At 71.9% G+C, this 57671-nt stretch carries 44 protein-coding genes (1 of these 44 running past the window's edge); 12 read left to right on the forward strand and 32 right to left on the reverse strand.

The features are described from left to right. Nucleotides 1–845: 845 nt before the first annotated feature. The 6 genes from ACZ68P_RS15755 to ACZ68P_RS15780 all read right to left on the reverse strand — a co-directional run bounded on the left by ACZ68P_RS15755 (nucleotide 846) and on the right by ACZ68P_RS15780 (nucleotide 14252). Complete coding sequence (locus ACZ68P_RS15755; protein ID WP_471006402.1) at nucleotides 846–2660, reverse strand: GMC oxidoreductase; 1815 nt, start codon at nucleotides 2658–2660, stop codon at nucleotides 846–848. A 41-nt stretch (nucleotides 2661–2701) separates the two neighbouring features. Then, complete coding sequence (locus ACZ68P_RS15760) at nucleotides 2702–4363, reverse strand: succinic semialdehyde dehydrogenase (RefSeq protein WP_471006404.1); 1662 nt, start codon at nucleotides 4361–4363, stop codon at nucleotides 2702–2704. 153 nt (nucleotides 4364–4516) lie between these two features. Then, a complete protein-coding gene (locus tag ACZ68P_RS15765; protein ID WP_471006406.1) occupies nucleotides 4517–6220 on the reverse strand; it encodes a serine/threonine-protein kinase in 1704 nt (567 codons plus the stop codon). A gap of 234 nt (nucleotides 6221–6454) precedes the next feature. Further along, entirely contained in the window at nucleotides 6455–9475 is a 3021-nt protein-coding gene (locus tag ACZ68P_RS15770; protein WP_471006409.1) for a protein kinase, read from the reverse strand. 164 nt (nucleotides 9476–9639) lie between these two features. Next, entirely contained in the window at nucleotides 9640–12138 is a 2499-nt protein-coding gene (locus ACZ68P_RS15775) for a serine/threonine-protein kinase (RefSeq protein WP_471006411.1), read from the reverse strand. A 407-nt stretch (nucleotides 12139–12545) separates the two neighbouring features. Continuing rightward, entirely contained in the window at nucleotides 12546–14252 is a 1707-nt protein-coding gene (locus ACZ68P_RS15780; RefSeq protein ID WP_471006413.1) for a glycerol-3-phosphate dehydrogenase/oxidase, read from the reverse strand. A gap of 225 nt (nucleotides 14253–14477) precedes the next feature. Between ACZ68P_RS15780 and ACZ68P_RS15785 the strand changes: the two genes are divergently transcribed. Then, on the forward strand, nucleotides 14478–15719 hold the full coding sequence (locus tag ACZ68P_RS15785) for a nucleotide sugar dehydrogenase (protein ID WP_471006414.1): 1242 nt from the start codon (nucleotides 14478–14480) through the stop codon (nucleotides 15717–15719). A gap of 146 nt (nucleotides 15720–15865) precedes the next feature. Here the strand turns inward: ACZ68P_RS15785 and ACZ68P_RS15790 are convergent, their stop codons facing one another. From ACZ68P_RS15790 to ACZ68P_RS15805, 4 genes are all read right to left on the reverse strand, one after another. Then, on the reverse strand, nucleotides 15866–16990 hold the full coding sequence (locus ACZ68P_RS15790; RefSeq protein WP_030211425.1) for a GuaB3 family IMP dehydrogenase-related protein: 1125 nt from the start codon (nucleotides 16988–16990) through the stop codon (nucleotides 15866–15868). A gap of 105 nt (nucleotides 16991–17095) precedes the next feature. Next, a complete protein-coding gene (guaB, locus tag ACZ68P_RS15795) occupies nucleotides 17096–18598 on the reverse strand; it encodes an IMP dehydrogenase (RefSeq protein WP_471006416.1) in 1503 nt (500 codons plus the stop codon). 140 nt (nucleotides 18599–18738) lie between these two features. Then, on the reverse strand, nucleotides 18739–19341 hold the full coding sequence (locus tag ACZ68P_RS15800; protein WP_365718579.1) for a sigma-70 family RNA polymerase sigma factor: 603 nt from the start codon (nucleotides 19339–19341) through the stop codon (nucleotides 18739–18741). A gap of 290 nt (nucleotides 19342–19631) precedes the next feature. After that, nucleotides 19632–20243 (reverse strand): response regulator transcription factor, encoded by a 612-nt coding sequence (locus tag ACZ68P_RS15805; protein ID WP_003948568.1) that lies wholly within the window; start codon nucleotides 20241–20243, stop codon nucleotides 19632–19634. Nucleotides 20244–20691: 448 nt separating this feature from the next. Here ACZ68P_RS15805 and ACZ68P_RS15810 point away from each other — a divergent pair, with 448 nt between their 5' ends. Beyond that, nucleotides 20692–21030 (forward strand): WhiB family transcriptional regulator, encoded by a 339-nt coding sequence (locus ACZ68P_RS15810; protein WP_471006418.1) that lies wholly within the window; start codon nucleotides 20692–20694, stop codon nucleotides 21028–21030. Between the two features lie 60 nt (nucleotides 21031–21090). Here the strand turns inward: ACZ68P_RS15810 and ACZ68P_RS15815 are convergent, their stop codons facing one another. Continuing rightward, complete coding sequence (locus ACZ68P_RS15815; protein WP_471006420.1) at nucleotides 21091–21984, reverse strand: LysR family transcriptional regulator; 894 nt, start codon at nucleotides 21982–21984, stop codon at nucleotides 21091–21093. Between the two features lie 79 nt (nucleotides 21985–22063). On the opposite strand from ACZ68P_RS15815, the gene ACZ68P_RS15820 reads away from it, so the two are divergent. After that, complete coding sequence (locus tag ACZ68P_RS15820; protein ID WP_471006423.1) at nucleotides 22064–22783, forward strand: MOSC domain-containing protein; 720 nt, start codon at nucleotides 22064–22066, stop codon at nucleotides 22781–22783. A 23-nt stretch (nucleotides 22784–22806) separates the two neighbouring features. Further along, entirely contained in the window at nucleotides 22807–23580 is a 774-nt protein-coding gene (locus tag ACZ68P_RS15825) for an SDR family NAD(P)-dependent oxidoreductase (protein ID WP_365718571.1), read from the forward strand. 14 nt (nucleotides 23581–23594) lie between these two features. On the opposite strand, the gene ACZ68P_RS15830 is transcribed toward ACZ68P_RS15825, so the two are convergent. Beyond that, entirely contained in the window at nucleotides 23595–25457 is a 1863-nt protein-coding gene (locus tag ACZ68P_RS15830; RefSeq protein ID WP_471006424.1) for a DUF2264 domain-containing protein, read from the reverse strand. A gap of 302 nt (nucleotides 25458–25759) precedes the next feature. Between ACZ68P_RS15830 and ACZ68P_RS15835 the strand changes: the two genes are divergently transcribed. The 6 genes from ACZ68P_RS15835 to ACZ68P_RS15860 all read left to right on the forward strand — a co-directional run bounded on the left by ACZ68P_RS15835 (nucleotide 25760) and on the right by ACZ68P_RS15860 (nucleotide 31894). After that, on the forward strand, nucleotides 25760–26866 hold the full coding sequence (locus ACZ68P_RS15835) for a substrate-binding domain-containing protein (protein ID WP_471006426.1): 1107 nt from the start codon (nucleotides 25760–25762) through the stop codon (nucleotides 26864–26866). A 124-nt stretch (nucleotides 26867–26990) separates the two neighbouring features. Then, entirely contained in the window at nucleotides 26991–28319 is a 1329-nt protein-coding gene (locus ACZ68P_RS15840) for an ABC transporter substrate-binding protein (protein WP_471006428.1), read from the forward strand. Between the two features lie 4 nt (nucleotides 28320–28323). Then, nucleotides 28324–29214 carry a carbohydrate ABC transporter permease gene (locus ACZ68P_RS15845; RefSeq protein WP_471006429.1) on the forward strand — a complete coding sequence of 297 codons (891 nt, stop codon included), beginning with the start codon at nucleotides 28324–28326 and terminating at the stop codon, nucleotides 29212–29214. Then, the gene (locus tag ACZ68P_RS15850) at nucleotides 29211–30065 is read left to right on the forward strand and encodes a carbohydrate ABC transporter permease (RefSeq protein WP_471006430.1); all 855 of its coding nucleotides are present in this window, start codon (nucleotides 29211–29213) and stop codon (nucleotides 30063–30065) included. The genes ACZ68P_RS15845 and ACZ68P_RS15850 overlap by 4 nt, the downstream gene beginning before the upstream one ends. Before the next feature lie 17 nt (nucleotides 30066–30082). Further along, nucleotides 30083–31135 (forward strand): hydroxyacid dehydrogenase, encoded by a 1053-nt coding sequence (locus ACZ68P_RS15855; RefSeq protein WP_471006431.1) that lies wholly within the window; start codon nucleotides 30083–30085, stop codon nucleotides 31133–31135. Between the two features lie 60 nt (nucleotides 31136–31195). Further along, nucleotides 31196–31894, forward strand: a complete 699-nt coding sequence (locus tag ACZ68P_RS15860) for an ester cyclase (protein WP_471006432.1) — start codon at nucleotides 31196–31198, stop codon at nucleotides 31892–31894. Between the two features lie 130 nt (nucleotides 31895–32024). Here ACZ68P_RS15860 and groL read toward each other — a convergent pair whose 3' ends face one another. The 3 genes from groL to ACZ68P_RS15875 form a co-directional block, all read right to left on the reverse strand. Further along, entirely contained in the window at nucleotides 32025–33653 is a 1629-nt protein-coding gene (gene groL / locus ACZ68P_RS15865; protein WP_471006433.1) for a chaperonin GroEL, read from the reverse strand. A 146-nt stretch (nucleotides 33654–33799) separates the two neighbouring features. Then, on the reverse strand, nucleotides 33800–34108 hold the full coding sequence (gene groES, locus ACZ68P_RS15870) for a co-chaperone GroES (RefSeq protein ID WP_010471835.1): 309 nt from the start codon (nucleotides 34106–34108) through the stop codon (nucleotides 33800–33802). Nucleotides 34109–34509: 401 nt separating this feature from the next. Continuing rightward, the gene (locus tag ACZ68P_RS15875) at nucleotides 34510–35496 is read right to left on the reverse strand and encodes a polysaccharide deacetylase family protein (RefSeq protein ID WP_471006437.1); all 987 of its coding nucleotides are present in this window, start codon (nucleotides 35494–35496) and stop codon (nucleotides 34510–34512) included. 99 nt (nucleotides 35497–35595) lie between these two features. On the opposite strand from ACZ68P_RS15875, the gene ACZ68P_RS15880 reads away from it, so the two are divergent. Next, nucleotides 35596–36777: a THUMP-like domain-containing protein gene (locus tag ACZ68P_RS15880; RefSeq protein WP_471006439.1), complete on the forward strand. Its 1182-nt coding sequence runs from the start codon at nucleotides 35596–35598 to the stop codon at nucleotides 36775–36777. Between the two features lie 91 nt (nucleotides 36778–36868). Here the strand turns inward: ACZ68P_RS15880 and ACZ68P_RS15885 are convergent, their stop codons facing one another. From ACZ68P_RS15885 to tsaB, 7 genes are all read right to left on the reverse strand, one after another. Beyond that, nucleotides 36869–38077, reverse strand: a complete 1209-nt coding sequence (locus ACZ68P_RS15885; RefSeq protein ID WP_471007137.1) for an RNA polymerase sigma factor — start codon at nucleotides 38075–38077, stop codon at nucleotides 36869–36871. Nucleotides 38078–38155: 78 nt separating this feature from the next. Then, nucleotides 38156–38512 carry a YciI family protein gene (locus ACZ68P_RS15890; RefSeq protein WP_471006442.1) on the reverse strand — a complete coding sequence of 119 codons (357 nt, stop codon included), beginning with the start codon at nucleotides 38510–38512 and terminating at the stop codon, nucleotides 38156–38158. Between the two features lie 119 nt (nucleotides 38513–38631). Next, on the reverse strand, nucleotides 38632–39498 hold the full coding sequence (locus tag ACZ68P_RS15895) for a polysaccharide deacetylase family protein (RefSeq protein WP_471006444.1): 867 nt from the start codon (nucleotides 39496–39498) through the stop codon (nucleotides 38632–38634). 23 nt (nucleotides 39499–39521) lie between these two features. Next, entirely contained in the window at nucleotides 39522–39800 is a 279-nt protein-coding gene (locus tag ACZ68P_RS15900; protein WP_365718542.1) for a hypothetical protein, read from the reverse strand. After that, a complete protein-coding gene (tsaD, locus tag ACZ68P_RS15905; protein WP_471006447.1) occupies nucleotides 39797–40900 on the reverse strand; it encodes a tRNA (adenosine(37)-N6)-threonylcarbamoyltransferase complex transferase subunit TsaD in 1104 nt (367 codons plus the stop codon). Before tsaD ends, ACZ68P_RS15900 begins: the two co-directional genes overlap by 4 nt. Further along, a complete protein-coding gene (gene rimI, locus ACZ68P_RS15910) occupies nucleotides 40900–41364 on the reverse strand; it encodes a ribosomal protein S18-alanine N-acetyltransferase (protein ID WP_365718647.1) in 465 nt (154 codons plus the stop codon). The genes tsaD and rimI overlap by 1 nt, the downstream gene beginning before the upstream one ends. A gap of 29 nt (nucleotides 41365–41393) precedes the next feature. After that, complete coding sequence (tsaB, locus tag ACZ68P_RS15915) at nucleotides 41394–42047, reverse strand: tRNA (adenosine(37)-N6)-threonylcarbamoyltransferase complex dimerization subunit type 1 TsaB (protein WP_471006448.1); 654 nt, start codon at nucleotides 42045–42047, stop codon at nucleotides 41394–41396. Between the two features lie 101 nt (nucleotides 42048–42148). Here tsaB and ACZ68P_RS15920 point away from each other — a divergent pair, with 101 nt between their 5' ends. After that, nucleotides 42149–42712: a hypothetical protein gene (locus ACZ68P_RS15920; protein WP_471006450.1), complete on the forward strand. Its 564-nt coding sequence runs from the start codon at nucleotides 42149–42151 to the stop codon at nucleotides 42710–42712. A gap of 191 nt (nucleotides 42713–42903) precedes the next feature. Here ACZ68P_RS15920 and ACZ68P_RS15925 read toward each other — a convergent pair whose 3' ends face one another. The 10 genes from ACZ68P_RS15925 to ACZ68P_RS15970 form a co-directional block, all read right to left on the reverse strand. Next, entirely contained in the window at nucleotides 42904–43074 is a 171-nt protein-coding gene (locus ACZ68P_RS15925; RefSeq protein ID WP_365718533.1) for a hypothetical protein, read from the reverse strand. A 122-nt stretch (nucleotides 43075–43196) separates the two neighbouring features. Next, nucleotides 43197–43691 (reverse strand): tRNA (adenosine(37)-N6)-threonylcarbamoyltransferase complex ATPase subunit type 1 TsaE, encoded by a 495-nt coding sequence (gene tsaE, locus ACZ68P_RS15930; RefSeq protein ID WP_471006452.1) that lies wholly within the window; start codon nucleotides 43689–43691, stop codon nucleotides 43197–43199. 10 nt (nucleotides 43692–43701) lie between these two features. Then, entirely contained in the window at nucleotides 43702–44877 is a 1176-nt protein-coding gene (locus tag ACZ68P_RS15935; protein ID WP_471006453.1) for an alpha/beta fold hydrolase, read from the reverse strand. Between the two features lie 66 nt (nucleotides 44878–44943). Then, nucleotides 44944–46107, reverse strand: a complete 1164-nt coding sequence (gene alr, locus ACZ68P_RS15940; RefSeq protein ID WP_471006456.1) for an alanine racemase — start codon at nucleotides 46105–46107, stop codon at nucleotides 44944–44946. A 282-nt stretch (nucleotides 46108–46389) separates the two neighbouring features. Then, nucleotides 46390–47865: an NAD(P)H-hydrate dehydratase gene (locus tag ACZ68P_RS15945; protein WP_471006458.1), complete on the reverse strand. Its 1476-nt coding sequence runs from the start codon at nucleotides 47863–47865 to the stop codon at nucleotides 46390–46392. A 246-nt stretch (nucleotides 47866–48111) separates the two neighbouring features. Beyond that, a complete protein-coding gene (locus ACZ68P_RS15950) occupies nucleotides 48112–48480 on the reverse strand; it encodes a holo-ACP synthase (protein ID WP_471006460.1) in 369 nt (122 codons plus the stop codon). A gap of 4 nt (nucleotides 48481–48484) precedes the next feature. Continuing rightward, nucleotides 48485–50332: a glutamine--fructose-6-phosphate transaminase (isomerizing) gene (gene glmS / locus ACZ68P_RS15955; protein ID WP_365718522.1), complete on the reverse strand. Its 1848-nt coding sequence runs from the start codon at nucleotides 50330–50332 to the stop codon at nucleotides 48485–48487. A 39-nt stretch (nucleotides 50333–50371) separates the two neighbouring features. Then, entirely contained in the window at nucleotides 50372–51130 is a 759-nt protein-coding gene (locus ACZ68P_RS15960; protein ID WP_471006462.1) for a hypothetical protein, read from the reverse strand. A 511-nt stretch (nucleotides 51131–51641) separates the two neighbouring features. Continuing rightward, a complete protein-coding gene (locus ACZ68P_RS15965) occupies nucleotides 51642–52028 on the reverse strand; it encodes a hypothetical protein (RefSeq protein WP_471006464.1) in 387 nt (128 codons plus the stop codon). Further along, nucleotides 52025–57671, reverse strand: partial view of a polymorphic toxin-type HINT domain-containing protein gene (locus ACZ68P_RS15970; RefSeq protein WP_471006466.1) — the 3' portion only. It continues 950 nt past the right edge of the window; the window shows 5647 of its 6597 coding nt (coding positions 951–6597); its start codon lies beyond the right edge, outside the window — the gene reads right to left on this strand; the stop codon is at nucleotides 52025–52027. Before ACZ68P_RS15970 ends, ACZ68P_RS15965 begins: the two co-directional genes overlap by 4 nt.

The raw sequence follows: 57671 nt of genomic DNA on the forward strand, positions 1-57671 counted from the left end.
AAAGGGGGCGAGTGAGGCGAAGGGCGCGCGGGTGTCGAAAGGGAGAACGCGCACAGGCCGCGAGGAACGAGCGGCCGAGCACGATCGACCGTCGACACCCGCACAAAGCGCCCGGAGGCGAACCGAGCCCCCAAAGAAGGTGGCGGGCGGCCGACCCGCGGGGGCGGGGTGACGGACCTGAGTTCGGACCGCCTCTCACCCGTACGGCGCGTGACCGGCTCCCGCTCCCCTTCGTTGGTCCCGGTGTCCGTGTCATCCAGGGGCGGGCCCGAAGAAACCACGCGTGGCTCCGCTGGGGCGTGTGGCGTACCACTGGTACGTCGTGGGACCTCGCTCCAGCGCGCGTGACCGGACGGCAGGGGACAGCAGCCCGGTCACCCGAAAGGGCGGTCGGCCCCGGGGACGCCCGGGGCCGACCGCAACCGGTCCGGCGGACGCGGCCGCGTCCGCCCGCACGATGCGAGACGACCCCTCCTCCCCGTCCTTCCTCCGAGTCCCTCTCCCACCGCGGCGCACCCCCCGGCGCCGCTGCCCCCTCGGCACCGCCGCTGCCCTGACACCGGTGCCGACCCCAAGGGCCCCACCGCGCGATCGGCATCGCGTGGTGGGGCCCTTGCCGTGCGTACGGCCGTACCGTCACCGGCCCCGGGCCGGCCGCCGGAGGGACGAGGCAGCGGACGTGACGCGCGTCACACAGGAGATTTCGTGACCCGCTACAACCAAACCCGTCGGTCGCGGGTCATGCATGCAGCACCACCCAGAAGCTGGAGAGGCGCTGCACTCGGAGGGGGGTGCAGCGCCTCTTCCATGTCCGGGCCGGTGTCCGGTACCCGCGTCCGCTCCGGCTACACCTTCTTCGGCGGGACCGCGGGGATGCCAAGGAACGGCAGGTTCAGCGCGCCGAAGGCGTCCGCCGGGACCGTCGGGGCCTTCGGGGCGATCGGCGCGAGACGGACGTACGCCTCACCCTGGGGCGGGCGCGGGTCCTCCTCGCCCTTGTTCGGCCAGAAGGACATGGCGCGCTCCGCCTGGGCCGTGATCGTCAGCGAGGGATTGACGCCGAGATTGGCGGAGACCGCCGCTCCGTCGACGACCGAGATGCCCGGGTGGCCGTAGAGACGGTGGTACGGGTCGATGACACCGGACTCGGCGTCCGCGCCGATCGGGCAGCCGCCGAGGAAGTGGGCCGTCAAGGGGGTGCCCATCAGCTCGCCGATGTTGGAGCCGGCGAAGCCGTTGATCTCCTCCGCGAGCAGGGTCGCGGCCCGGGTCGCCTCGGGGATCTGGGTCGGGTTCGGCGCGCCGTGGCCCTGGCGTGCGGTGAGCAGGCCCTTTCCGATGCCGCCGGGCTTGCGGTACGTCGTCAGCGAGTTGTCCAGGGACTGCATGACGAGGCCGATGATCGTCCGCTCGGACCAGCGGCGGTTGGACAGCGCGCGGACGGCCAGGGTCGGGTGCTTGACCATCTGCAGGAGCCAGTTCCGTACCCGGTGGGCGCCGTAGGGCACCTGGAGGACGGTCATGCCGCCCATGGCGTTGGACCCCTTGCCGTAGCGGACCGGCTCGATGTGGGTGTTCTCGTCCGGGTGGATCGAGGAGGTGATCGCGACCCCGCGGGTGAAGTCGACCTTCTGCGCGCCGTGCTTCCTGCGGTAGCGCCGGTCGGTGGTCTGCGAGCCGACCAGCGCCTCGGAGTTGGTGCGGGTCAGCTCGCCGAGCCGGGTCGAGAGGCGGGGCAGCAGCCCGGTGTCCTTCATCCGGTGCAGCAGGGTCTGCGTGCCGTACGTGCCGGCCGCGACGACCACCCGCCGGGCCGTGAACGTCCGGCCCTTGCCCTTCCTCCTGTTGTCCGTCGGCAGCGTCCTGACGGCGAACCCACCCCGCGAGTCCTCGGTGACCGCGACCACCGACGTCATCGGGTGGACGACGGCGCCGGCCTTCTCGGCGAGGTGGAGGTAGTTCTCGTTGAGGGTGTTCTTGGCGCCGTGGCGACAGCCGGTCATGCACTCGCCGCATTCGGCGCACGCCCTGCGGGACGGGCCGGCGCCGCCGAAGTACGGGTCGGGCACCTCCTGGCCCGGCTTCGCCCGACGGGTGCCGTCGGCGTCGTCCCCGTCCCCGAAGAAGACGCCGACCGGCGCCATGTGGAAGGTGTCGCCGATGCCCATGGCCTCCGCGGTCGCCTTCAGGTGCACGTCCGACGGGGTCGTCGTCGGATTCAGGCGCACCCCGAGCATCCGCTTGGCCTGGTCGTAGTACGGCGCCAGCTCGTCGCGCCAGTCGGTGATGGCCTTCCACTGCGGGTCGTCGAAGAACGGCGGCGGCGGGACGTAGAGGGTGTTGGCGTAGTTGAGCGAACCGCCGCCGACCCCGGCGCCCGCGAGCACCATGACGTTGCCCAGCAGGTGGATGCGCTGGATGCCGTACAGGCCGAGGGCCGGGGCCCAGAGGAAGTTCTTCAGGTCCCAAGAGTTCTTCGGCAGGGTCTCGCGGGTGAAGCGGCGGCCGGCCTCCAGGACCCCCACGCGGTAGCCCTTCTCGGTCAGCCGCAGGGCCGTGACCGAGCCGCCGAAGCCGGAGCCGACGACGACGACGTCGTAGTCGTACGCCGAGTCCAGGTCGTCGTCGTCCTGATTCCGGGCAGGGGGTACCGCGGTCATGGCTCTCCTCGTACGGATAAGGGGCGGGAACGGGCAGGGCGTCAGCGCAGGCGCAGGGCCTTCATCGCCTTCAGGGACGCGCTCATGAACGCGGCGTACTTCTCGTCGTCCATCCCGAAGGACGGCGCGAGCGGGATCAGCCGCTGCTGGGCGACGGTCTGGGCCTCGGTGAACTTGAGGATGCCCTCCGAGCCGTGGCGCCGGCCGAGACCGGAGTCCTTCATGCCGCCCATCGGGGCCTGGACGCTGCCGTAGGCGGGGGCGTACCCCTCGTTGATGTTGACCGTGCCGGTGCGCAGCCGAGCCGCGATGGCGTGGCCGCGCCGGGCGTCCTTCGTCCACACCGAGGAGTTGAGGCCGTACGGCGTGCCGTTGGCCAGGTCGACGACCTCGTCCTCGTCCGAGAAGCGGTAGATCGAGACGACCGGGCCGAAGGTCTCCTCGGTGCAGACGGCCATCGGCGCCTCGACGCCGTCGAGGATGGTCGGCTCGTAGAACAGGGGGCCGATGTCGGGCCGGGCGACGCCGCCCGCGACGAGCTTCGCGCCCTTGGCGACGGCCTCCTCGACGTGCCGGGTGACGGTGTCCAGCTGCCGGTCGCTGACGAGGGAGCCCATGTCGGCGCCGTACGCCAGGGAGTTGCCGAGCCGCATCGCCTTCGTACGGGCGGCGAACCGGGCGACGAAGTCGTCGGCGACCGACTCGTGGACGTACAGCCGCTCGATGGAGATGCAGAGCTGTCCGGCCGAGGAGAAGCAGGCGCGGACGGCGCCGGCGGCCGCCTTCTCGACGTCGGCGTCTTTCAGGACGAGCATGGCGTTCTTGCCGCCCAGTTCGAGCGTGACGCCGACGAGGCGGGCGGCGGCACCCTGCGCGACCTCGCGCCCGGTGCGGGTGGAGCCGGTGAAGGAGACGTAGTCCGCGTGCCTGACGATCTCGGGGCCGACCACCGGGCCCTCGCCGAGCACGACCTGGAAGACCTCGGCCGGGAGCCCGGCCTCGATCAGCAGGTCGCGGGCCCACAGGGCGGTGAGGGCGGTCTCGGTGTCCGGCTTCATCACCACGGCGTTGCCGGCGACGAAGGCGGGCAGGGCGTCGCCGACGGAGAGTTCCAGCGGGTAGTTCCACGGGGCGATCTGGCCGATCACACCGCGGGGCTGGCGCAGCTCGGTGACCTTGGTGAGGGTGGGGACGACGCCGGTGTGGTGCTTGGGGCGCAGGTACGAGGGGGCCTTGCGGCCGTAGTGGCGGGCGGCGACGGCGACCGCCTGGACCTCCTCGTGCGCGTGCAGGCGTGCCTTGCCCGTCTCCAGCTGGATGAGGTCGAGCACCTCGGCCTGCCGCTGGAGGACCAGGTCGTGGAACCGGAGCAGGACGGCGGCGCGGGCCCTGACGGGGGTCCCGGCCCAGGCGCCCTGCGCGGCGCGGGCGCGCGCGAAGGCCTCCAGGACGTCCTCGGGGGTGGACTCGGGCAGCTCGGCCAGCTTCTCCCCGGTGAAGGGGGTGTGGTTCGCGGTGCGGCCGGAGCCGACGACTCCGCGGGTGAGCTGGGCGACCACCTCGGGCGTGACGACGTCGGCGGCGGTCCGGGCACCCGCGGGCGCGGGCGCGACCGGGTTGGTCCCGGTACCGGAGGCGGTCGGCGCGGGGGCGGCGGTCCGGAGGGAGGAAGCCGTGGCGGTGGAAGCCTTCGAGTCCGTCATGAGGGCGAGAGTAGGCCGCAATCCGGCCTTTGGGTACCCGTCGGTAATACGTTTTCACCGACCGCGCACAACAGCGCCAGTGATCACTGGCACATAAGCGCTGATCAGCGGCTTACCGCCGCTGAAGGGCGTTCCCGACTTTTTCCGCGCGGCTCAGGCGCCGGGCGCGCGCCAGTGCTTGAGAACGATGTCGAACTGCTGCCGCGTGGTCTCCCAGCTGTCCACCGGCGAGGACATGTAGATCGCGTACTCCGTGCCGTCGTCCGCGTAGTAGAACTGGTCGATGGCGCGGCGCGGGCCGGGGAAGTTCTTCCGCTCGGTCCAGGTGAACTCCCACAGACAGGACCGCACCTGATCGCGGTAGGTGTTCTGCTTGAGCAGGATCTTCCGGTAGTCCGGCAGCCGGTCCCGTACGTCGTTCTCCAGGCTCTGCACGTGCGCGTACGGGTTCTCGAAGTCGGGGCTGTCGTCCACGCTGATCCGGATGCGGTGGCGGCCGTTGTCGGGCGTGTAGTCGATCTGGTCGCCGTCCGTCTGCCGCTTCCAGCCCTTGGGGACGAGCAGGCTGAAGCCCTCGGGGTCCTCCACCCGGTGCCAGCCCGCCGGGATCCCGTTCTTCGCGGGTGCCACGGAGGTGGCGCTCTGCTCCGCGGCGCGGCGGTCGGCGTCGCCCCCGGCGGAGTAGTGCATGGCGGCGAACACGGCCCCGCCCGCGACAAGACCCGCGAGCACGGCGGCCAGGACCGCCGTACGCCACCGTCCGCGGCTCCGCGCGGGCGCGGGCAGCGGAACGTCGGGGAGGGTGGAGGTGGAACCGGCGACCGGGCCCGTGCGCGACGGATGCGCCGGTTGGGGCTGCCGGCCCGGGCGGGACCGGTGGGCCGACTCGGGTTCCGCCGGGGGCGGGGACACCGGCAACGCGGTGGTGGCGGCGGTCAGCTCCTCCCGCACCACCCGCTGCGTGGGGACGTACGCCTGCGCCGCCTGCGACGGGCGGCCCTCCATGGCGTCGAGCAGCATCCGCTCGGCCTCGTCCGCGCGCGGCCGGTGCGCCGGGTCCTTGCGGAGCAGGGCGACGATGACCGGGGCCAGCGCCCCCGCCTTCGCCGGAGGCGCGGGCTCCTCCGTCACCACCGCCTGCATGGTGCTGATCGGGGAGGTCCGCCGGAACGGCGAGGTGCCCTCCACCGCCGTGTACAGCGTCGCGCCCAGCGACCACAGGTCGGAGGCGGGTCCCGGATCGCCGCCCCGTACCCGCTCCGGCGCGAGGTAGTCGATGGAGCCGACCAGTTCACCGGTACGCGTGATCGTCGAGTCGCCTTCGATCGCCGCGATCCCGAAGTCGGTGAGCAGGACCCGGCCGTCGCGGGCCAGCAGGACGTTTCCGGGCTTCACGTCCCGGTGCAGCACCCCCGCCGCGTGCGCGGCGCGCAGGGCTCCGAGGACGTGCAGCCCGATCCTGGCCGCCTCGCGGGGGTCGATCGTGCCCGTCTCCTTCGCGGCATCGGCGAGGGACGGCCCGTCGACGTACTGCATGACGATCCAGGGCCTGGCGTCGTGCTCCAGCACGTCGTGGACGGTGACGACGCCCGGATGCGTGATCCGGGCCGCGGCGCGGGCCTCCTTCTGCGTACGGGCGTGCAGCACGAGGCGGTCGGCTTCGGCGACGAACCGACCCGCCGTCAACTCCTTGACGGCCACGATCCGGTGCAGCACCTCGTCATGGGCGCGCCAGACCTTGCCCATGCCGCCGCGGCCGATGGTCTCGCCCAGCCGGTAGCGTCCGGCCAGCAGGAGGCCCTCCCCCGTGTCCGCCCCGGTCCCGGACCCCGCGCCTGCGTTCTGAGAATGTTCCACTTGTCCCCGCCCCGTTCCTTCGTAGGCCAGATTACGGAGACCGCGCGGGCTGCGGAACCTCGGGGCGGGCAACGGAACATCCTTGTGACCGGGCCCCGCAGGCGGTGTCGCCGCCCTCGCCGCCCGTGGAACCCTCCGCCGCTCGGCGGACACCCGGCCGGACGCCTCGTGCGGGGGTCCCGGGCCGGCGCGGGGTTCAGCACGTCGCGCGAGGGTCCCGGGCCGGCGCGGGGTTCAGCGCGTCGCGCGATAGACCTTCACGGCCTGGTCGTAGATCTCGGACACCTTGTCCCTTTCGTTCTCCGGGCCGATGACCTGCACCACGTGGTACCGGCCGCGCTCGATCAGGGCGAGGTTGCGGACGAACACCATCCGGCCGGTGCTGTCCTGCCAGGTGAACTCGCCGACCGCCATGGCCTGTCGGCCGACGTCGATGCGGCGCAGCCCGGAGGCGCTGGACCAGGAGGAGTCTCGCCAGGGCTGGAGCTCCCGCTCCTTGGTGCGCTGGTACGCCATCGGGTCCGAGCCGTTGGCCTGCACCGTGTCCCGGCCGGGCACCACGATCAGGGTGAAGTCTCCCCCGGTGTAGCGGACTTGTCCCGCGTCGTTGATCGGGCTGCGCCGCCAGCCGTCGGCGACGCCGATCTGGAAGCCCTCGGGGTCGGTGCGCAGTCCGTACCCCGCCGCGAGGCCGGCGGCGGGCGGGGTGGTGGCGGCCGGCGGGGACGTACGGCCGGGCGTGGCACCGGGCTTCGGGGTGGGCTTCGTGCCGGGCGCACCGGTCGTCGGAGCGGGGTCCTTCGACGGAGTGGAGGGCTCGGCGGACCGTCCGCCGGTCTGTCCGGCCGACCGTTGACCGCCGGCGCCCTCCTTGGGCATGAACATCACGGCGTACGCGACGGTTCCGCCGAGCAGCAGCAGGATCAGCAGCAGGAGCGTCCGGCCGAGGGAGCGGGGGGACCGCGGGGCGCCCGACGCCTTCGGGGCACGGGCCGCCTTGGGGGCGCGCGGCGCCCGCTGCGGGAGCTCCTCGTGGAACCCCTCCTGCGGGAACTCGTGGCGCGGGCCCGGACGGGCGGTGCGGCCGGACCCCCGCAGCTCAGGGGCCGGGCCGGGCCGGGCGGGCTGCTTGCCCTTCCGGTGACGGTGACGGCCGCCGGCCGCGGCGGCGCGTCGCCTGCGCACCAGTTCGCCGCGGCGGCGCACGACGGGCAGCCGCGTGGCGTCGAAGGACGGCAGGGGCACGACGCCCACGCCGGCCTCCGGCTCCGGGGCCGACCGGACCAGGGAGCGCAGCCAGCCGCGCAGTTCCTCGAAGTCGGGGCGCTCGGTGGGGTCCTGCCGCAGCAGGGACTCCACGACGGGGCGCAGGGGTCCGCACTCCTCGGCGAAGGCCGGCGGCTCGGCGCAGACGAGCTGGACGAGTTCGGCGGCGCTGTCCTCCGGGTACGGGGCATGGCCCTGGACGGCCCGGTACAGCAGCGCGCCGAGCGCCCAGAGGTCGGTGACGGGGCCGATGGGCGGTGCCAGGCGCCAGTTCTCGTGGACCGGCGCCGCCTGCTCGGGGGCCCAGCGCTCGGTGACGGCGCCGACGACGGCGATCCGCGTCTGGCGGGCCCGCTCGGCGTCGAGACGGGTGGCGGGGCCGCGGTACCGGTGCGCGGCACCGCTCTCGTCCGCCCCGGCCTCGTCGTCCCAGCCACCGGAGCCCCGTGCGGGTACGGGGGCGGGGGCCTGCGCCGGGGCGTAGCCGGCCGGGAGAGCCGGGCGGCCGGAGCCCGGAAGCACCTGCCGCGCGCCGGGGCCCGAGCCGCCGGCGGGAATCGGTCCCGCACCGTCGCGCGAGGCGTGCGGACCGTCGCTCCAGGAGCCGGTGAGCAGCGCCCGCGGCGGCCGGCCGCCGTCGCCGTACCCGCCACGCCGGTCCTCGTCGTCGTCCTCGTCGTCCTCGTCGTCCACGGCCTGGGACCACCAGCGCGGCTCGGGACCGAGGCCCTGCGCGGGGACGGGCGTGGGGTAGGCGGGCAGGGCGGGGGCGCCGCCCCGGCCCGGTCCGAGGTCGCGATCAGGGTCGAGGGAGGGGTCGTGAGGCGCCTCGCCGAGGGAGCCGCGGGAGGGGCCGGGGCCATGGGGCCGGTTCCGGTCCTGGCCGACGGCGGGGTCGGTACCGGAAGCGGGATCGGCGGCGGGGTCGGCGGAGTCCGTGGCGGGGTCGGCGGGGTCGGGCGCGGGGCCCCGGCGCCCGGCCGGAAGGGCCCCGGCCTCGCCGATCCGGGCGGCGGCACGGGCTCCCGCCCGGTAGGCGGCGATCGCGCCCGCGCGGGCCGCCCGTACGTCGGCGGCCGGGCTCGCGGCCGGAGGGCCGGGCTCCTCGGGCGTATCGCTCCCTCGGGGCGGGTACGGCTCGATCTCCGTACGCGCGCGGGCTCCGGGAACGACCGCGCCCGGGCCCGGGTGCTCGGCGACCGCGGGCAGGTGCGGGCCTTCCGAAGGCCCCTGCTCCGCGGAAGGGCCCTGCTCCGGCCACTCGGTCCCGCCGGAGGGCTCGGGGTGGACGGAGTACCCGGGATCGGCCGGGAACCCGGGCTCGGCGGTGCGTCCGGGCTCGGCGTCGTAACCCCGGCCGTCCTCCTCGGGCGCCGGCACCGGGGCATAGCCGCACAGGGCTTCCTCCGCCGCGCCCGCCGCGAGCCCGGTCAGCACCACGCGCCCGTCGTCGCAGACGAGCACCGTTCGCGGGGTGATGTTCCGGTGGGTCCAGCCGTGGGCGTGCAGCGCCCGCAGGGCGGTGAGGACGTCGGCCCCGATCTCCGCCGCCCGGTAGGGGTTGAGGTGGCCCTCGGCGAGGAGCGCCGCCAGCGGCCTGGCCGCCACCAGTTCACTCACTATCCACAACGACCCCGCCTCGGCGAACACGTCGAAGACCTGGTCGAGCCGGGGGTGGTCGGGGATCTGGGCGGCGGCCTGCGCCGCCTCGACGGCCCGCCGCACGGCGGGGTCGGCCGGACGCCGGGTGGCCCGCCCCTCGCCCCGGTGCGGCGCGAACCCGCCGCCGTGGCCTCCGTACCCGTCACCCGCCGTGTCGCCGTCGAGGAACTCGGCGTCGACGACCTCCGGCAGCGGCACCTGACGGACCACCACCTCCTGGCCGCTGTAGGTGTCGAAGGCGCGCGTCTCCACCAGGTCGAGGGCGTCCGAGGGCGCGAGCGGCAGGCGGTAGCGGTCGGCGAGCACCCTGCCCGCGTAGTCCTCCACGACGCCTCCCCACCGAGCGCGCTGTCCCCCGGGTTCCGTCCGCCCTCGGAGACCTCACGGACTCCAAGGGCGTACGTAACCGTCAATTCCGGTCAAGTCCCGCACTGTTATCGGCTCTGTCCGAATGCGTACGGTCCACGGCCACTCACGATACGTGCCGCGGGTCAGTCCTTGGGGCTGAACGTGGCGAACGCCGTATCCCGCAGCGTCTTGCACTCCGCGGCGTTCCACGCGTCCGCCCTGCAGCTGATCATGATCGAGTAACCGCGCTTGGCGTCCACCTTGAAACCCCGGTTCAGTATCCGTACCCGGATCCCGCTCTGGTTGCGCTCGAACTCCCAGTCGGCGACCGTCGGATAGCCCTTGTACGAGACGGTCCTGATGCCGATGTGGCGGTAGCCGTTGCTCGTCGCGGACACTCCCGCCACCGCGCCGGCCCAGGCGCTGGCCGCGTCGTCCTTCGGGCTGCCGTTGAAGTCGACCTGGACGCGAGGGAAGCCGCCGTTCGCGTTGAATATCCCGCCGGAGTTCACACCGGCGATCGCGTTCAGCTTGAAGGACGACGGCATCGCCATGCTGAAGTGGAAGCGGTCGTTGGTCACCATGGTGTAGCCGGCGGGCAGTTGCGCGCCGCCCGTACCCGGGGTGCCCGTGCCGGGCTTCCCGGACGGCGTTCCGCTCTGCTCACCCGTGCCGCCCGGCTGGTCGCCGCCCTCCTGGCCGGGGTCGCTCGGCGTCTGGCCCTGGCCCTGGGTCTGGGCCTGCTCGTCGCCGCTGCCGGCCGTGGCGCCGGCGGAGGTCACCTTGTCGCCGGTGCCCTTGCCGCCGCTCTGGCCGCCCTTCGTGTCGTCGCCGCTCAGTGCGACGGTCAGGATGGTGGCGAGCAACGCCACGACCACGACCGCGGCGATGATCACGAGGGTGCGGCGGGGAACGACGTCCGTCAGCGACGCCCGGGCCGGGGAGGGCCTGCCGGGGCCCTGGACCGCGGCGGGCCGCGCGGTCGCGGCCGCCTTCTGGTCGGGCTTAGCCACGGCGGCGTTGCGCACGGACTTCAGCGCCCCGCGCAGACGCTCGGCGGCCGCGTCGCCCGTCGACCTGCCGGTGGCGGCCTTGCCGGTGGTGGCGGGGCCGAACGGCGGCTCCGGGGGAACCGGCGGCAGCGGGACGACCCGGGTCGCCTCCGGTGAGTGCTCGGGCTCCACCACGGGTGCGGGCGCGTCGAGCACGGCCCGCAGCAGCACCCGGGCTCCCGCGTCGTCGAGCCGCTGCGCGGGGTCCTTGGCGAGCAGGCCGTAGATGACCTTCTCCAGGAGCGGGCCCGCGTTCTTCGGCGGGTCGACGGGTTCGGTCATCACGGCGGTGAGCGTCGCGATCGCGGAACCCTTGTCGTACGGCGGGCTGCCCTCGACGCTGGCGTACAGCAGTCCGCCCAGCGACCACATGTCGGCGGCCGGTCCGGGCTTGTGGCCGCGGGCCCGCTCGGGCGAGATGTACGAGGGGGCGCCCACGAGCATGCCGGTGGAGGTGATCGACGGATCGCCCTCGACCTGGGCGATGCCGAAGTCGGTGAGGACGACCCGGCCGTCGTCGGCGATCAGCACGTTCGACGGCTTCACGTCACGGTGCAGGATGCCCTCGCGGTGCGCGGAGCGCAGCACGTCGAGGATCGCGAGACCGACCTCGGCGGCGCGGTGGGGAGTGAGCGTGCCGTCCTCGCGGACGGCGTCGGCGAGGGACTTGCCCTCGATCAGCTCCATGACGATCCACGGCCGGTCGTCCTCGTCGACGACGTCGTAGACGGTCACGGCGCCGTTGTTACGGATCCGGGCGATGGCCTTGGCCTCGCGCAGGGTCCGGGTGATGAGGCGCCGCTTCTCTTCCTCGTCGATGCTGTTCGGGAAGCGCAGCTCCTTGACGGCGACGGTCCGTCCGAGCGTCTCGTCGACCGCCCGCCACACCGTGCCCATGCCGCCGCGTCCGAGCACTCCGCCGAGGCGGTAGCGCCCGGCCAGCAGGCTGCCCTCGACCGTCGCGCCGACACTCTGCGGCTTCGCGGACCGCCCGGCTCCGCCGGTCTTCCTGAACCCCTGTCCTCCGCCGGAGGTCTTCGGCGTCGCCGGAGAAGCGGGCGCGGCGGCGGCCGGCGCGCTCCGGACCGGCGTGGCAACGCCCGGCTCGGCATCGCTCGGCTCGGCCTCGACCGGCTCGGCCTCGACCGGCTTGCCATCCGTCGGCGCGGGGCCGGCCGGCTCGGCACGACCCGGCGCGGGGTCCGCGGCGTCGCCGCGCCCGGCGGCGGCCACGGGGGCCGCGTCCGCCGGCTCGGCGTCGGCCGTGGTCGTCCGCGGGGCGACCCCCGCCTCGCCCTTCGGCTTCGGGTCCACCCCGTCCTCACGCACCGCCGGTGCCGGCACCATGCCCGCCGTACCCGCGCCCGCGCCCGCGCCCGAACCCGTGGTCCCGTGCGTACCCGCGCCCGCGCCCGAACCCGTGGCCTCGTCCGTACCCGCGCCCGTGTCCGTACGCGTGCCGGGTTCGGTGTCCGGCTTCGCCTCACGCGCCGCTGGAACCACACCCCGGTCGCCGTCGGTTCCGGCACCCGCGCCGGCGTCCCGCCGAGGGTCCCGCGCCGTGCCCCGCGACTGCTCCGCCTCCGACATGCGTCCCCTCTGCGATCCCTGATCTTCGCCCGCGCCTGCCGCTTCCCGCGCGATGCGGTAACCCGCCCTGGAAGAGAGCCCATTGTCTCTCACGCCGGGACCCATGCTGCTCCGGGGTCCGCAGTCCGAGAGGGCCGCCCCGGGGGGCGGCACTCCCACCATGCCACCCGACGCCCCGCCGCCCCTCCGAGGTTCCCCGGACCTGTGGACAGGATCGCGCGTGGACGCCCCAACAGACCAGAGCGCGCGCCGTGTTCACTCCCCCTTCGGACGTTCCGTCAGATCGCACCCCGGTCCGGACCCCGGACGCGCTCCCGACCGGGACTCGACCAGGACTCGACCGGACGCCGGACCGGGACTCACATGCGGGACTCGGACCGGGCCCCGGTCAGGCTCCGGACGGCGACTCAGATCGGGACGATGTCCGGCGCGCCGAGCCGCGCCGCGTCCGCCGTCAGGTCGTCCGGCTGCCGCTGCGACTCGCGCTCCGCCTCCACCCGCTTCTCGTAGTGCGCCACCTCCTTCTCGATCTGGCGGGCGTCCCAGCCGAGGACCGGCGCCATCAGCTCCGCGCACTCACGGGCACTGAGGGTCCCCCGGTCGAAGGTCTCGATCGAGATGCGGGTGCGCCGGGTGAGGACGTCGTCCAGATGCCGGGCCCCCTCGTGCGAGGCGGCGTACACGATCTCGGCCCGCAGATAGTCGTCGGCGGCCGCCAGCGGCTCTCCGAGGCTGGGGTCGGCGGCGATCAGCTCCAGGACCTCTTCCGTCAGGGAGCCGTAGCGGTTGAGCAGATGCTCGACCCGCACCACGTGGAGCCCGGTCCGCGCCGCGATCCTGGCCCGTGCGTTCCACAGCGCCTTGTAGCCCTCGGCGCCGAGGAGGGGGATGTCCTCGGTGACGCACGCGGCGACCCGCTGGTCGAGCGCGTGCACGGCTTCGTCCACGGCGTCCTTGGCCATCACCCGGTAGGTGGTGTACTTGCCGCCGGCCACGACGACCAGGCCCGGCACCGGATGGGCGACGGTGTGCTCCCGGGAGAGCTTGCTCGTGGCGTCCGACTCCCCCGCGAGCAGCGGGCGCAGCCCGGCGTACACGCCCTGGACGTCGTCCCGGCCGAGCGGGACCGCGAGGACGCTGTTGACGTGTTCGAGGAGGTAGTCGATATCGGCGCTGGAGGCTGCCGGGTGGGCCTTGTCGAGGTCCCAGTCGGTGTCCGTGGTGCCCACGATCCAGTGCCGTCCCCAGGGGATGACGAACAGGACCGACTTCTCGGTCCGCAGGATCAGTCCGCTGGTCGAGTGGATCCGGTCCTTGGGCACCACCAGATGGATGCCCTTCGACGCCCGCACATGGAACTGGCCCCGCTCCCCGATGAGCGCCTGGGTGTCGTCCGTCCACACCCCGGTGGCGTTCACGATCTGCTTGGCGCGGATCTCGTACTCACCGCCGCCTTCGACGTCCTTGACCCGGGCGCCGACCACGCGCTCGCCCTCGCGCAGGAAGCCGATCACCCGCGCCCGGCTGGCGGCCTGCGCGCCGTAGCTCGCGGCGGTCCGCACCAGGGCGGCCACGAAGCGGGCGTCGTCCATCTGGGCGTCGTAGTACTGCAACGCGCCGACCAGGGCGTCCTTCTTCAGACAAGGCGCCACACGCAGGGCGTGGCGGCGGGAGAGGTGCCGGTGGACGGGAAGGCCGCGGCCGTGACCCGAGGAGACCGACATGGCGTCGTACAGCGCGACGCCCGAGCCGGCGTAGAACCGCTCCCAGCCCTTGTGCCGCAAGGGATAGAGGAAGGGAACGGGCTTGACCAGGTGCGGGGCGATCCGCTCCAGGAGCAGCCCGCGCTCCTTGAGCGCCTCCCGGACCAGCGCGAAGTCGAGCATCTCCAGATACCGCAGGCCGCCGTGGATCAGCTTGCTCGACCGGCTGGAGGTGCCGGACGCCCAGTCGCGCGCCTCCACGATGCCGGTCGAGAGTCCTCTCGTGACCGCGTCGAGGGCGGTGCCGGCGCCGACGACACCGGCGCCCACGACCAGTACGTCCAGTTCACGCTCGGCCATCGCCGCGAGCGCTTCCGCGCGCTCGGCGGGCCCCAGTGCCGCTGTCCTCACCGCTGCCTCCCGTCGTCCCCCCGAGTGGTCGGGCTCACAGACTCGATTCTGTCCCCGCCCTCCGACTTCAGCCACCGCCTGTGGATAACACTCGGCGACCTTCGGCCACCCAATGCCACATATCGGTCATATTTACGCCTAGTCTGACATTGCACTCGCCCCGTTCTGTCCACAGGGCTTGCGCATCTCGTCCCCTCCGGCTACTGGGAAGGACGGCCCACCTTCATGCCCGCTGATCTCGCCGTCATCGGCCTCGGCCACCACGGACTCCCCCTCGCCCAGGCCGCCGTCGCCGCCGGCGTCGACACCATCGGCTACGACACCGATCCCCGCCCGGTCGCCGAACTCGCCGCGGGCCGTCCGCCCGTCGACGGCTCGCTCTCCGCGTCGGAGATCCGCCGGATGCTCTCGGGGGGCTTCCGGCCCACCACCAACCCCGCCGAACTCGGCCGGGTCCGTACGGCCGTCATCTGCGCCCCGACCCCCCTCGGCCCCGACCGGGCCCTCGACCTGGCCACGGTCGCCGACGCGGCACGGGCCCTGTCCGGGAGGCTGCGCCCGCACACCACCGTCCTGCTCGAGTCGCCGGTCCCCCCGGGCACCACCGAGGGCCTGCTGCGCGAGCTCCTCGAAGAGGGCTCGGGTCTGCGCGCGGGCCGCGACTTCCACCTCGCCTACTCCCCCGGCCGCCTCGACCCCGGCAGCCGCACCCACGGCTTCACCGCGACCCCCAAGGTCATCGGCGGCCTCACCCCCGCCTGCACGGAGTCCGCCGCCGCCTTCTACGGCCGGCTCACGGACAAGGTCGTACGCGCGCGGGGACCGCGCGAGGCCGAGACGGTCAAGCTCCTGGAGACCAACTTCCGACACGTCAACATCGCCCTCGTCAACGAGATGGCGGTCCTCTGCCACGAGCTCGGGGTCGACCTCTGGGACGTCATCCGCTGCGCCGAGACCAAGCCCTTCGGCTTCCAGGCTTTCCGCCCGGGCCCCGGCGTGGGCGGCCACGGCGTCCCCGTCGACACGGTGGGGACCCACCGCCCGCTGCGTCTGGTGGAACTGGCGGGCCAGGTCAACGAACGCATGCCGCAGTACGTCATCCAGCGCTGCGCCACCCTGCTGAACGAGCACGGCAAGTCGGCGCGCGGAGCCCGGGTGCTTCTGCTGGGCATCACGTACAAACCCGATCTCGCCGACCGCGAGGGCTCCCCCGCCGACGAGATCGCGCGCCGGCTGATGGATCTGGGAGCCGTGGTGAGCTACCACGACCCCCACGTGCCGGACTGGCGCGTTCGTGAAGTGCCCGTCCCGCGCGCCGACTCCCTCTACGAGGCGGCCGCCCACGCCGATCTGACGGTCCTCCTCCAGCACCACCGCACCTACGACCTCCAGGGCCTGGCGGTGAAGGCCCAGCTCCTCCTGGACACCCGCGGCGCCACACCGGCGGGCGCCGCCCACCGTCTCTGACGGCCCTCCACACAGGCCACCCCGCAGACGGGCAGGGGCCCCGCACCATCCGGTGCGGGGCCCCTGCCCGTCATTTGCCGAACGCCGTCGTCGGCGCCCGTCCGCGTGCCGCGCGAAAATAGGCGCGTGTACGGCTTACACGCCGGTCAGCGCTTGTGCTGCGCGTCCGCGACCGTGACCTCGACGCGCTGGAACTCCTTGAGCTCGCTGTAGCCGGTGGTGGCCATGGCACGGCGCAGGGCGCCGAAGAAGTTCATCGAGCCGTCCGGGATGTGCGACGGACCCGCGAGGATCTCCTCGGTGGTGCCGACGATGCCCAGGTCGACCAGCTTGCCGCGCGGCACGTCCTCGTGGACGGCCTCCATGCCCCAGTGGTGACCCTTGCCGGGCGCGTCCGTGGCGCGGGCCAGCGGGGACCCGATCATCACCGAGTCGGCGCCGCAGGCGATCGCCTTCGGCAGGTCGCCCGACCAGCCCACGCCGCCGTCGGCGATGACGTGGACGTAACGGCCGCCGGACTCGTCCATGTAGTCACGGCGCGCCGCGGCCACGTCGGCGACCGCGGTCGCCATCGGGACCTGGATGCCGAGGACGTTGCGCGTGGTGTGCGCCGCGCCGCCGCCGAAGCCGACGAGGACACCCGCCGCGCCGGTGCGCATCAGGTGCAGGGCCGCGGTGTACGTGGCGCAGCCGCCGACGATGACCGGGACGTCGAGCTCGTAGATGAACTGCTTGAGGTTCAGCGGCTCGGCCGCGCCCGAGACGTGCTCGGCGGAGACCGTCGTGCCGCGGATGACGAAGATGTCCACCCCGGCGTCGACGACGGCCTTGGAGAACTGCGCGGTGCGCTGCGGGGAGAGCGCGGCGGCGGTGACCACACCCGAGTCGCGCACCTCCTTGATCCGCTGCCCGATCAGCTCCTCCTTGATCGGGGCGGCGTAGATCTCCTGCAGACGGCGGGTCGCGGTCGCCTCGTCCAGCTCGGCGATCTCGTCGAGCAGCGGCTGCGGGTCCTCGTACCGGGTCCACAGACCCTCGAGGTTCAGCACGCCCAGGCCGCCCAGCTCGCCGATGCGGATGGCGGTCTGCGGCGAGACGACCGAGTCCATGGGGGCGGCCAGGAAGGGGAGCTCGAAGCGGTAGGCGTCGATCTGCCAGGCGATCGAGACCTCCTTCGGGTCCCGGGTGCGCCGGCTCGGGACGACGGCGATGTCGTCGAACGCGTACGCCCTGCGGCCGCGCTTGCCGCGCCCGATCTCGATCTCAGTCACGATGTGTGGCCTTTCCCTCTACGTCTGCGCCTACCAGTATCCCCGACACAGGCAGGAGGGGCGGTTCCGGCCACATACCGGAACCGCCCCTCACCCGCCGTGCGGTTACTTCCTGCTGTAGTTCGGCGCCTCGACCGTCATCTGGATGTCGTGCGGGTGGCTCTCCTTGAGACCCGCCGAGGTGATCCGCACGAACCGGCCGTTCGCCTGGAGCTCGGGCACCGTGCGGCCGCCGACGTAGAACATCGACTGGCGCAGGCCGCCGACCAGCTGGTGGACGACCGCGGAGAGCGGGCCGCGGTAGGGCACCTGGCCCTCGATGCCCTCGGGCACGAGCTTCTCGTCGGAGGCCACGCCCTCCTGGAAGTAGCGGTCCTTGGAGAAGGAACGCTGCTCGCCGCGGGTCTGCATCGCGCCGAGCGACCCCATGCCGCGGTACGACTTGAACTGCTTGCCGTTGATGAACAGCAGCTCGCCGGGGGACTCCTCGCAGCCCGCGAGCAGCGAGCCGAGCATCACCGTGTCGGCGCCGGCGACCAGGGCCTTGGCGATGTCGCCGGAGTACTGCAGGCCGCCGTCGCCGATGACCGGGACGCCGGCCGCCTTGGCGGCGAGCGAGGCTTCGTAGATGGCGGTGACCTGCGGGACGCCGATACCGGCCACGACGCGCGTGGTGCAGATGGAGCCCGGGCCGACACCGACCTTGATGCCGTCGACACCGGCGTCGATCAGCGCCTGGGCGCCGTCGCGGGTGGCGACGTTGCCGCCGATGACGTCGACGGAGGCGTTCGACTTGATCTTGGCGACCATCTCGCCGACGAGGCGGGAGTGGCCGTGCGCGGTGTCGACGACGATGAAGTCGACGCCGGCCTCGATCAGGGCCTGGGCGCGCTCGAACGCGTCCCCGGCGACGCCGACGGCCGCGCCGACGAGCAGGCGGCCTTCCTTGTCCTTGGCCGCGTGCGGGTACTTCTCGGCCTTCACGAAGTCCTTGACCGTGATGAGGCCCTTGAGGACGCCCGCGTCGTCGACCAGCGGCAGCTTCTCGATCTTGTGGCGGCGCAGCAGCTCCATGGCGTCCACGCCGGAGATGCCGACCTTGCCGGTGACCAGCGGCATCGGGGTCATGACCTCGCGCACCTGACGGCTGCGGTCCGACTCGAAGGCCATGTCGCGGTTGGTGACGATGCCGAGGAGCTTGCCCGCCCGGTCCGTCACCGGGACGCCGCTGATGCGGAACTTGGCGCAGATCGCGTCGGCCTCGCCGAGCGTCGCGTCCGGGTGGACCGTGATCGGGTCGGTGACCATGCCGGACTCGGAGCGCTTCACGAGGTCGACCTGGTTGGCCTGGTCGGCGATGGAGAGGTTGCGGTGCAGGACGCCCACACCGCCCTGCCGCGCCATGGCGATGGCCATGCGGGACTCGGTGACCTTGTCCATCGCGGCGGAGAGCAGCGGGATGTTCACCCGCACGTTCTTCGAGATGTACGAGGAGGTGTCGATCTGGTCGGGCGCCATGTCGGACGCGCCCGGCAGCAGCAGCACGTCGTCGTAGGTCAGCCCGAGCGTCGCGAATTTCTCGGGCACTCCGTCGACGTAGACAGTCATGACACCTTCCCCAAATGGTCTTGATCGGTGCGGATGTCCATGCTAACGGCCTACAAGGGTGTCTCATTCCACGATCAAGATCACCGGGAAGCTTTGTACGTTCATACGTGTACGTGAGGGCCACCGGCCCTCGGCGACCCTTACTGCTCGGCCAGGGCCCGCAGCCGGCTGAGGGCGCGGTGCTGGGCGACCCGTACGGCGCCCGGCGACATCCCCAGCATCTGGCCCGTCTCCTCGGCCGTCAGGCCGACCGCCACCCGGAGGACGAGCAGCTCGCGCTGGTTCTCCGGCAGATTGGCGAGGAGCTTCTTGGCCCATTCGGCGTCGTCGCTGAGCAGCGCGCGCTCCTCTGGACCGAGCGAGTCGTCGGGCCGCTCCGGCATCTCGTCGGACGGCACGGCCGTCGAGCCCGGGTGCCGCATCGCGGCCCGCTGCAGGTCGGCGACCTTGTGACCGGCGATGGCGAAGACGAAGGCCTCGAACGGCCTGCCCGTGTCCTTGTAGCGCGGCAGCGCCATCAGGACGGCGACGCAGACCTCCTGCGCGAGGTCCTCGACGAAGTGGCGAGCATCACCCGGCAGCCGGTTCAGCCGGGTGCGGCAATAGCGGAGGGCCAGAGGGTGCACACGCGCCAGCAGGTCGTGCGTCGCGCGCTGGTCACCCTCGACGGCGCGGTGGACGAGAGCACCGATCTCCCCCTGCCCCACGGGCATGGGTGACCCCACGGTCTCGTCGTCGCGCATCGCTCCATGGTGCCTTGACGCCTGAGGATCCGTGGCACCGCGTCCGTAGTTGTGCACCGAAGCGTTATGAGCAGGTGCGCCGGAACTCATCTCCTGCGCCCTCCCCTCCCGCTCGATCGACTCGTCCCCGAGGAACTCCACATCTCAAGGATGCGGCATCCCGCGCGTTACTGACACAAGCCGCCCCGTCCGCCGGTGGCGGACGGGGATGCGACCGGCCGCTCAGGGCCCTGGAGCGCGATCCGAAAGCAGCGCCGGCGGGCGGCCGGGCAGGGCTTTCGACACACGTCCTAGCGGACCAGGCCCCACCGGAAGCCGAGGGCCACCGCGTGCGCCCGGTCCGAGGCGCCCAGCTTCTTGAACAGACGCCGGGCGTGCGTCTTGACGGTGTCCTCCGAGAGGAAGAGCTCGCGCCCGATCTCCGCGTTGGACCGGCCGTGGCTCATGCCCTCGAGCACCTGGATCTCGCGCGCGGTGAGGGTGGGCGCCGCGCCCATCTCGGCCGAGCGCAGCCGGCGCGGGGCGAGCCGCCACGTCGGGTCGGCGAGGGCCTGGGTGACCGTGGCCCGCAGCTCGGCGCGCGAGGCGTCCTTGTGCAGATAGCCACGGGCGCCGGCGGCGACGGCGAGCGCCACGCCGTCCAGGTCCTCGGCGACGGTGAGCATGATGATGCGGGCGCCGGGGTCCGCGGACAGCAGCCGGCGGACGGTCTCCACGCCGCCCAGACCGGGCATGCGTACGTCCATCAGAATCAGGTCCGAGCGGTCCGCGCCCCAGCGGCGGAGTACTTCCTCGCCGTTGGCCGCGGTGGTCACGCGCTCGACGCCGGGCACGGTCGCGACCGCGCGGCGAAGAGCCTCTCGGGCAAGCGGGGAGTCGTCGCAGACGAGGACGGATGTCATGGCCGCCCTCCGCAGCTGATGCGCGTCACCTTGAGCCTCCAGGGCTGGTACGTATCGTCACCTGTGCGGTTGACGCCCTCGGACATCTGCCCGAGCGCTTGTTCCTTCAACCGCCTCCGCACTCTCAACGACGGTCACTCGAAAGAGTTACGGGTCGGACGGCCGCCTTCAGCACTCTATGTAAGGGCGCGTGCGCGGAGCAGAGTCCCGCAGGTCATCCGTCCTCCGCTGGAAGCTATGCCCCATTTAGCGGGTTTTCTTCCCTTTTTGTGGTGTCTGTGGCTAGATTCGCAATGAGTCATATTTACATCTACTTAGACAGTAGTTGTACGGTCGGATCGAACCCGCGAGAGCGGGTACCCGAGACCCCTGGGGGGCGAAGGGCCCCCGCGCAGCCATCAACCCGCCCACCAATCCGTTTCGACACGGTTTCAAGGGGACAAGCGCAATGGCAGATTTCTCCCGCCTTCCCGGACCCAACGCCGATCTGTGGGACTGGCAACTGCTCGCGGCCTGCCGCGGCGTGGACAGCTCCCTGTTCTTCCACCCCGAGGGAGAGCGCGGCGCGGCACGGAGTGCGCGTGAGAACTCGGCGAAAGAGGTCTGCATGCGGTGCCCGGTACGCGCCGAGTGCGCGGCACACGCACTCGCCGTGCGGGAGCCCTACGGCGTCTGGGGCGGCCTCACCGAGGACGAACGCGAAGAGCTCATGGGACGAGCCCGCAACCGCCTGATCGCGACATCGGCGGCATCGGCATCCAGTTCGGCAGGCGCGGGGCGCGCCTGAAGGAACGTTTCTGCACACACGGGAGCCGGGGACCGGTCCGTACCCCGCCGGCCCCGGCCGTCACGCGAGTGTGGCGGCGCGACCCAGTTCGTCCAGCGTCGCCGCGACGGCCGGCACCTGCGCCAGGTCGGGCAGCGTCAGGGCCACGATCTCCCGCTCCACGGCCGGCTCCACGGCCACGGCACGCGCCCCCTTGGGCCGTACGGACTCCAGGGCGAGCCGCGGCAGGACCGCCACGCCCAGTCCCGCGCCGACCAGGCCCACCACGGCGGGGTAGTCGTCGGTGGCGAAGTCGATGCGCGGGGTGAAGCCCGCCTCCTCGCAGACCTCCACGAGCTGACGGCGACAGCGCGGGCAGCCGGCGATCCAGGGTTCGTCGGCCAGTTCGGCGATGCCCACGGACTCGGCCGCCGCGAGCCGGTGCGAGTCCGGCACCAGGCCGACCAGGCGGTCGGCGAGCAGCGGCCGGACGACCAGGTCGTCCCATTCGGCGGGGCCCGCGCCGTAGCGGAAGGCCAGGGCCACGTCGCAGTCTCCCTCGCGCAGCATCTCCACGGAGCGCGGCGGCTCGGCCTCGACCAGCGAGACGCGGGTGCCGGGGTGGGCGGCGCGCAGGGCCGCCAGGGCGGTGGGGACGAGGGTGGAGCTGCCGCTGGGGAAGGAGACCAGGCGGACGCGCCCGGCGCGCAGCCCGGCGATGGCGGCGACCTCCTCCTCGGCGGCGGTGAGCCCGGCGAGGATGCCGGACGCGTGGCGCACCAGCGCTTCGCCCGCCTGGGTGAGGCGCATCTCCCGGCCGGTGCGGATGAGCAGCGGGGTGCCGGCCGAGGACTCCAGGGCCTTCATCTGCTGGCTCACCGCGGGCTGGGTGCAGCCCAGTTCGCGCGCGGCGGCGGAGAAGGAGCCGGTCGCGGCGACGGCGCGCAGGACACGGAGATGACGGGCCTCGATCATTCTTCGAGCATAAGCCGCTCTTGGGGCGCGAGGCCAATAGCGGGAAGTTGCTTTGGGGAGATGTGCTTAGGGTTTGCCCATGAAATTGCTGAGCGTGAATGTCGGGCAGGCCAGAGCCGTGGACTACACCGACTCGCCGACGGGAATGACGGGCATTGACAAGCGGCCGGTGGAGGGCCCGGTCCGGGTCGAGGCGCCGGGGCCCCGGGGGGTGGGGGCCGGCGGGGTCGCCGGGGACGCGGTGTGCGACCTGCGGTTCCACGGCGGTGACGACCGGGCCGTGTACGCCTTCGCCCGCGAGGACCTGGACCGGTGGGAGCGCGAACTGGGCCGGCCGCTGGCGAACGGCTCCTTCGGCGAGAACCTCACCACCCTCGGGCTCGACGTGAACGGCGCGCTGATCGGCGAGCGCTGGCGGGTCGGCCCCGAGGTGGTCCTGGAGGTGACCGGCAGCCGCATCCCCTGCCGTACGTTCGCCGGATTCCTCGGGGAGCAGGGCTGGGTGCGGCGGTTCACCCTGTCGGCGGCCGGTCCCGGCGCGATGCTGCGGGTCATCGTGCCGGGCGCGTTCACGGTCGGCGACCCGGTGACGGTCGCGCACCGGCCGGACCACGACGTCACCGTCTCCCTGCTGCACCGGGCCTCGACCACGGAGCGCGCCCTGCTGCCGAGCACCCTGGCCGCCGCCGAGTGGATGGAGTCGGGACTGCTGGGGCTCGCCCGGACGTACGCGGAGAAGTACGGCACGGCGGGCCCGGGGTCGGCCGGTGGTGCGGGACCGGAGAGCGCCTCGCCCTGAGCGGGGGCACTAACGTGCCGCGTATGACGACTGCACTGATTACGGGCGCCACGGCGGGGATCGGGGCCGCTTTCGCGCGGCGACTGGCGGCGGACGGGCACGACGTGGTGCTCGTGGCCCGCGATGTGAAGAGGCTGCGGGAGCAGGCGACCGAACTGCACGACCGGCACGGGATCGAGGCGGAGGTCCTCTCCGCCGACCTGGCCGAGGAGAAGGGAATCGCGGCCGTCGAGGCCCGGCTCTCGGATCCGAGACAGCCGGTCGACCTGCTGGTGAACAACGCCGGGTTCGGCAACAAGGGCCGGTTCCTGGAAGTCTCCATGGCGGATGAGCTGAAGATGCTGACGGTGCACTGCGAGGCGGTGCTCCGGCTGACGTCGGCGGCGGCGGCGTCCATGCGCGACCGGGGCCGGGGCGGCGTCGTCAACGTGGCGTCGGTGGCGGCGTTCGTCCCGCGCGGCACCTACGGGGCGTCGAAGGCGTGGGTCGTGCAGTTCACCCAGGGCGCGGCGCGGGACCTGGCGGGGACGGGCGTGCGGATGATGGCGCTGTGCCCGGGGTTCGTCCGTACGGAGTTCCACGAGCGGGCCGGGATGGGCACGGACAACATCCCGGGCTGGATGTGGCTCGACGCGGACAAGCTGGTCGCGACGGCGCTGGCCGACCTGGCGCGGGGACGGACGCTCTCCATCCCCGACCCGCGCTACAAGGCGCTGATGGGTGTGGTGAAGCTGGCGCCGCGCGGTCTGCTCGGCGGGGTGTCCTCCAAGGCGGGCCGGAAGTACGGCCCGAAGTAGCGCGGGGCGCGGGGTCAGGGGGCGTCCGGGTCGAGGGTGAGCCGGGCCGTGGTCCCGTCGTGCCACATCACCTCGATCGTGCGCCGGCCGGTGACCCGGACGGTCGCGAGGGTGGTGACGGGCGCCGGGTCGGGTTCGGCGGTGAGGGAGGCCAGGGCGACGAAGAGGCTCTCGGCGCCGCTGGTGGCGCCGTGCAGGGCGGCGGTCCGGGTGCGAGGGCCCTGGAGCGTCGGCCCGGTGGCGAGGTCGACGGCTTCGGCGGCCGGCGGATAGCCGTGCGCCGGGTGGAGCTGTGCGACCGGGCCGTCGGGAGTGGTGGCCCAGCCCGTCTGGCGTACGGCGGTGCCCTCGGGCGCCCCGACGACGAGATGGGCACGGACCTCGGCGCGGCCGTGGGCGAGGGTCGCGGAGAGGATCCGGATCCCGGGCCGGGGCGTGTGCAGGGAGGCGGCCCAGCCGGGTCCGGTGCCGCGCGGGGCGGCGGGGCCGCGGTGGGTGAGGCGGCCCTCGACGACCAGGGCGAAGTGGTTGTCGGCGTGGTCGGGCGCGGTGGTGACGCCGGTCCGGGTGGAGTAGGCGTAGCGGGCGTAGCCGGCGTCGTCCTCCCCGGCAGCCGGGCTGCTCACGTGGTTGCTGCCGTGGTTGTGGAGGCGTACGAGTCCGTCGCGGGCGGTGGAGTGGACGAGCAGGCCGGCCGGGGCGACGGCGCGGACGGTGTCGGCGCGTTCGGCGGGCAAGGGCTCCTCGGGGTCGGTCCAGGCGGGGTGGCCGGCGGGCAGGAGCAGGCCGAGGAAGCCCTTGGACGCCCAGTAGGGGGAGCCGGGGCCTGAGTAGCCCTGGAGGACCGGCGGGTACGGGCCGTGCCAGCCGAGGGTGAGCAGTCCGTCGGCGTCGCACGCGCCCCGGTCGAGGAAGTAGCGCAGGGTGCCGGAGGCGAGGCGGCGGGTGGCGCCGGGCGTGAGCGGGGAGTGACCCGTCAGCGCGCCGAGCCAGGGGGCGGCGGCCGCCGCGAAGCGGTAGGTGAGGGAACGGCCGAAGGGTATCGGCGCGCCGTTGGCGTCGAAGAGGTGGGCGTAGTCGTCGAGGTGGGCGCGCAGCCGGGGGCCGTAGCGGTCGAGGAGTGCCCGGTCCCCCGAGAGATGGGCGTGCAGCACGGGGTAGAAGTGCAGGGCCCAGGCGTTGTAGTGGTCGAAGGCGCGGTTGTCGCCGTCGCTGTACCAGCCATCACCGCGGTACCACTCCTCGACGCGGGCGAGGGAGCGGTCGATGGTGGCGGCGGCCCGGTCGGTCTCGATGCCGGCGTCCTGGAGGAAACCGGCGACGGTGAGGCCGAAGAGCCACCAGTTGTTGTCGACGGGGGACGGGGCGAGGGCGGGCAGCAGCCACGCGACGACGTGCCGGCGGGTGCGGTCGTCGAGGGTGTCCCAGAGCCAGGGCCGGGTCAGGCGCAGTGCGAGGGCGATCGAGGCGGATTCGACGATCGCCTGGCGGACGTCGGTCAGGAGCGGCCAGGACTCGGGGCCGTCGGTTCCGGCGCCCGCGGTCGCGGCGGCGAGACCTCCGGCGTACCGGGCGAGGTGGCCGTGGGGGTCCTCGCCGCCGGCTCCGGCGACGCGGAGGGCCGCGAGCAGGAAGGTCCTGGCATGGCCTTCGAGGCCGTCCGAGCGCGCTCCCGACCAGCTGGGCCGGGGGCCGGGAAGGTGGATGAGCGCGCCGCGCGGGGTGGCGTGGGGGCGTACGGCGAGGAGGAGCCGGTCGGCCGAGCGCTCCCAGTGGGCGCGGGTCAGGCCGGTGAACGGGCTGAGCTCACGGTTCTCGGGCGGCCGGTTCTCGGGCGGCCGGTTCTCGGGCGGCCGGTTCTCGGGCGGCGTGGGCATGGTGCTCCCTGGGCGACGGCGGAGTGACGGCCGGACGGTGGCGTCCCCGTGCCGGCGTCCCCGTGCTGACGGACAGGGTGACGATCGGGCCGGCCGCCCCCGGCGGCATCCCACCTCGTCCGTCGCACGCCACCACCTCACACGTCACCGCGTCGCACGGAATCATGGACAGGCTCCGATCGAACGTCAATGGCATCGGAGCGAATGATCGAAACTTACGCCGTTCGATCATCCTGCGTGAGAAGGTCTCACCACGGGGACGGCGAACCGCCGGACCACCACACCACGAGGGGAAGCGCACCGTGCGCGAGAGTGCCGCCGAACGACACGACCGACTGCTGGCCCTGGTGCGCGAACGCGGCACCGCCCGCGTCTCCGACCTGGCCGACCGGCTCGGGGTCTCCCCCGTCACCGCGCGCCGGGACGTGGAGGCGCTGGCCGCGCGGGGCCTGCTCGACCGCGTGCACGGCCAGGTGTCCTGGCCCGGGCGCCAGGGCGACCCGGGCGCCGGGCGCTCCGGCGAGGGGCTGGTCCTCGGCCTCCTCGCGCCCTCCGCCACGTACTACTTCGCCGAGGTCATCCGGGGCGCGCACGAGGCGGCGGCGCGGGCCGGCGCCCGGCTGATCCTGCGGATCTCCGACTACCGGCCGGAGGAGGACCGGGCGCGCGCCGAGGGCCTGCTGGCGGCGGGCGCCGAGGGCGTCCTCGTCGCGCCGGGCTGGCGGGGGCCCGAGGACCGCCTCGCGTACGGGGACTGGCTGGCGGAGATGCCCGTGCCTGCCGTGCTCCTGGAGCGCCGCGCCGACCCCGGCACCCCGCTCGACGGCCTCGACCGGGTGGTCTCCGACCACGGCCACGGCGTCCTGCTCGCCCTGCGCCACCTGCTGGGGCTCGGCCGGGGCACCCCGCTGCTCGTGGCCCGCGGGGACAGCCCGACGGCGCTCGCGGTGCGCGCCGGGTACGCCGACGCGCTGGTCACGCTGGGCGTGGAGTCCCCCGGCCCGGTGATCGACTCCGTACCGGCCGACCAGGACCCGGAGGGGTTCGAGCGCGCGGTGCGGGCGCTGCACGAGGCGGTCGTCGCGGGCCGGGCGGGCGCGGCCCTGGTCCACAACGACGTGGACGCGATCCAGATCGTGCAGCGGCTGGCGGAGCTGGGCCTCATGGTGCCCGGGGACCTGGCCCTGATCGCGTACGACGACGAGGTCGCCGCCCTCGCCGACACGCCGCTGACGGCGGTGGCGCCACCCAAGCGCCAGGTCGGCCGCCACGGCGCGGAGCTGCTGGTGGAGCGCCTCACGGAGGGGCGGGACGCCTTGGACGAGGAGCCCGCGCGCCGTCATCTGAGCCTGTTGCCGCGGCTGCGGGTGCGGTCCTCCTGCGGGGCTCAGCAGGGGGGCCACTCCTGAACGGATCCGCCTGATCGATTCGATCTTTTTTCGATCAATCAATCTTTCGCTCTTGACTTCGGTCATGGACGGTCACAGGATCACGGCCACAACGTCCCAGCCGCCCGTCCTCAGGAGCCGCGCCGTGAGCCGCAGTCGGAGCAGAACGTCCCGTGCCATAGCCGGCACCGTCACCGCCCTCGCCGTCCTCACGGCCTGCGGCGGCGGTGACGACTCGTCCGCCGCCGGATCCAAGGGGGGCGGCGGCAAGCCCGTGACCGTCACCTTCTGGGGATGGGCCAAGGGGTCCAAGGACGTGGTCGACGCGTTCAACGCGTCGCACAAGGACATCAAGGTGACGTTCGAGGAGATCCCCTCCGGCACCGCCGGCGGCTACGCCAAGATCTCCAACGCCGTGAAGGCCGGCAACGCCCCCGACCTCGTCTCCATCGAGTACCCCTCGCTCCCCGAGTTCGTCAGCTCCGGCGCCCTGCAGGACATCGGGAGCGAGTTCACCGAGGCCGACCGCGCGAAGCTGCTGCCGCAGGCGGTGGAGCTCACCACGCTCGGCGGCAAGACCTGGGCCGTCCCCTTCGACGCCGCCCCGCAGGCCTTCTTCTACCGCAAGGACCTGTTCGAGAAGCACGGGATCGAGGTCCCCCGGACCTGGGACGCCTTCAGGTCCGCCGCCGAGAAGGTGAAGAAGGCCGACGCCAAGGCCCGTATCGGCACCTTCTTCCCGGACGACCCGACCACCTTCGAGGCGATGGCCTGGCAGGCCGGCGCCCAGTGGTTCAAGGCCGAGAACGACACCTGGAAGATCGACACCACCGACCCGGCCACCTCCAAGGTCACCGCCTACTGGCAGGGCCTGGTCGACGCCGACCTCGTCCACAAAAACGCCTCCTTCAGCCCCGAGTGGACCGGCTCCCTCAAGAACGGGACCACCATCGGCTACCTCGGCGCCTCCTGGGGCGCCGGCGTCCTCAAGGGAACCCTGCCCGAGCAGAGCGGCAAGTGGGCCGTGGCGCCCATGCCGAGCTGGGACGGCAAGCCCGCCAGCGGCATGCTCGGCGGCTCCACCTTCGCGGTGACCAAGGACAGCGACAAGAAGGCGGCGGCCGTCGAGTTCGCCGAGTGGATGTCCACCACCGAGGCGGGCGTCAAGGCCCGCATCGCCTCCGGGACCTCCAGCGCCTTCCCCGCCGCCACCGCGCTGCGCCCGGTCGCCAAGCAGGTCTTCGACGCCGGCTTCTACGGCGGCCAGGACATCTACGCCCTCTTCGAGGAGTCCGGCGCCGCCATCGGCCGGAACTGGGCCTGGGGCCCGACCACCGGCACCACCAACACCGCCATCAAGGACCGGTTCGGCAAGATCACCAAGGGCGGCCCCACCATCGCCGACGCCATCAAGGGCGGCCACGAGGCGACCGTCGCCGAGCTGACCAAGCGCGGACTGAAGGTCGAGGGCTGACCCGGTGAACGCCCGCACCCGTGCCGCAGCGTTCCTGCTGACCCCCTTCTTCGCCCTCTTCACCGCGGTGATGGTCGTGCCGATCGGATACGCGGTCTGGCTCAGCCTGTTCACCGAGAAGCAGTCCGGGCTGGGCTTCGGCGGCAGCGAGACCGTCTTCACCGGACTCGACAACTACGCCGCGGCACTGGGTGACCGGGCCTTCCGCGAGGGCTTCGGCGTTCTGCTGGGCTACTGCCTCTTCTACATCCCGCTGCTGCTCGGCGGGGCCCTCGGCCTCGCCCTGCTGCTCGACTCGGCGCTCGCCCGCGCCCGCCGCTTCTTCCAGCTCGCGCTCTTCCTGCCGCACGCCGTCCCCGGCATCATCGCCGCGTTGATCTGGGTCTACCTCTACACGCCCCAACTCAGCCCCGTCATCAAGGCGATGGAGGCGGGCGACATCGGCTTCGACTTCTTCTCCCCCGAGGGCGCCCTGCCCTCCGTCGTCAACATCGCGCTGTGGGAGTGGCTCGGCTACAACATGGTGATCTTCTACGCGGCCCTGCAGGCCATCGACCGGTCCGTCCTCGAAGCGGCCACGGTCGACGGGGCCGGCGCCTGGCGGACCGCGTTCGCCATCAAGGTCCCGCTGATCCGCGCCTCGCTCGTGATGGTCGGCCTCTTCACCGTCATCGGCTCCCTGCAGCTGTTCACCGAACCGCTCATCCTCAACAAGGGCACCGGATCCGCCGTCACCTCCACCTGGACGCCGAACATGTACGCGTACACCGCGGCCTTCGACCGCAACGACTACGGGCTCGCGGCCGCGGCCTCCGTGCTCCTCGCCCTGACCGCCGCCCTGCTCTCCTTCGGCGTCACGCGGCTCACGGGCCGCCGGAAGGAGAAGGCGGCATGAGCAAGCCCCGTCAGCGAAGCGCCTGGCTCTCCAGGACGGCCGTCAACGGCGCGCTCGTCCTCGCCGTCGTCTACATGCTCTTCCCGCTCGTCTGGCTGGTCACCGCGGCCACCAAGGACGCGGGCGGTCTGCTCGCCGGCGACGCCTTCTCCTTCGAGGGCTTCGACCTCGGCGGCAACCTCTCCCGGCTCGCCGCGTACAACGACGGCATCTACTTCCACTGGTACCTCAACAGCCTCCTCTACGCGGGAATCGGCGCCCTCGCCTGCTCGCTGATCAGCGTCGCCGCCGGGTACGCCTTCGACAAGTACGACTTCCGGGGCAAGGAGCAGCTCTTCGGTGTCGTCCTCCTCGGCGTCCTGGTCCCCACCACCGCGCTCGCCCTGCCGATGTACCTCCTGGCCAGCGAGGTCGGGATCGTCAACACCCACGCGGCCGTGCTGATCCCGGTCCTGGTGAACCCCTTCGCGGTCTACCTCTCCCGGGTCTTCAGCTCCGGGTACATACCGGACGAGGCCCTGGAGGCCGCCCGCATCGACGGCGCGGGCGAACTGCGCACCTTCTGGTCGATCGGGCTGCCCATGATCATGCCCGGCTTCGTCACGGTCTTCCTCTTCCAGTTCACCGCGATCTGGAACAACTTCTTCCTGCCCCTGGTGATGCTGTCGGACCAGAGACTGTTCCCCCTGAGCCTCGGCCTGTACGCCTGGAACAGCAACGCCCACGCGGAACCCGACTTCTACCCCCTCGTCGTCACCGGATCCCTGCTCGCCGTCGTCCCGCTCGTCGTCGCCTTCGTCTCCCTCCAGCGCCACTGGAAGGCGGGTCTGACCGCCGGCAGCGTCAAGTGAGGAGCACACGACCCGCGATGCCCCACCCCCCGATGCCCCGACCTCCCGGCCACCCCGACGACCGGCCCTCGCTCCTGCTCTGCATGGGCCCCGGCGTCGCCGAGCGGCTGCTGACCGGCGCCCACCGGGCGCGCCTCGCCGCCCTGGCCCGTACCGACCCGCTCCTCGTCGCCCACGACCTGGACGCGCCGACGCCCCGGGTCGCCGCGGCCCTCGCCGAGGCCGAGATCCTGCTCACCTGCTGGGGCGCGCCGCCCCTGACCGCCGCCGTCCTGGACCGCGCCCCTCGACTGCGGGCAGTCGTCCACGCGGCCGGATCGGTCAAGCACCACATCACCGGCGCCTGCTGGGAACGCGGCCTCGCCGTCAGCTCCGCCGCGGCCGCCAACGCCCTGCCCGTTGCGGAGTACACCCTCGCCGCCATCCTCTTCGCCGGGAAGCGGGTCCTCGACTCGGCGCGGCGGTACGGGGAGGTCCGCGCCGACCACGCCTGGACGGCCGAGTCGGCGGCCACGGGCAACTACCGCCGGACGGTCGGGCTGGTCGGCGCCTCCCGGATCGGCCGCCGGGTGATCGAGCTGCTGCGCCCCTTCGACTTCGAGGTACTGCTCTACGACCCGTACGTCGACGCGGCGCAGGCGGCGGAGCTCGGCGCGGAGAAGACGGACCTCGACGACCTGTGCGCGCGCAGCACGATCGTGTCCGTCCACGCGCCCCAACTCCCCTCCACCGAGCGGATGATCGGGGCGGCGCAGCTGGCCGCGATGCCGGACGGCGCCACGCTCGTCAACACCTCGCGCGGCTCTCTGGTCGACGAGGAGGCGCTGCTGGTCCAGCTGCGCGCCGGCCGTCTGCGGGCGGTCCTGGACGTGACGGATCCGGAGCTGCCCCCGCCCGGTTCACCGCTGTACGACCTGCCGAACGTACTGCTCACCCCGCACGTCGCCGGCTCGCTCGGCAACGAGCTGCACCGGCTGGCGGACCACGCCCTGGAGGAGGTGGCGCGGTACGGACGGGGGGAGCCGTTCGCGGAGCGGGTGCGTCCCTCGGACCTGACGCGCACGGCGTGATCCGCCCCCCGGAGGCGCCGAGCCTAGACTGGAAGGGTCCCACCCGGTCCGGGAGGCGCCATGACTTTCGTACAGATCATCGATTGCAAGACCAGCCGGTTCGAGGACCTGAACCGGCTCATGGACAAGTGGGTCGAGCAGACCCAGGGCAAGCGGACGGCCACCCACAGCGTCATCGGCAAGGACCGCTCCGATGCGGACCATCTCGTGGAGATCGTCGAGTTCCCCTCCTACGAGGTGGCGATGACCAACTCGCAGCTCCCGGAGACGGACCGCATCTTCCGGGAGATGGTCGCGCTCTGTGACGAGATGCCGACGTTCACGGATCTGGACGTCATGCGGGACGTGCAGATGTACAAGGCCACGTCCCGCCGGGTCTTCGAGCTCATCGCCACCGAGGGCGAGCTGCCACCGCTCGACGAGGTCCTCGCGGAGGGCTACCACGACCACGATCCGGCGAACGAGCAGGACGCCATCGGCATGGACGCGGCCCGCCGCGAGATGGAGATGTGGCGGGGCGGCTTCGACTTCTCGTTCACGGTCCAGGACCAGATCGCCGAGGGCGACCGGGTGTGCACGCGGTGGACCTGGGTGGGGACGCACAACGGCGACTTCATGGGGATCCAGCCGACCGGCATGCGGGTCGCGATGACCGGTACGACCATCCACCAGTTCCGTCAGGACGGCAAGATCGTCGAGGGCTGGTGGCAGTACGACCAGCTCGGGCTCATGGGGCAGCTCGGCGCCGTCGAGGCGTGAGGCTCCCGCCCGCGCGCGTATCGCCGCACCGCGGCGGAGCGGCAGAACAGCGGAGCGGCAGAACAGCACCGAGGCCCGGTGCCCCCGCGACGGGGGCACCGGGCCTCGGCGTTCGCTCGGTGGTTCAGCCTCAGTGCGAGTGGCCGTGGCCGTGGCCGTGGCCCGCGTCCGCCGACTCCTCTTCCTTCTTCTCCACCACGAGGGTCTCGGTGGTGAGGAGGAGGGAGGCGATCGAGGCGGCGTTCTCCAGGGCGGAGCGCGTCACCTTCACCGGGTCGATGACGCCGGCCTTGACCAGGTCGCCGTACTCGCCGGTGGCGGCGTTGAAGCCCTGGCCCTTGTCGAGCTCGGAGACCTTGGAGGTGATGACGTAACCCTCCAGGCCGGCGTTCTCGGCGATCCAGCGCAGCGGCTCGACGGCGGCGCGGCGGACGACGGCGACACCGGTCGCCTCGTCGCCGGTCTTGCCGAGGTTGCCCTCCAGGACCTTCACGGCGTGGACGAGCGCGGAGCCACCACCGGAGACGATGCCCTCCTCGACCGCGGCGCGGGTCGCGGAGATGGCGTCCTCCAGACGGTGCTTCTTCTCCTTCAGCTCCACCTCGGTCGCGGCACCGACCTTGATGACGCAGACGCCGCCGGCGAGCTTCGCCAGGCGCTCCTGCAGCTTCTCGCGGTCCCAGTCGGAGTCCGTGGACTCGATCTCGGCCTTGATCTGGTTGACGCGGCCCTTGACGTCCTCGGAGTTGCCCCCGCCGTCGACGATGACCGTGTCGTCCTTGGAGATCGTGACGCGACGGGCGGTGCCCAGCACGTCCAGACCGGCCTGGTCGAGCTTGAGGCCGACCTCCTCGGCGATGACGGTGGCACCGGTGAGGGTGGCCATGTCGCCGAGCATCGCCTTGCGGCGGTCGCCGAAGCCGGGGGCCTTGACGGCCACGGCGTTGAAGGTGCCACGGATCTTGTTCACGACCAGGGTCGACAGGGCCTCGCCCTCGACGTCCTCGGCGATGATCAGCAGCGGCTTGGAGGAGCCGGCCTGGATGACCTTCTCCAGGAGCGGCAGCAGGTCCTGGATCGAGGAGATCTTGCCCTGGTGGATCAGGATGTACGGGTCGTCGAGGACGGCCTCCATACGCTCCTGGTCGGTGACCATGTACGGCGAGAGGTAGCCCTTGTCGAAGGCCATGCCCTCGGTGAAGTCGAGCTCCAGGCCGAAGGTGTTGGACTCCTCGACGGTGATGACACCGTCCTTGCCGACCTTGTCCATCGCCTCGGCGATGAGCTCGCCGACCTGCTGGTCCTGCGCGGAGAGCGCGGCGACGGCGGCGATGTCCGACTTGTCGTCGATCGGGCGCGCGGTGGCGAGCAGCTCGTCGGAGACGGCCTTGACGGCGGCGTCGATGCCCTTCTTCAGGGCGGCCGGGGAGGCGCCGGCGGCGACGTTGCGCAGACCCTCGCGGACCAGGGCCTGGGCGAGCACGGTCGCGGTGGTGGTGCCGTCACCCGCGATGTCGTTGGTCTTGGTCGCCACCTCCTTCACGAGCTGGGCGCCGAGGTTCTCGTACGGGTCGTCGAGCTCGACCTCGCGGGCGATCGTGACGCCGTCGTTGGTGATGGTGGGGGCGCCGAACTTCTTGTCGATGACGACGTTGCGGCCCTTGGGGCCGATCGTCACCTTCACCGTGTCGGCGAGCTTGTTGACGCCGCGCTCAAGGGCGCGACGGGCGTCCTCGTCGAACTTCAGGATCTTCGCCATGGGAGCGATTCAGCCCTCTCGGAATTCGTGGTGAAACTGGTGAAACGAACCGCGCCCCCGGACGCCCAGTGCGGGGTCTAGGGGCGCAGCTCAATGCATCTGGCTTCGGTGAAGGGTCGTCCGGGGGTGACCCCCCGGACCCCCGACTACTTCTCGACGATCGCGAGCACGTCGCGAGCCGAGAGGACGAGGTACTCCTCGCCGCTGTACTTCACCTCGGTGCCGCCGTACTTGCTGTACAGCACGATGTCGCCGGTCTTCACGTCGAGCGGCAGGCGCTCGCCGTTCTCGAAGCGGCCCGGGCCCACGGCCAGGACGACGCCCTCCTGGGGCTTCTCCTTGGCGGTGTCCGGAATGACCAGGCCAGAGGCGGTGGTCTGCTCGGCGTCGAGCGGCTGGACCACAATGCGGTCCTCGAGCGGCTTGATGGCAACCTTGGAGCTGGTGGTCGTCACGATCCGACCTCCCCCTTCGGAGATCTCACGGGGTTAACTGTCTGAGGTGGCGACCAGGTGGATCCGTCGTCGCGGGTGCCGGACCTGCCTGTCGCTGTGTTGGCACTCTCCGGTGGGGAGTGCCAGAGCCGAGACTATGACCGCGATTAGCACTCGGTCAAGCGGAGTGCCAATTCAGTGCCGCGTGGCGTCTCGATCCCGGTACGGGGAACGGCGTGACGGCCCTGATGGTTCCGCACGCGGGTTCGACCACGAGGGCCCGCCGCCCCCGTCCCGCGAGCCCACCCGCTCCGCCGCCTTGCGGCCCAGACGCTCGAACGGATCGACCGACGGGGCGCAGGCCGTCGCGCCGAGGAGCGCGCCGGCCAGGGCCAGTGCGGCTGCCGGCCGGCGCGCCCCGGTCATACGTAGTCCTCCAGCTTCGCGACGGCGTAGCCCTTGGCCGTGACGGTCCGCATCACGCGGCGGACCATGTCCGCCATGGACCCCTTCCAGTCCCCCTTGCCCCGGAAGTGGGTGAGGATGATGTCGCCGGGGTGCAGGTCGCGGTCCCACTCGCGCCACTCCATCCGGTCCGGGAACGCCTCGGACGCCCACAGCGGGACCGCCTTCACGCCGCACGCCTTGGCCGCGCGCAGCGTGTCCTCGTCGTAGTTGCCGTACGGCGGGCGGAAGAGCGGCGGCCGCTTCCCGTACCGCTTCTCGATGGTGTCCTGCATCCCGCAGATCTCGTGTTTCTGTTCGGAGTAGGACAGCTTGGGCATGTACCGGTGGTTGAGGGTGTGGTTGTGCAGGGAGACGCCGGCGTCCCGCATCTTCTCGAAGTAGCCGTAGTCCTCCTTGACCAGGTAGTCGCTGAGGAAGGCGCTGTACGGGATCCGCAGCTCGCTCATCATCCGGAGCAGCTCCGGGTCCTTCTCGGCGCCGTCGTCGATCGTCAGGAAGACGACCTTCTCCTTGGTCGGCACGGTGGTGAAGACGGGCGGCAGCCCCTCGCCGTCGGTCTCGAACCCCTTGCGGGTGGTGATGGTCGGCTTGACGGCGGGCGGGGCCGGGGCCTCCAGGGGAGGGCGGTCGAGCCCCCACTTCTTCGCCGCGAGCGCGCGGGCGGCCCGCTGCGCGCGGACCTTCCCGATGTACGCGTTGAGGGCGCCGGAGGCACCCTGCGCCTGGGCGCCCGGCTGACCGGGGGCGGCCTTCGCCGGGGATCCCGGGCCGCCGCCCGCGCCGTCGACCGGCCCGGCGCAGGCCGCGCCGAGGGCGGCCACGAGCAGCACCGCTCCGACCGAGCGGCGCACGGCGCGCGCGCGCCGGGGACGGGCGGACCGAAGGCGCCCGAGGGGCGTGGAACCCGGGGGCATTTGTTCCTTTTGTCGTACTAGTTGCATGGCGCCGCATCCTTTCAGCGGCGACCCCTCCCGCCCCCGCGACACCGCCGCGCCGCGCGCACCATCCCCCGGCCGGCCCACACCGGGCCAGGCCGCACAATGGGGCGGGTGACCGACCTCGCCTCCTTCGCCGCCCTGCTCACCCCCGAGGGCCAGACCCTGCTCGCCTCCCTGCGCGACCATGACCCCGCCCAGGAGCTGGCGGTCGTCTCCCGGCTGCGCCGCGACCACCCCGCCGAGCTGGTCACGGCGGCCGTCGGACAGGCCAGGCTCCGGCAGCGCGCGGTGGCGAAGTTCGGCGCCGAGGACGCGTACCGGATGTACTTCACGCCGCACGGCGTCGAGCAGTCCACCCGGGCCTCGGTGGGCACCTACCGGGCCCGCCGCCTCGCGGACCTCGGGGTGCGGTCCGTCGCCGACCTGTGCGGCGGGATCGGCGGGGACGCGATCGCGTTCGCCCGCGCCGGCATCTCCGTCCTCGCCGTGGACCGCGACCCGCTGACGGCGGAGGCCGCCCGCGCCAACGCCGACGCGCTGGGCCTGGCCGGCCTGATCGAGGTGCGGTGCGCGGACGTGACGGAGGTCGACACGGCGCCCTACGACGCCGTCTTCGTCGACCCGGCCCGTCGGGGCGGCCGCGGCAGGATCTTCGACCCGGAGGCGTACTCGCCCCCGCTCTCCTGGGCGATCGAGGCCGCCCGCCGGGCCCCCCACGCGGCCCTGAAGATCGCTCCGGGCGTGCCGCACGAGGCCGTTCCCGAGGACGCGGAGGCCGAGTGGATCTCGGACGGCGGCGACGTGAAGGAGGCGGTGCTGTGGTTCGGCACCCGCCCCGGAGCGGTCCGCGCCACCCTGCTGCCCTCCGGCGCGAGCCTGACCGGCCGCGGCCTGCCCGACCCGGCCGTCCGCCCGGTGGGCCGCTACCTCTACGAGCCGGACGGCGCCGTCATCCGCGCCCATCTGGTGGCCGAGGTCGCCGAGGAGCTGGACGGCGGCCTGATCGACGAGACGATCGCCTACGTCACGGCGGACGCGCTGATCCCGACCCCGTACGCCACCGCGTACGAGATCACCGACCGGCTCCCCTTCAACCTCAAGAAGCTGAAGGCCCTGCTGCGGGAGCGCGAGGTCGGCACCCTGACGGTGAAGAAGCGCGGCTCGGCGGTCGAACCGGAGGAACTGCGCCGCAGGATCAAGCCGAAGGGCCCGCGCTCCGCGACGGTCTTCCTCACCCGGGTCGCGGGCGCCCCGACGATGCTGATCGGCCACCCGGCCCGCTAGCGCGTGGCGCGGGCCGCACCGACGGCCGCACCCTCAGGCGCCCTCAGCGGCGAGGCTCCGGAGGCGCGGAATCCGGGTTCCGCGAGGCCGGTCATCCGTCCGTGGTCGTCCCCCGGGCGCGGGCCAGGAGGAGGTCCCGCTCCCGGGCGTTGCGGGTGAGGGCCGCCGCCCGCTCGAACTCGGCCCGCGCCTCGGCGCCGCGGCCGAGCCGGTCCAGCAGGTCGCCCCGGACGCTCGGCAGTAGGTGGTAGTCCTTCAGGGCCGGTGCGGCGGCCAGCGCGTCGACCAGTGCGAGACCGGCCTCCGGCCCGTCCGCCATCGACACGGCGACCGCGCGGTTCAGCTCCACCACCGGGGAGGGCGCGACGGCCGCCAGCCGGGCGTAGAGCGCCGCGATGGTGCGCCAGTCCGTCTCCTCGTAGGTCACCGCCCGCGCGTGGCAGGCGGCGATGGCCGCCTGGAGCGTGTACGGGCCGAAGTCCCCGCCCAGGCCGGCCCGTTCCAGGGCGGCGAAGCCGCGCCGGATCAGCAGCCGGTTCCAGCGGCCGCGGTTCTGCTCGGAGAGCAGGACGGGCTGCCCGTCCGGGCCGGTCCTGGCCGCCGTCCGGGACGCCTGGATCTCCAGCAGGGCCGCGAGGCCGTGGACCTCGCCCTCCTCGGGCATCAGGCCGGCGAGGACCCTGGCCAGCCGCAGGGCGTCCTCGCAGAGCGCCGGACGCAGCAGGTCGTCGCCCGCCGTCGCCGCATACCCCTCGTTGAAGACCAGGTAGATGACCTCCAGGACGGATCCGAGCCGGGCCGCACGCTCCTCGCCGTACGGGACCTCGAACTCCACCCCCGCCTTCGCCAGGCTCCGCTTCGCCCGCACGATCCGCTGGGCGACCGTCGCCTCCGGCACGAGGAAGGCCCGGGCGATCTCGTCCGTGCGCAGCCCCCCGACCAGCCGCAGGGTGAGCGCCACGCGCGCCTCGGCGGAGAGCACGGGATGGCAGGCGGTGAAGATCAGCCGCAGCAGGTCGTCGTCGATGTCCCCCGGACCGGACGGCTCGGGGTCGTACGTCTCCTCGGCGAGGTCACGACCCACCTCGGCGAGCTTGCGGGCGTACGTCTCGCGTCGCCGTACGAGGTCGACGGCGCGGTTCTTCGCGGCGGCCGTCAGCCACGCGCCCGGCCGGTCCGGGACTCCCGTCCGCGGCCACTGCTCCAGGGCGGCGACGAGCGCGTCCTGGGCGATCTCCTCGGCGATGCCGACATCGCGGACGATCCTCGCCGCGGCGGCGATGATCCGCGCCGACTCCATCCGGAAGACCGTCTCGACGCTGCCGGCGGCGGTGTGTGCTGTCACGGCTCACATGACAGCACACCCGCCGGCCGGATCTCAGGACTCGTCGAGCTGGCGCACCTCCGCGGTGACCTTCCAGCCCGCCGGGTGCAGCTCCAGGAAACGCCGGGTCCACTCCAGCGCCTCGGCCTTGTCCTTGCACTGGCTGAGGGAGTAGCCGCCGACGACCTCCTTGGTCTCGGTGAAGGGGCCGTCGGTGTAGCTGATCTTCCCGTCGGACCAGGTCACCCTGGTGCCCTCGGAGGTCGGCAGGAGACCGGCCGTGTCCAGCATGACGCCGGCCTTGGTGATCTCCTCGAAGAGCGCGCCCATGCGCTCGCCGAACTCGGGTCCTGCCTCCTCCATGTCGATGGTGTTCTCCTCGATGCGGATCATCGTCAGGAAGCGCGGCATGGTGACTCCTCGGTGGTGCGGCGGCGGGGTCGTTCCCCGCCTCTCACTCATACGTCGACCGGACGGACCCCGCATCGACACGTCCACCGGGACTTTTTTCCGGACGTGGTCCGGCGGGCTCAGACGTAGTCCTCCAAACGGGCCACCGTGAAGCCCTGCTCCTGTATGCGGCGCAGCATGTCGGCCGTCATCTCGGTCATCGTCGCGCCCTTGAGCTCGGCCGGGCCCCGGAAGTGGGCCAGGATGATGTCGCCGGGACGCAGCTTCCGGTCCGCGCGCTGGTACTGCATGTTCGTGATCTGCATCGACTCGCGCCACAGCACGATGGCGTCTACCCCGCAGCTCCCGGCGGCGGCGCGGGTGTCCTCGTTCCAGTTGCCGTACGGCGGGCGGAAGAGCCGCGGGGCCGTGCCGTACTTCTCGGTCAGCCTCGTCTGCTGGCCGCAGATCTCCCGCTGCTGGGCGGCCCGGCCGAGGGTGCGCAGGTTGGGGTGGGTGAGGGTGTGGTTGGCGACGCCGTTGCCGAGGGCGGCGAGCGGCTCGAAGTAGCCGTAGTCGGTGCGTATCGCCGAGTCGGTGAGGAACATGGTCACCGGGACCTGGAGTTCCCTCATCATCGTCACGAACTCCGGGTTCTTCTCGGCACCGTCGTCGATGGTGACGAAGACGACCTTGTCGGTCGTCGGTATCTCGCTGATCACCGGCACGGGCGCGCCCGCCGCCCGTCGGACCGGCTTGACCTTCGGCGGGGCGGGCGGCGGGGCGAAGGGTTCGAGCCCCCACTTGCGGTAGGCGGCGGCCGTCCTCGCCTCCCGCGCCCGCTTGTCGTCCCCTGCCGGGGGCGCCTGGTCCGTCCTAGCCGAGGGGGCCGCCGAGGGCGCGGCCGGCGGGGCCGTCCGGGGGGCGGCGTCGGCACCCGACGTACAGCCCGTCACGAGCAGGGCCGCGACGGTCAGTACCGCCCACGCCACGATCTTCTTGTCCACGCCGTGTTTGATGCGCGAACGGGTCAGGAGGTTGCGCCCTCGGCGAGGGAGACCGACTCGAAACGCCAGCGGTGCACCGGCCGCGTGATCATCTCCGCGGCCGGTTCGGGCAGTTCGGGCAGGTCGGCGTCGACGGCGTCCGCCTCCCACCAGGTCAGCACGAGGACCCGGTCCTGCGCCGCGCGGAAGGTCTCCCGGCGCAGCGGCGCGTACGGCAGCGTCCGCGCCCGGGCCCACTCCAGGAGCTCGCCCGCCCGGCCCTCGACCGCCCGCGCCTCCCACATGAGGGTCACGGTGGTCACGAGTACAGGTTCTCCTTGCTGACCTCGTGCACGTGGTCGTGCCCGTGGGCGTGCGCGCCCGGCACGTGCGGGTCGGTGACCGGCAGGGACGAGTCCGCGGACAGCTCCAGGTCGGAGGCCGGCCGGTTGCGGGCCACCATCTCGGCGCCGAGCGCCGCCACCATCGCGCCGTTGTCGGTGCAGAGCCCCGGGCGCGGCACGCGCAGCCGGATCCCGGCCCGCTCGCACCGCTCCTCGGCCAGGGCCCGCAGCCGCGAGTTGGCCGCGACGCCGCCGCCGATCATCAGGTGGTCGACGCCCTCGTCCTTGCAGGCCCGGACGGCCTTGCGGGTCAGCACGTCCACGACCGCCTCCTGGAAGGACGCCGCCACGTCCCGTACCGGCACCTCCTCGCCCGCCGCCCGCCTGGCCTCGATCCAGCGGGCCACGGCGGTCTTCAGACCGGAGAAGGAGAAGTCGTACGCCGGGTCCTTGGCGCCGCTCAGGCCGCGCGGGAAGGCGATCGCGTTCGGGTCGCCCTCCCTGGCGAGCCGGTCGATCACCGGGCCGCCGGGGAAGCCCAGGTCGAGCACGCGCGCGATCTTGTCGAAGGCCTCGCCGGCCGCGTCGTCGATCGTGGCGCCCATCGGCCGGACGTCGGCGGTGATGTCGGGCGCGAGCAGCAGCGACGAGTGGCCGCCGGACACCAGGAGCGCCATGGTCGGCTCGGGCAGCGGGCCGTGCTCCAGCTGGTCGACGCAGATGTGCGAGGCCAGGTGGTTGACGCCGTACAGCGGCTTGCCCAGGGCGTACGCGTACGCCTTGGCGGCCGAGACGCCGACGAGCAGCGCACCGGCGAGACCCGGTCCGGCGGTGACAGCGATGCCGTCGAGGTCCTTGGCGGAGACGCCGGCGTCCCTCAGGGCGCGCTCGATGGTCGGGACCATCGCCTCCAGGTGGGCGCGGGAGGCGATCTCCGGGACCACTCCGCCGAAGCGCGCGTGGGTGTCCACGCTCGACGCGATGGCGTCGGCCAGCAGGGTCGTGCCCCGCACGATGCCGACGCCGGTCTCGTCGCAGGAGGTCTCGATGCCGAGTACGAGCGGTTCGTCAGCAGCCATCAGTCAGTCGTCTCTGTTCCTTGAACGGTCAATCGCATGACAAGCGCGTCCACGTTGCCGGGCTGGTAGTAGCCGCGCCGGAAGCCGATGGGCTCGAAGCCGAAGCGCGCGTACAGCTTCTGGGCCCGGGTGTTGTCCACGCGTACCTCCAGCAGCACCTCTTCGCACTCGAAGGCGGTGGCGTGCTGGAGCAGGTCGGTGAGCAGCCGGGCGCCGAGCCCGCTGCCCCACTGGTCCCGGGCGACGGCGATCGTCTGCACGTCGCCGAGTCCTCCGGCGGCGGCGAGCCCGGCGTAGCCCACCAGCCGGCCGCCCGCGGGCTCCTCGGCGACGACGTAGCGGCGGGTGGCGCCGGGGCCGCGCGCGTGCGCCAGCTCGGACCAGAACATCCCCTCGGACCAGGCATCCTCGGGGAAGAGCTCGTGTTCGAGTGCGAGCACGGGCTCGATGTCCCACCAGCGCATCTCCCGCAGCACGGCGGCGGTCAGGGCGGTCACTGCGGAGTGACCACCTTGTAGTTCTTCGGCACCTGCGCGTCGGGGCGGCGCAGGTACATCGGCAGCGGGTCGAGGAAGTCCGTCCCGGCGGCGAGCTTCTCCGCGGCGAGGGCCGCGAGCGCGGCGGCGGACTGGTGCTCGGGGTCGCGGGCGTCGGCGAAGACCTCGGGGTAGAGGCGCGCGCCGGCGCCGACGGCGGGCAGCCCGGCGACGTCCTCGGCGATCTCGGCGGGCCGGTCGACGGCCGCGTCGGTCACCCGCGTACGGGAGTCGTCGTACCGCGCCCAGTAGACCTCCTTGCGGCGCGCGTCCGTCGCGACGACGAACGGCTCCTCGATCCCGGAGGCGTACGCGAGACCGTCCAGCGTGCACAGGCCGTGCACCGGCACGCCGAGCGCGGAGGCGAAGGTGGCGGCGGTGACCAGGCCGACCCGCAGGCCGGTGTACGGCCCCGGCCCGACGCCGACGACGATGCCGGTGACGGCGTCGAGCGTCAGTCCGGCCTCCGTGAGGACCCGGTGGACGGCGGGCAGCAGCAGCTCCCCGTGGCGGCGGGCGTCGACCTGCCGCGACTGGGCGACGACGGAGTCGCCGTCGTGGAGGGCGACGGTGACGGCGGGTGTGGCGGTATCCATGGCGAGCAAGAGCACGCAAACAGCCTACGGCTCCCGGCACCCGGGCACGGCGCCCCGTGGCACCGGACGGCTGCTGCTACCGTCACCACCGATACATACGTACGGAGGAGGCCACGGTGGCAAGGAGCAGCTCGGGATTCGTGGCCGGGCTCACCGCGGCGGCGCTCGCGGCGGTCGCCTTCCTCGCCTATCAGGCGTCGGCGAACGCCCCGGCCGATGTGTCGGCCAAGCCCCGGACGCCGGCCGCGGCGCCGTCGGCGGAGTCGACCGGCGGGCCGAAGCCCAAGCCCAAGGACCCGCTCGCCGTCCCGGGGAACTCCGGCAGCGGCGCCCGCGTCGTGTACGCGCTGTCCGAGCGCCGCGTGTGGCTGGTGGACGCAAAGGGCCAGGCGACGCACACCTTCTCGGTGGCGCCGAGCACGGTCGACCCGAAGCCGGGGGCGTACAAGGTGACCTCGCGCTCGGGCTCGGTGACCGGTTCGGACGGCGTGAAGATCGAGCACGTGGTGCGGTTCGCGACGGTCGACGACGTCACGGTCGGCTTCAGCGCGGCGGTCGACGGCTCGCTCCCGACGCCGGATCCGACGCGGAAGACCGGCGGCATCCGCATGAAGCGGGCGGACGGTGACGCGATGTGGACGTTCGCCGCGATCGGCGCGAAGGTCGTCGTCGTCGCGTAGCGGTTACGTGTCCGGCCCGCCCTCCGGGGAGGGCGCATCACCCGCAGGGGTGAGGGCGGGAACGGTGGACCGGCGGGGAGATCGGCGCACGGGGATCAGGACAGAGCCGCGGGCGTCGCCGCCCGCTCGCCGGCCCCGGGCGGACGCCGAGTGCGGCGAGCGTGCAGGGTGGCCGCTCCCCCGGACCGCTCCTACGCGGCCTCGCGGCGCGCAGGAGCCTCGGGCTCGATGTCCGGGGCGGCCTCGGGCTGCTCGTCCGGCTCGCGCGGCGGGGTCGAGACCGCGCTCGCCGCGGCACAGGACGCCAGCAGATCGCTCATCGTGATCCGGTCCGCTGCGCGTGCCCGCTCTGGCGTCGCCATGAATGCCTCCCGTAGGTTAGGTACACCTAACCAGCTTGTGCCTCCATGTCACCACGGCTCGTACGACCGATGCAACATCTTCCCGACACCTTGTCGGAAGCTACGTACGTTCCCTTACCCCGTCAGCCCCGGAGGTCAAGCGTCGAGTCCGCCCAGCGGTCGCCGATCCCGCGCAGGACGACGGTGCGCCGGTCGTCGTCGGTGTCCCCGACGACCCGGTGGATGAGGACGTGCAGCCGGTCGTCCGTCAGGTCCTCGACCTTGCCGTCGCCCCACTCCACGACCACCACCGACTCGGGCAGCGAGACGTCGAGGTCGAGGTCCTCCATCTCGTCCAGGCCGCCGCCGAGGCGGTACGCGTCGACGTGGACCAGGGCCGGACCGCCGACCAGGGACGGGTGGACGCGGGCGATGACGAACGTCGGCGAGGTGACGGCGCCCCGGACGCCGAGGCCCTCGCCCAGGCCGCGGGTCAGCGTCGTCTTCCCCGCGCCCAGCTCGCCGGTGAGCATCACGAGATCGCCGGGGCGCAGGAGTGCGGAGAGGCGGCGGCCGATCTCCCGCATCTCCTCGGGGGAGTCGACATCGAGCGTGGCTGCGTTGTGCGGTGCTTCCATACGGGCCAACTTATCCGTTGCCCGAGCCCGCTTTCGCGCCCGTCGGGGAGGGGACCGCGCCGACCCGGACGAGGAGGTCGGCCAGCCGGTCGGTGACCGCCTCGGGGTGCTCCAGCATGACCAGATGGCCGGCGTCGGGGACGATGACCAGCTCGCTGTCCGGCAGCAGGTCCGCGATGGCCTCGGTGTGCGAGCTGGGGGTGACCAGGTCGCGGTCGCCGGCCAGCGCGAGCACGGGCACCTCGCGGAAGACGGGCAGCGCGTCCGCCTTGTCGTGCTCGCTGAAGGCCGGGTAGAACTCGGCGACCACGTCGATCGGGGTCGCCTCGATCATCCGTTCCGCGAACCGGGCGACCGCCGGATCGACGTCCTTCGACGAGAACGAGTACTTCTTGATGAGCCCGGCGAAGAGGTCGGCGGTGGCCCTGCGGCCCCGTTCGACCAGCTCCGCCTGCGTGCCGAGCGCCTTCAGGACGCCGGGAAGGACACGCCGTATCGCGTTGACGCCGGCCGTGGGGAGCCCGTAGTTCACCTCGCCGAGCCTGCCGCAGGACGTGCCGACGAAGGCGACGCCGACGACCCGTTCCCTGATCAGCTCGGGATAACGGTCGGCGAGCGCCATGATCGTCATGCCGCCCATGGAGTGGCCGACCAGGACCAGCGGCCCCTCGGGCGCGGCCGCGTCGATGACCGCCTTCAGGTCGCGGCCCAGCTGGTCGATGGTGACGGGCACCCCGTCGGGCCCGGCCTGGGCGACCCCGCGGGCCGAGCGTCCGTGACTGCGCTGGTCCCAGTGGACGGTACGGACCAGTCCGCGCAGGGCGGCCCGCTGGAAGTGCCAGGAGTCCTGGCCGAGGCAGTACCCGTGGCTGAAGACGACGGTGACGGGGGCGGGTGCCTTGCGGCCGAAGAGGCGCCGTCTGCGCGGGGCGCCGGCCTCGGGATCCACCTCGTCGATCTCGTAGTACAGCTCGGTGGTGTCGTCGGCGAGCGCCTTGCCCGGTGTGCCCCGCAGGGCGCCGTAGGGGGCGGAGGCGTCGAGGGCGAGCCGTGCCTTCTGCCGCATGCCGCGTCCGACGGTGAGCCGTTCGAGGGCGACGCCCGCGGCGGCGCCGGCCGCGAGCACGCCTATCGCGGCGCCTGCGAACCCGGCGCGGCGCCAGGGGTCGGTGCTGGACTCGCTCACTCCCGCTCCTTGATGACTCGTACCGCTCGTCGGTCCGGTTTCCGGCTCGGCCTTTCCGGCGTGAACCTAGCCGTCCGACTCGTTCAGGTAGACGCGCGGGACGCGCCCGCCGATGCGGGTGACGATCTCGTACGCGATCGTGTCCGCGGCCACGGCCCAGTCCTCGGCGGTCGGCTCGCCCCGGTCGCCGGGGCCGAAGAGCAGCGCCTCGGCGCCGGCCTCGACGGCGTCGCCGCCCAGGTCGACCACGAACTGGTCCATGGCGACCCGGCCGGCCACCCGGCGGACCCTGTCGCCGACGAGGACGGGCCCGCGGCCGGAGGCGTGGCGCGGGATCCCGTCGGCGTAGCCGAGGGGGACGAGACCGAGGTGGGTCTCGTCCTCGGTGACGTAGTGGTGTCCGTAACTGACGCCGTGCCCGGCCGGCACCTGCTTCACGAGTGCGATGCTCGCCTTGAGCGACATCACGGGCCGCAGGCCGAAGTCGGCCGGGGTGCCCATCTCGGGGCTGGGCGAGACGCCGTACATGGCGATACCGGGCCGGACGAGGTCGAAGTAGGTCTCGGGAAGGGTCAGGGTGGCCGCCGAGTTGGCGAGGTGCCGGACCTCCGGCTCGACGCCGGCCTTCTCGGCGTACTCCAGCATCGTGCGGAAGACGTCGAGCTGGGAGGCGATGGAGGGGTGGCCGGGTTCATCGGCGCAGGCGAAGTGCGACCAGAGGCCGGTGACCCGCACCAGACCCTGGCTCTGGGCCTTCAGGGCCTCGCCGACGAGCTGCGGCCAGTCGGCGGGCTGGCAGCCGTTGCGGCCGAGCCCGGTGTCGGCCTTGAGCTGGATCCGCGCCGGCCTGTCCGCCCCGCGTGCCGCCTCGACGACCTCGCGCAGGGCCCACAGGCCGCTGACCGCCATGTCGAGGCCGGCCTCGATCCCGGCGGCCCACGGGTCGCCGGGGGTCCACAGCCAGCACAGGACGCGGGCGTCCGCCTCCGTGATCCCGGCCGCACGCAGGGCCAGCGCCTCGTGCGGGGTGGCGGTGCCGAGCCAGGTGGCGCCCGCGTCGAGAGCGGCGCGGGCGCAGGGCAGGGCGCCGTGTCCGTACGCGTCCGCCTTGACCACGGCCATGACCTGGGCGTGGGGCGCGACGCGGGCGCGCAGCGTGCGGACGTTCGCACGCAGCGCGCCGAGGTCGATCTCGGCGCGTGCTCGGCGGGGCGGCGGTGTCTCAGTCATCGCGCCCAGTCTCTCAGGTGTCGGCTCCCGGGCCGCTTTTCCCCGCCTGTCGACCCGGTCACCCCGTCGTGCCCCACCCGCGATCCCGCACCGCGGAACCCCCGGCCCGGACGCGGCGACGGCGGGGTGAGGACGGGGCGACGTCCTGGCCGCCGGCCTGGCGGACCACGGCCGCGCGAGGAACGGACCGCTGCCCGGGAGGTGTTGGGCCTGGGTCCGCGATGTCACCCGACCGGCGTCATCAGCACGGGGGCGCCGGGGGCGGGTTGGGCATGACACGGCCTACGACGTCACGTCCCGCCACGCGCCGGGCAGGGCCTCCGCCACCTCCGTCGCCGTGACCGGGGCGCCGCCGGAGGCGCGGCGGGCCGCGAGGCCGTGGAGGTACGCCGCCACCGAACCGGCGTCCAGGGCCGGGAGGCCCGCCGCGAGCAGCGAGCCCGCGAGGCCGGACAGGACGTCGCCGCTGCCGGCCGTGGCCAGCCACGACGTGCCCGTCGGGTTGACCCGTACCGCCGCCCCCGCGGTCTCCCGGACCTCTCCCTCCACCGAACCGCCCGGCCCGCCCGGCGCGGCCACCAGCGTCGTCGACCCCTTGAGCAGCACCGTCGCGCCGAAGCGCTCCGCCAGTTCCCGTACCGCCGCGAGCCGCCCCGCCTCGACCTCCTCGCGGGAGACGCCGAGCAGCGCCGCCGCCTCGCCGGCGTGCGGGGTGAGCAGCGTCGGGGCGGTGCGCCCGCGCACGACCGACACCGGCAGGTCGCGCAGACCGTCCGCGTCCACCAGGACCGGTACGTCCGAGGCCAGGACCTCCTCGACCCCCGGCCCGTCGCCGAGGCCCGGGCCGACCACCCAGGCCTGGACCCGTCCGGCCTTCCGCGGCGGACCGGCGTGCACCAGCGTCTCCGGGAAGCGGGCGATCACCGCGTCCCCGGCGGGACCCACGTACCGCACCGCGCCCGCCCCGCCCCGGAGCGCCCCCGACACCGCGAGGACGGCCGCGCCCGGGTAGCGCGCGGAGCCGGCGACCACGCCCACGACACCGCGCCGGTACTTGTCGCTCTCCGCACCGGGCACGGGCAGCAGCCTGGCGACGTCCTCGTGCTGGAGCGCCTCCAGTTCGGCCACCGACGGCAGATGGTCCGCGAGGCCGATGTCGACGAGCCGCAGCGCCCCGGCGTACTCCCGGGCGGGATCGATCAGCAGCCCCGGCTTGTACGCGCCGAACGTCACCGTCGCGTCCGCCCGCAGCGCCTCCCCCGCCACCTGCCCGGTGTCCGCGTCGACACCGCTCGGCAGGTCGACGGCGACGACGACCGCGTCCGAGCCGCGCGCCGCCCGGGCGACCGGGACCGCGTCCGGCCGCAGCCCGCCGCGCCCGCCGATGCCGGTGATCCCGTCCAGGACGAGATCGGCGGCCGCCAGGGGCTCGAACGGATCGTCCTCCGCCACGCGCCCACCGGCCGCCCGCAGCGCCGCGAGACCGCCCTCGTGGGCGCGCGAACCCAGCAGGACGGCCGTCACGCCCGCCCCCCGCCGCGCGAGCCGGGCGCCGGCGTACAGCGCGTCGCCGCCGTTGTCCCCGCTGCCGACGAGGAGGACGACTCTCGCTCCGTACACCCGGCCGCGCCCCAGAAGCGAGACGCAGGCGGCGGCGAGTCCGGCCGCGGCCCGGTGTATCAGCGCGTCCTGCGGCAGACGGCTCATCAGCTCGGCCTCTGCAGCCCGTACGGTCTCCACGCGGTAAGCGGTACGCATGTCCCGCAGTCTGCCGCACCGCCCAAGCCGACGCCCGGCCAGGACCGTTGCGCCGGGCCGGGTTCGGAAGGGCCGCGCCCGGGTCACTTCATGGTCCGCGCCCGGGTCCGGGACCGCGCCCGGGCCCACACGCGAGTCCGGGCCAGGGTCCAGACCCGGGTCCGCGCCCGGGCGGAGGGCCCACGCGCGGGGCCCGGCCGTCGCGCGGCCGGGCCCTCGTTGCTCACCTCGCGCGCGGCGCGTGCCTCACCCCTCGGCGATCACCACCGCCGACGCCACCCCCGCGTCATGGCTGAGCGAGACGTGCCAGTGCTTCACCCCCAGCTCCGCCGCCCGCGCCGCCACCGTCCCGCGCACCCGCAGGCGGGGCCGCCCGCTCTCCTCGACGTACACCTCCGCGTCCGTCCAGTGCAGACCGGCGGGGGCGCCGAGCGCCTTGGCCAACGCCTCCTTCGCGGCGAAGCGGACGGCCAGCGAGGCGGCCCCCCGCCGGTCGCCGCTCGGCAGCAGCAGCTCCCCGTCGACGAAGAGCCGCCCGAGCAGCCCGGGGGTCCGCTCCAGAGAGGCCGCGAAGCGGTCCACCTCGGCCACGTCGATCCCCACCCCGATGATCATTCGCTCACTCCACGGTCACGGATTTCGCCAGGTTGCGCGGCTGGTCCACCTCGTTGCCGCGCGCCGTCGCCAGTTCGCAGGCGAAGACCTGGAGCGGGACGGTGGAGACCAGCGGCTGGAGCAGCGTAGGCGTTGCGGGGATGCGGATGAGGTGGTCGGCGTACGGGGCGACGGCCTCGTCGCCCTCCTCCGCGATCACGATGGTCCGCGCGCCGCGGGCCCGGATCTCCTGGATGTTGGAGACGACCTTGTCGTGGAGGACGGACCGGCCCTTGGGGGACGGGACCACCACGACGACCGGCAGGTCCTCCTCGATGAGCGCGATCGGCCCGTGCTTGAGCTCCCCGGCGGCGAAGCCCTCGGCGTGCATGTACGCGAGTTCCTTCAGCTTAAGCGCGCCTTCCAGGGCCACGGGGTAGCCGACGTGCCGGCCGAGGAAGAGGACCGTGTCCTTGTGCGCGAGCGAGCGGGCCAGCTCGCGCACCGGCTCCATGGTCTCCAGGACCCGCTCGACCTCGTCGCCGATCCGGGCGAGCTCCCGGATCACGGCGCCGATCTCGTCGCCCCACTTCGTCCCCCGTACCTGCCCCAGGTACAGCGCGACCAGGTAGCACGCCACGAGCTGCGTCAGGAACGCCTTGGTGGACGCGACGGCGACCTCGGGGCCGGCGTGCGTGTAGAGGACGGCGTCCGACTCCCTCGGGATGGTGGAGCCGTTCGTGTTGCAGATGGCGAGCACCTTCGCGCCCTGCTCGCGGGCGTGCCGCAGGGCCATCAGGGTGTCCATGGTCTCGCCGGACTGGGAGATCGCGATGACGAGGGTGCGCCGGTCGAGGATCGGGTCGCGGTAGCGGAACTCGCTGGCCAGCTCGACCTCGCAGGGGATGCGGGTCCAGTGCTCGATGGCGTACTTCGCGATGAGGCCGGAGTGGAAGGCGGTACCGCAGGCGATGATGACGACCTTGTCGGCCTCGCGCAGCACGGTGGCGGGGATGCGCACCTCGTCGAGCCTGAGACGGCCCTCGGCGTCGATGCGGCCGAGGAGGGTGTCGGCGACGGCCTTCGGCTGCTCGGCGATCTCCTTGAGCATGAAGTAGTCGTAGCCGCCCTTCTCGGCGGCCGAGGCGTCCCAGTCGACGTGGTACGACCGGACCTCGGCGGGCGCCCCGTCGAAGTCGGTGACGGTCACCCCGTCGCGCCGCAGTTCGACGACCTGGTCCTGTCCCAGCTCGATGGCCGCCCGGGTGTGGGCGATGAACGCGGCCACGTCCGAGGCGAGGAAGAACTCGCCCTCGCCGACCCCGACCACGAGAGGGGAGTTGCGGCGGGCGCCGACGACCACGTCGGGGTCGTCGGCGTGCACGGCGACCAGCGTGAACGCCCCGTCGAGGCGGCGGCACACCATGCGCATCGACTCGGCGAGGTCCCCGCAGGAGGAGAACTGCTCGGCCAGGAGGTGGGCCACGACCTCGGTGTCCGTCTCGGACGCGAGGTCGTGGCCGCGCTCCTGCAGTTCGGCGCGCAGGGCGGCGAAGTTCTCGATGATGCCGTTGTGGACGACGGCCACGCGCCCCGCGTTGTCGAGGTGCGGGTGCGCGTTGGCGTCGGTCGGGCCGCCGTGCGTGGCCCACCGGGTGTGTCCGATGCCGGTGGAGCCGCTCGGCAGCGGCCGGTCCACCAGTTCCTTCTCCAGATTGACGAGCTTGCCCGCCTTCTTCGCCGCGGCGAGCCCTCCGTCGGAGAGCACCGCGACGCCGGCCGAGTCGTAGCCCCGGTACTCGAGCCGCTTGAGGCCCGCGATCACCACATCAAGCGCCGACTGCCCGCCGACGTAACCCACGATTCCGCACATGGCGGCAGCCTACGACCGAAGGCCGCCGCCGGCCCGGACTCAGCGCAGCTTGGCGGCCTGCGCGTCGACGACGGCCTTGGGCAGCGCCTTGACCTCACCGGAGAGGCTGAGGGAGGCGAAGGAGGCCAGCGTGTTGCCCTTGCGGAAGACCACGAGCTTGGTGACGAAGGGCTGCCCCTCCATGTCGACGGTGACGGTCCAGGCGAGCGCCTCGTCGCCGGCGGTCAGACCGCTCTCGGGGGCGACCTTGCCGACCTTCGTCTTGGTGCCGCTCGCCATGACGGTGAAGCCGCCGGCGCACTCGGTCCCGGCGGTCTTGAGCGAGGCGAACGCCTTCTCGGCGCCCTGACCGCCGTACGAACCGAGGGTCACGTCGGTCACGGGGGCACCGAGGGCGCCCATGATGTCGTCCGCGGACCCGGCCTTGCCCTTCTTCACCTCGACGGCCTTGCGCTGCACGCTGGCGCCCGGGTCGCCGGGGGCCACGTGCGAGACGGCCTCGGCGAGCGGCTCGCAGGCCGGCTTGTCGGCACCGACGTCGCCGGAGTGCAGGATCTCGGCCGCCTTCGGCTTCTGCACCTGGTGGTCCTTGAGGTCGGCCTGCTCGACGATCAGCTTCTCCAGCTCACCGGCGGAGAGCGCCTTCACGTCGGGCTTGGCCGCGGCGGACGCGGACGCGTCGTTCTCGCCCTTCGGCTTCCCGTCGTTCGCGTCCCCACTGCACGCGGTGAGCAGCAGCGCCAGTGACCCGACGGTGGCGGCGACGGCGGCCGTACGACGGAAGGAGGTGGCTCGCATGGTTCAACTCTCTGCTCGGACTCGTCAATCTGTGCGAACCCTATGCGCGCGGGCGGCTCTGCGTCGTAGAGGGCTGCACCATCCCCCCGCCGACCTGCGTCAGAGCCCACTGCGCACCGCACATCACGCCGCCTCACGCCGTGATGGCGGTGCCCCGATGGCGCAGTCTTTGAATCACCGCCGGGGGCGCTCTGTCCGGTCGCAGTCTGGCCCCTAAGCGTTGTCCCGTATCTCAGGGGGGAAGCCGGTAGGCCACGACAGGCAGATCGGCTTGTCCAGTTGCGCCCCGACTTGCGGCCCTCAACGGGATTCCGGCCAGCGGGTCGAATCGGACGTCGGCAAGCGATCTCTGGAGTTACGGGACAGCCCTTAGGACGGAGGCCCTACCAGAAGGAGCTTCCGATAGGGCCCCTGCCATTTGGCAAGCTTGGCCGCTTCAGAAACGGCCAAGCCATTCAGAAAGGAGCTAGTTGGAGTCCTCTGCCGAGAACGGCCAGACTAATACCGACTGTCATTGACTGGATTCGGTACACTCAGTCAGTCGATCATAGATAGCATCCATTTCGGTTTCTCCCACATGCCCCACAGTCCAATCATTCGCTTTCATGCGGCTGAGGAAATCGATTGGGAGCATCACATGATACTTCCTCACATAGTATGCGAGACTGGCTGGCCAGACCCACACGCCATCTGTCCGAATCGAATACTGGCAGATGCTCTTGATATCCGAATCCACCAAATCATCAACCCACTGGCTTGCAGCAAGAACAATTTCACCTTGCTCTAGATAGCGCAAGGCAAACGGCTCCCAGGGATACTCGTCAGGACTCGCCGCATTGGAAACTTCGTCAGCAGTCTCATAAAATCCTGCCCGCCTCATGACATCCCTTCCGGTCACCTGCCACCTCCGGGCAGGAAGGGCACCCATTTACCACCGAAGTGAGATCGCCCTAGCGCTGCACCTTCACGAGCAATACTGATCCGACCATTGGAACGTACCATCAAATATCCAGTCGGGGCCAGAACTTCAACGCCGAGCTTGTTGGCAAGATCCTGCGCGAAGGTTCCCCTAGACGCGCCAGTCTGGCAAGAGCAGAGCCTGATTGGGCCACCAGTGTAATTTGGATCATTCTTGATCAGCTTCGCCAGACCCCTGTGATCAAGCACATTGGATCCACTCTCCGCAGCATTGAAGTTGGGGGAAACCCCATCCGGGGAACCGTGGATCCAAACGTCGTGGTAGCCCTCAGCAGACTTGACTTTCGGCACGTACCCATTCAGTACATCTTCCGACGAAAGAAGATTTGTCGAGCAGTTGTGAACGAGGACCGGGGTGGCACCTGCCAGCACATAGTATGTATGAATGTCGTTGACCGTGAGGTCGTGCGTGCGCTGGCGCTCGTCGAAGCGGCGGATCTTTTCGAGCGTCACCGTGTCACCGCTCGGCGTGCGGAGCGTCATACCGGGCTTGAGGTCGCCGGCTTCGATCCACTTGCTCTCCGACATGACCCAGAAGGGGTGCGTCGTTGTCGAGATCAGGGCCGAGGTGTTACCGGCGCCCACTCGGATACTCAGGTCGACGAAGTGCTTGTCGTCCTCCGTGACGATGGTGCCCACGACCTCGCGGGTCGTGGTCTCACTGGTCTCAGGATCAGTGACCGTCACCCGGTCGCCGAGTTTGACATCCTCGATAGCCTTCGTGGAGCCGTCGTCAAGGAGGACCTTCGTCCCCGGCAGGAAACTGTGCTTCCCCTTGATCGGACAGGAAGAGGCACCCTTACCAATTGCGGCCGCGGCCTTCGCGCGAGCGACAGCGAGAGCATCCTTGGCCTTACCTAGAGCCTTGGATCCATCCCAGATCGATGTGATGCCGTCGATGAGCTTCTCGACGTGAGCGTAGATCGTTTTGACCAGATCTGCCGCCTTGCCCCACCGCAGGCCGTACTTGACGAGAAGCTTGCCCGCCAAGCCACCAGCGAAGCTACCCGCGACGTTGAGCGCTGTTTCACCACAGGCGCCTATATCTCCGCTGGAGAAACAGTCGAGTGCGGCATCGATTCCCAGCTCACGGCTGGCGATTTTTACCAGCGCCTTGACGGCCTGCTTGACCTGCTTCTTCGAGGAGTTCAGGTTGGCGGTCGCCTGCGTTACGTCATCCTTGGCTTTGCTGACCGCTGGCGTTTCCGGCTGCCCGTCGATCGGCCAGCAGATCATGCCGCAAGGCTTGGATCCGCAGTAGCTACCCCCATCGGCCACACCTGGCGCACACGGTGCCAAGCCCGTCGGGTCCGACAACGTCACCGGGCTGTTGTTCGCGTAGGCGTAGCCGTTGATCTGCTGCGGCTGGGTGTAGTCGATCAGCGGGTCGACCGAGATGAACTTGCCCAGCCCCGGGTCGTATTCACGCGCCCCGATGTGCGTCAGGCCCGTCTGGGCGTCGAGCGTGCCGCCGACGAAGCCCTTTTCGCCCGGCCATGTTCCGCTGTCCTGGCCCCGCGGACCTCCGTACGGGTCGAAGCGACGCTGGGAGACGCTGCCCGTCACCGCGTTGATCGACAGGCTGCTCGTGCCCTGGTGGTCGGAGCCGAGGAAGGACAGGTCCCCGTTGTTCTGGCGAACGGCGACCGTCTGGCCCGCGAAGGAGTAGTAGCGGGTGGCGTCGACCGCGGTGCCGTTCGTCGCCAGCTTGAGTTCCATGCCCGGCAGGTAGACCGTCGTCGCCGTGGCGTCGCGTCGCAGGACGCGCTCGCCGGAGGCGTCGTAGACGTACGTCGTCTCCTTGCCGTCGGCCTCGTTGGTCTTCGTCAGCTTTCCTTCGGGGTTCCACTCCAGGGTCTGGGTGTTGCCGCCGAGGGTCCGGGTGTGGGTGTTGCCGTTGTCGTCGTAGGAGTAGAGCGACTGCCGGTCACCGGTCGGGGTGTTCTCGACGACCTTCGTGACCGCGTGCGGGCCGGCGTTGTCCTCGCCGTAGGTGAAGGAGCGCGTGATGTCCTTTGTCGCGTCCAGCCCGGTGTCGTGGACGACTTCCTGGGTGCGGTTGCCGATCGCGTCCGTGGTGTACGACTTCCAGTACGCGGCCGGACCGCCGAGCGGGCTCGTGCCCGGGGCGGCGGCGCACGCCGAAGGAGTCGTGCCGTTCGCCACGGCGCCGACCGTGCCCAGGCCGGCGGCCTCGGCCTCGGTCGCGGCAGGCGTCCAGGCTTCCGCCAGGCGCTGGGCGTTGTCGTAGGCGAAGCACTGGACGTCGGGTGACGTTCCTCCGAGGTCCGCGATCGACAGGACGTTGCCGGCCTGGTCGTAGGAGTACTGCGACTTCTTCGCCGGGGCGGACCCGCCCTCGATGTCGATCCTCGAGCCGGTCAGACGGTCGGTGCCCTTCTCGAAGTCGAAGGACTGCTGGACCTTCTTGCCGCTGCCAGTGGAGAGCAGGAAGCCCTTGAGCTGGCTGGTCTCGGTGTACTGGGTGCCCGACACGTAGTCGGACATCGAGCTCGTCATGCTCGTGGGGCGCTGCAGCGCGTCATAGCCGTACGAGAACGTCTCGGTGGGCAGGGCGCCCGCGGAGGGGACACCCGTGCTGGCGACGGTCCCATCGGGCCGGTACGAGGTCGTGAAGCTGTACGTTCCCTTCAGCAGTCCCTCGGAGGCGGGCACCACATAGTCGACCCGCATGGGTCGGTAGCGCGCGTCTCGCTGGAGGACGAAGCTGGCGAAGTACTCGGTGGGGCTCGTGTATCGGAACGACGCCCAGGCCTCGCCGAGAGCTCCCGCCCGGTCGTAACGCGTCTCCGTCAGCCTCGTGCCGGTGACCGCCTCGCCCTCCCAGGTGCTCAGGGGACGGCTCAGCTTGTCGTAGACGGTGCTGATCTTCTTGTCGTAGGCATCGAAGGCGGCGATGGGACGGTCCAGACCGTCGTACTCCACCCGCGACGTCCCTGCGTCAGGGTCGATGCTCTTGGTCTTGCGACCCAGCTGGTCGTACTCGTAGCGCCATACGTTGTTCTTCGCGTCGGTGACGGTCTGCAGTTGGCCTCGCGGCGTGTACGTGTACTTCGTGGTGTCGTACTGGATACCTGGGCCCGCCGGCTCCGGTGACTCCGTGCGGTAGTGACGCAGCTCGGTCACACGCCCCTGGGCGTCGGTGATCGAGGTGGTCGGCACCCCACCCTTGGGCGGGTCGACGTGGGTGCGGTTTCCGTCGTACGCCGTTGTCGTACGCCACTGTTCGACGCCACCGACGAGCGAGATCGCCGCAGTTGTGCGGCCCAGCCCGTCGTATTCGAAGGCGGTCTGCGAGGCGACCTGGCCATTGGTCACGATCAGGAGTTCCTCGGACGGAACCCCGGTCGCGTTGTAGGTGGCGTTGGTCTTCTTCGGCTTGCCCGTGCCGTCGTAGAAGACGTCACCGACCAGACGGGTGCCGTCGGGGCCCTGCGACTGGAGCTGCCGCGGGCGCAGCAGGCTGTCGTAGAGCTGGTATTCGGCGCCGTAGATTCCGTTGTTCTGGATCTTCTCCGTCTTGACGCTGACCGGCTTGTCGTTCCGGACGTTGTACGAGTACTTGATACTCGGGGAGGTGGACTTGACGCGGTCCGTCAGCCAGACGGAGCTGATCCTGCCGAGGGGGTCGTAGGTGAGGTCGGTGCGCTTGCCGTTCGGGTCGGCCTGGCCGACCGACTGGCCCCAAGCCGCGGCGTAGTCCGTGGTCGTGGCGTGTCCGAGCGCGTTGGTGTGCTTGGTCTTGGAGATCAGACCGAAGGCATCGGTGTACTCGATCGTCGTCGGGGTCTGCTCCGCGTCCTTTTGCAGGGTCGGGCGGCCGAAGACGTCGTACTCGGTCGTGCCCGTGACCTGGTAGGTGGCCGACGTGCCGTCGTGAGCGGTCAGGCGCTCGGTCTTGGTGGCATTGCCGTAGGCGTCGTACGTGGTGCGTTCGTCCGCGAGGATCTGCGTCCTGCGGTCCGGCGTGGCGGCGCAGCCGACGGTGACGGCCTCGCTTCGAGCGGGGCGCTCGTAGACGTTCTTGCCGGGTTCGTCCGCGTACCAGAGCCGGGTGCAGGTGTCGTCCGTCGTCGTGGAGAGATCACCGAGGTCCTCGGTCTTCTCCAGTCGGCCGTTGGGCACCGAGGTGTCGTAGGTCGACGTCGACTTCGTGGCGACCCAGGTGTTGTCGTGCTGGAGGCTGTAGCCGCGTGAGACATCGGACTTGACCAAAGTGGCGTGGGTGGTGGCCCACGTCCTGGTCTGCGTCGCCGTGTCGTGCTTCCACGGTTCGCTGATCGCCTTGGCGATCACCTTGCCGCCGGTCGCGTTGTCGTAGGTCTGCGACTCGATCTCGAAGCCGGTGAACTCCTTGTGGCCCATGTATTCCGTGCCGGTGGAGTCCTTCACCTTTTCGACGCGGGTGCCACCGCCGGGGAGCTTGTCGCCGTCGAGACCCTGCAGATACGTGTAGTCGATGCGGGTCGAGGTCTTCTCGCCGTTCCCGCCCGTGACGGTGACCTTGCCGTAGCCCTGCCACTGCCCCCAGGTCAGGTACTTCGGGTCGGTGATCCCGTCCGGTTCGGCGTGCCGCCAACCGGCCGGGCCCTGATAGTCGTAGCGGGTGACCAGGTCGTCGCCGCCACCGGTGGTGTCGCTCTCGATGATCTCCTGGACGACGTACTTGTGGAACCAGTCGGTCTTCGGCTCGATGCTGCCCGGCGGGGACCAGATGACGGGGTAGCAGCGCTTGGTCGACGTGCCCGGCTGGGGCAGAGTCGTGGGCGTGCACTCACGGGGCGCGTAGGTGATGTCCAGCTGCGCTCCGGTCTCGCTCACCACGGTGACCAGGCGGTAGCGGTTGAACGGGTCGGTGTTGTCGACGTCGCTGTCCACCCGGTTCATCAGGTGGCCGCCGCGCAGCTCCACCGACGGCACCTTGGCGCTGCCGCCGACCTTGCCCTCGTGATCGATCTTCTGCAGCCAGAGGGTCTTCGTGTCGTCGCCGTTGTCGGTGAAGAAGTGCGTGAACGTCCACGCGTCGACGTCGGAGTACTCACCCGCGACGGCACTCTTGCTCATCTGGGTCGTAACGCCGGTCAGCCGCTTGGTCGTCCAGAACGTCTGGCTGCTCTGGTTCGCCGCACACTTCGTGTTCGCGGCGCAGGAACGGTCCACGGGAGTGTCCGGCCAGTACGCGGCATTGGCCATCGTGAACTTCGCAGGCGCGCAGTCGAAGACGTTGGGGACTGGAATGCAGCGCTCCGCCACGTTGAACACCACGCGGGCGGGTGCCTTGGTGGTGTAGACGGCGTTGTCCCGCTGGCCGTAATCGACCCGCTTCAGGTATCCGCCGCGGTGGTACGCCGTGCCGTTGACGTCCGTCTTGCCGTTCAGCGCGTAGTAGTTGGTCTCCGCGCCGTAGAAGTACGACATGACGTTGCCGCGGGTGTCCTTGACGTAGTCGAGGTTCCACCGCCAGGCCTGCTTGCAGTGCGCGCTGGTGAACGTCGCGTTGTAGCAGTGTTCGCCCGGGTCGTCACCGAAGACGGGCGCGGTC

The organism is Streptomyces sp. NPDC036822, from assembly GCF_055609145.1.

Coding starts and splice junctions, on each gene's coding strand:
- ACZ68P_RS15755 (WP_471006402.1), bottom strand. CDS start 2,660: ATGACCGCGGTACCCCCTGCCCGGAATCAGGACGACGACGACCTGGAC.
- ACZ68P_RS15760 (WP_471006404.1), bottom strand. CDS start 4,363: ATGACGGACTCGAAGGCTTCCACCGCCACGGCTTCCTCCCTCCGGACC.
- ACZ68P_RS15775 (WP_471006411.1), bottom strand. CDS start 12,138: ATGTCGGAGGCGGAGCAGTCGCGGGGCACGGCGCGGGACCCTCGGCGG.
- ACZ68P_RS15785 (WP_471006414.1), top strand. CDS start 14,478: ATGCCCGCTGATCTCGCCGTCATCGGCCTCGGCCACCACGGACTCCCC.
- guaB (WP_471006416.1), bottom strand. CDS start 18,598: ATGACTGTCTACGTCGACGGAGTGCCCGAGAAATTCGCGACGCTCGGG.
- ACZ68P_RS15800 (WP_365718579.1), bottom strand. CDS start 19,341: ATGCGCGACGACGAGACCGTGGGGTCACCCATGCCCGTGGGGCAGGGG.
- ACZ68P_RS15805 (WP_003948568.1), bottom strand. CDS start 20,243: ATGACATCCGTCCTCGTCTGCGACGACTCCCCGCTTGCCCGAGAGGCT.
- ACZ68P_RS15810 (WP_471006418.1), top strand. CDS start 20,692: ATGGCAGATTTCTCCCGCCTTCCCGGACCCAACGCCGATCTGTGGGAC.
- ACZ68P_RS15815 (WP_471006420.1), bottom strand. CDS start 21,984: ATGATCGAGGCCCGTCATCTCCGTGTCCTGCGCGCCGTCGCCGCGACC.
- ACZ68P_RS15820 (WP_471006423.1), top strand. CDS start 22,064: ATGAAATTGCTGAGCGTGAATGTCGGGCAGGCCAGAGCCGTGGACTAC.
- ACZ68P_RS15825 (WP_365718571.1), top strand. CDS start 22,807: ATGACGACTGCACTGATTACGGGCGCCACGGCGGGGATCGGGGCCGCT.
- ACZ68P_RS15830 (WP_471006424.1), bottom strand. CDS start 25,457: ATGCCCACGCCGCCCGAGAACCGGCCGCCCGAGAACCGGCCGCCCGAG.
- ACZ68P_RS15850 (WP_471006430.1), top strand. CDS start 29,211: ATGAGCAAGCCCCGTCAGCGAAGCGCCTGGCTCTCCAGGACGGCCGTC.
- ACZ68P_RS15855 (WP_471006431.1), top strand. CDS start 30,083: ATGCCCCACCCCCCGATGCCCCGACCTCCCGGCCACCCCGACGACCGG.
- ACZ68P_RS15860 (WP_471006432.1), top strand. CDS start 31,196: ATGACTTTCGTACAGATCATCGATTGCAAGACCAGCCGGTTCGAGGAC.
- groL (WP_471006433.1), bottom strand. CDS start 33,653: ATGGCGAAGATCCTGAAGTTCGACGAGGACGCCCGTCGCGCCCTTGAG.
- ACZ68P_RS15875 (WP_471006437.1), bottom strand. CDS start 35,496: ATGCAACTAGTACGACAAAAGGAACAAATGCCCCCGGGTTCCACGCCC.
- ACZ68P_RS15880 (WP_471006439.1), top strand. CDS start 35,596: ATGGGGCGGGTGACCGACCTCGCCTCCTTCGCCGCCCTGCTCACCCCC.
- ACZ68P_RS15885 (WP_471007137.1), bottom strand. CDS start 38,077: ATGGAGTCGGCGCGGATCATCGCCGCCGCGGCGAGGATCGTCCGCGAT.
- ACZ68P_RS15890 (WP_471006442.1), bottom strand. CDS start 38,512: ATGCCGCGCTTCCTGACGATGATCCGCATCGAGGAGAACACCATCGAC.
- tsaD (WP_471006447.1), bottom strand. CDS start 40,900: ATGGCTGCTGACGAACCGCTCGTACTCGGCATCGAGACCTCCTGCGAC.
- rimI (WP_365718647.1), bottom strand. CDS start 41,364: ATGCGCTGGTGGGACATCGAGCCCGTGCTCGCACTCGAACACGAGCTC.
- ACZ68P_RS15925 (WP_365718533.1), bottom strand. CDS start 43,074: ATGGCGACGCCAGAGCGGGCACGCGCAGCGGACCGGATCACGATGAGC.
- tsaE (WP_471006452.1), bottom strand. CDS start 43,691: ATGGAAGCACCGCACAACGCAGCCACGCTCGATGTCGACTCCCCCGAG.
- alr (WP_471006456.1), bottom strand. CDS start 46,107: ATGACTGAGACACCGCCGCCCCGCCGAGCACGCGCCGAGATCGACCTC.
- ACZ68P_RS15945 (WP_471006458.1), bottom strand. CDS start 47,865: ATGCGTACCGCTTACCGCGTGGAGACCGTACGGGCTGCAGAGGCCGAG.
- ACZ68P_RS15950 (WP_471006460.1), bottom strand. CDS start 48,480: ATGATCATCGGGGTGGGGATCGACGTGGCCGAGGTGGACCGCTTCGCG.
- glmS (WP_365718522.1), bottom strand. CDS start 50,332: ATGTGCGGAATCGTGGGTTACGTCGGCGGGCAGTCGGCGCTTGATGTG.
- ACZ68P_RS15960 (WP_471006462.1), bottom strand. CDS start 51,130: ATGCGAGCCACCTCCTTCCGTCGTACGGCCGCCGTCGCCGCCACCGTC.